42 protein-coding genes are annotated in these 48,363 nt (G+C 40.5%); 13 read left to right on the forward strand and 29 right to left on the reverse strand.

The window, feature by feature from the left end:
• The first annotated feature begins 109 nt into the window (after positions 1 to 109).
• Positions 110 to 1,276 (forward strand): sensor histidine kinase, encoded by a 1,167-nt coding sequence (locus H5180_RS19920; RefSeq protein ID WP_182758924.1) that lies wholly within the window; start codon positions 110 to 112, stop codon positions 1,274 to 1,276.
• Positions 1,277 to 1,282: 6 nt separating this feature from the next.
• On the opposite strand, the gene H5180_RS19925 is transcribed toward H5180_RS19920, so the two are convergent.
• A complete protein-coding gene (locus H5180_RS19925; protein ID WP_145237039.1) occupies positions 1,283 to 2,254 on the reverse strand; it encodes a zinc transporter ZntB in 972 nt (323 codons plus the stop codon).
• 149 nt (positions 2,255 to 2,403) lie between these two features.
• Between H5180_RS19925 and H5180_RS19930 the strand changes: the two genes are divergently transcribed.
• The 3 genes from H5180_RS19930 to H5180_RS19940 are packed head-to-tail and all read left to right on the forward strand — an operon-like array spanning position 2,404 to position 4,793.
• Positions 2,404 to 2,832 carry an ATP-dependent zinc protease gene (locus tag H5180_RS19930; RefSeq protein ID WP_145237042.1) on the forward strand — a complete coding sequence of 143 codons (429 nt, stop codon included), beginning with the start codon at positions 2,404 to 2,406 and terminating at the stop codon, positions 2,830 to 2,832.
• Positions 2,833 to 2,842: 10 nt separating this feature from the next.
• Positions 2,843 to 3,748 carry a 30S ribosomal protein S6--L-glutamate ligase gene (gene rimK / locus H5180_RS19935; protein WP_145237045.1) on the forward strand — a complete coding sequence of 302 codons (906 nt, stop codon included), beginning with the start codon at positions 2,843 to 2,845 and terminating at the stop codon, positions 3,746 to 3,748.
• On the forward strand, positions 3,735 to 4,793 hold the full coding sequence (locus H5180_RS19940) for a succinylglutamate desuccinylase/aspartoacylase family protein (protein ID WP_145237048.1): 1,059 nt from the start codon (positions 3,735 to 3,737) through the stop codon (positions 4,791 to 4,793). Before rimK ends, H5180_RS19940 begins: the two co-directional genes overlap by 14 nt.
• Positions 4,794 to 4,865: 72 nt before the next feature.
• On the opposite strand, the gene H5180_RS19945 is transcribed toward H5180_RS19940, so the two are convergent.
• The 4 genes from H5180_RS19945 to recQ all read right to left on the reverse strand — a co-directional run bounded on the left by H5180_RS19945 (position 4,866) and on the right by recQ (position 9,399).
• The gene (locus H5180_RS19945) at positions 4,866 to 5,432 is read right to left on the reverse strand and encodes a mechanosensitive ion channel domain-containing protein (RefSeq protein WP_145237051.1); all 567 of its coding nucleotides are present in this window, start codon (positions 5,430 to 5,432) and stop codon (positions 4,866 to 4,868) included.
• Positions 5,433 to 5,484: 52 nt separating this feature from the next.
• Complete coding sequence (locus H5180_RS19950; protein ID WP_404936349.1) at positions 5,485 to 7,191, reverse strand: POTRA domain-containing protein; 1,707 nt, start codon at positions 7,189 to 7,191, stop codon at positions 5,485 to 5,487.
• A 69-nt stretch (positions 7,192 to 7,260) separates the two neighbouring features.
• Positions 7,261 to 7,560 carry a DUF3630 family protein gene (locus tag H5180_RS19955; protein ID WP_145237057.1) on the reverse strand — a complete coding sequence of 100 codons (300 nt, stop codon included), beginning with the start codon at positions 7,558 to 7,560 and terminating at the stop codon, positions 7,261 to 7,263.
• A gap of 15 nt (positions 7,561 to 7,575) precedes the next feature.
• Positions 7,576 to 9,399 carry a DNA helicase RecQ gene (gene recQ / locus H5180_RS19960; RefSeq protein ID WP_145237061.1) on the reverse strand — a complete coding sequence of 608 codons (1,824 nt, stop codon included), beginning with the start codon at positions 9,397 to 9,399 and terminating at the stop codon, positions 7,576 to 7,578.
• Positions 9,400 to 9,510: 111 nt separating this feature from the next.
• On the opposite strand from recQ, the gene H5180_RS19965 reads away from it, so the two are divergent.
• Entirely contained in the window at positions 9,511 to 9,966 is a 456-nt protein-coding gene (locus tag H5180_RS19965; RefSeq protein ID WP_145237064.1) for a thioesterase family protein, read from the forward strand.
• A gap of 52 nt (positions 9,967 to 10,018) precedes the next feature.
• Entirely contained in the window at positions 10,019 to 10,942 is a 924-nt protein-coding gene (gene rarD, locus H5180_RS19970) for an EamA family transporter RarD (protein ID WP_145237068.1), read from the forward strand.
• Here the strand turns inward: rarD and H5180_RS19975 are convergent.
• The gene (locus H5180_RS19975; RefSeq protein ID WP_182758926.1) at positions 10,939 to 12,174 is read right to left on the reverse strand and encodes a response regulator; all 1,236 of its coding nucleotides are present in this window, start codon (positions 12,172 to 12,174) and stop codon (positions 10,939 to 10,941) included. The two genes, rarD and H5180_RS19975, sit on opposite strands and share 4 nt — an antisense overlap.
• An 89-nt stretch (positions 12,175 to 12,263) precedes the next feature.
• Positions 12,264 to 12,638: a DUF413 domain-containing protein gene (locus tag H5180_RS19980; RefSeq protein WP_145237075.1), complete on the reverse strand. Its 375-nt coding sequence runs from the start codon at positions 12,636 to 12,638 to the stop codon at positions 12,264 to 12,266.
• Between the two features lie 91 nt (positions 12,639 to 12,729).
• Between H5180_RS19980 and H5180_RS19985 the strand changes: the two genes are divergently transcribed.
• Both H5180_RS19985 and H5180_RS19990 read left to right on the forward strand, forming a co-directional pair.
• Positions 12,730 to 13,605 carry a LysR family transcriptional regulator gene (locus H5180_RS19985; RefSeq protein ID WP_145237078.1) on the forward strand — a complete coding sequence of 292 codons (876 nt, stop codon included), beginning with the start codon at positions 12,730 to 12,732 and terminating at the stop codon, positions 13,603 to 13,605.
• Positions 13,606 to 13,764: 159 nt separating this feature from the next.
• On the forward strand, positions 13,765 to 14,682 hold the full coding sequence (locus H5180_RS19990; RefSeq protein ID WP_145237083.1) for a porin: 918 nt from the start codon (positions 13,765 to 13,767) through the stop codon (positions 14,680 to 14,682).
• A 50-nt stretch (positions 14,683 to 14,732) separates the two neighbouring features.
• On the opposite strand, the gene recG is transcribed toward H5180_RS19990, so the two are convergent.
• From recG to asnC, 3 genes are read right to left on the reverse strand one after another with little or no spacing between them, the layout of a single operon-like run.
• Positions 14,733 to 16,814 carry an ATP-dependent DNA helicase RecG gene (recG, locus tag H5180_RS19995; RefSeq protein WP_182758927.1) on the reverse strand — a complete coding sequence of 694 codons (2,082 nt, stop codon included), beginning with the start codon at positions 16,812 to 16,814 and terminating at the stop codon, positions 14,733 to 14,735.
• Positions 16,815 to 16,874: 60 nt separating this feature from the next.
• Positions 16,875 to 17,561, reverse strand: coding sequence for a tRNA (guanosine(18)-2'-O)-methyltransferase TrmH (gene trmH / locus H5180_RS20000; RefSeq protein ID WP_145237089.1), 687 nt, complete (start codon positions 17,559 to 17,561; stop codon positions 16,875 to 16,877).
• Positions 17,562 to 17,615: 54 nt separating this feature from the next.
• The gene (gene asnC / locus H5180_RS20005) at positions 17,616 to 18,074 is read right to left on the reverse strand and encodes a transcriptional regulator AsnC (protein WP_145237092.1); all 459 of its coding nucleotides are present in this window, start codon (positions 18,072 to 18,074) and stop codon (positions 17,616 to 17,618) included.
• A gap of 198 nt (positions 18,075 to 18,272) precedes the next feature.
• On the opposite strand from asnC, the gene asnA reads away from it, so the two are divergent.
• Positions 18,273 to 19,268 (forward strand): aspartate--ammonia ligase, encoded by a 996-nt coding sequence (gene asnA / locus H5180_RS20010; protein WP_145237095.1) that lies wholly within the window; start codon positions 18,273 to 18,275, stop codon positions 19,266 to 19,268.
• Positions 19,269 to 19,319: 51 nt separating this feature from the next.
• On the opposite strand, the gene H5180_RS20015 is transcribed toward asnA, so the two are convergent.
• From H5180_RS20015 to gmk, 5 genes are all read right to left on the reverse strand, one after another.
• Positions 19,320 to 20,924 (reverse strand): DUF342 domain-containing protein, encoded by a 1,605-nt coding sequence (locus H5180_RS20015; protein ID WP_182758928.1) that lies wholly within the window; start codon positions 20,922 to 20,924, stop codon positions 19,320 to 19,322.
• A gap of 153 nt (positions 20,925 to 21,077) precedes the next feature.
• On the reverse strand, positions 21,078 to 21,470 hold the full coding sequence (locus tag H5180_RS20020; RefSeq protein WP_145237101.1) for a RidA family protein: 393 nt from the start codon (positions 21,468 to 21,470) through the stop codon (positions 21,078 to 21,080).
• Positions 21,471 to 21,482: 12 nt separating this feature from the next.
• A complete protein-coding gene (gene spoT / locus H5180_RS20025; protein ID WP_145237104.1) occupies positions 21,483 to 23,588 on the reverse strand; it encodes a bifunctional GTP diphosphokinase/guanosine-3',5'-bis pyrophosphate 3'-pyrophosphohydrolase in 2,106 nt (701 codons plus the stop codon).
• A gap of 128 nt (positions 23,589 to 23,716) precedes the next feature.
• Complete coding sequence (rpoZ, locus tag H5180_RS20030) at positions 23,717 to 23,992, reverse strand: DNA-directed RNA polymerase subunit omega (protein WP_064667923.1); 276 nt, start codon at positions 23,990 to 23,992, stop codon at positions 23,717 to 23,719.
• 117 nt (positions 23,993 to 24,109) lie between these two features.
• The gene (gene gmk, locus H5180_RS20035; protein WP_182758929.1) at positions 24,110 to 24,730 is read right to left on the reverse strand and encodes a guanylate kinase; all 621 of its coding nucleotides are present in this window, start codon (positions 24,728 to 24,730) and stop codon (positions 24,110 to 24,112) included.
• 1,168 nt (positions 24,731 to 25,898) lie between these two features.
• Here gmk and H5180_RS23835 point away from each other — a divergent pair.
• Together H5180_RS23835 and H5180_RS20045 are read left to right on the forward strand one after the other, a co-directional pair.
• Positions 25,899 to 26,099 (forward strand): AlpA family phage regulatory protein, encoded by a 201-nt coding sequence (locus H5180_RS23835; protein WP_182758942.1) that lies wholly within the window; start codon positions 25,899 to 25,901, stop codon positions 26,097 to 26,099.
• Position 26,100: 1 nt separating this feature from the next.
• Positions 26,101 to 28,923 carry a DUF927 domain-containing protein gene (locus tag H5180_RS20045; RefSeq protein ID WP_182758930.1) on the forward strand — a complete coding sequence of 941 codons (2,823 nt, stop codon included), beginning with the start codon at positions 26,101 to 26,103 and terminating at the stop codon, positions 28,921 to 28,923.
• 76 nt (positions 28,924 to 28,999) lie between these two features.
• Here the strand turns inward: H5180_RS20045 and H5180_RS20050 are convergent, their stop codons facing one another.
• From H5180_RS20050 to H5180_RS20110, 14 genes are all read right to left on the reverse strand, one after another.
• The gene (locus H5180_RS20050) at positions 29,000 to 29,173 is read right to left on the reverse strand and encodes a hypothetical protein (protein WP_182758931.1); all 174 of its coding nucleotides are present in this window, start codon (positions 29,171 to 29,173) and stop codon (positions 29,000 to 29,002) included.
• 10 nt (positions 29,174 to 29,183) lie between these two features.
• Positions 29,184 to 30,026 (reverse strand): M48 family metallopeptidase, encoded by an 843-nt coding sequence (locus H5180_RS20055; RefSeq protein ID WP_182758932.1) that lies wholly within the window; start codon positions 30,024 to 30,026, stop codon positions 29,184 to 29,186.
• 5 nt (positions 30,027 to 30,031) lie between these two features.
• Positions 30,032 to 33,322, reverse strand: a complete 3,291-nt coding sequence (locus H5180_RS20060) for a type I restriction endonuclease subunit R (RefSeq protein WP_182758933.1) — start codon at positions 33,320 to 33,322, stop codon at positions 30,032 to 30,034.
• Between the two features lie 15 nt (positions 33,323 to 33,337).
• Positions 33,338 to 33,946: a histidine phosphatase family protein gene (locus H5180_RS20065; protein WP_182758934.1), complete on the reverse strand. Its 609-nt coding sequence runs from the start codon at positions 33,944 to 33,946 to the stop codon at positions 33,338 to 33,340.
• A 4-nt stretch (positions 33,947 to 33,950) separates the two neighbouring features.
• Positions 33,951 to 35,612 carry a methyltransferase gene (locus H5180_RS20070; protein ID WP_182758935.1) on the reverse strand — a complete coding sequence of 554 codons (1,662 nt, stop codon included), beginning with the start codon at positions 35,610 to 35,612 and terminating at the stop codon, positions 33,951 to 33,953.
• Positions 35,612 to 36,640: a radical SAM/SPASM domain-containing protein gene (locus tag H5180_RS23435; protein WP_220493158.1), complete on the reverse strand. Its 1,029-nt coding sequence runs from the start codon at positions 36,638 to 36,640 to the stop codon at positions 35,612 to 35,614. Before H5180_RS23435 ends, H5180_RS20070 begins: the two co-directional genes overlap by 1 nt.
• The gene (locus H5180_RS23440; RefSeq protein ID WP_220493159.1) at positions 36,637 to 37,932 is read right to left on the reverse strand and encodes a glycosyltransferase; all 1,296 of its coding nucleotides are present in this window, start codon (positions 37,930 to 37,932) and stop codon (positions 36,637 to 36,639) included. The genes H5180_RS23435 and H5180_RS23440 overlap by 4 nt, the downstream gene beginning before the upstream one ends.
• Complete coding sequence (locus H5180_RS20080; protein WP_182758936.1) at positions 37,929 to 38,831, reverse strand: NAD(P)-dependent oxidoreductase; 903 nt, start codon at positions 38,829 to 38,831, stop codon at positions 37,929 to 37,931. Before H5180_RS20080 ends, H5180_RS23440 begins: the two co-directional genes overlap by 4 nt.
• 252 nt (positions 38,832 to 39,083) lie before the next feature.
• Positions 39,084 to 39,719: a TIGR02646 family protein gene (locus H5180_RS20085; RefSeq protein ID WP_182758937.1), complete on the reverse strand. Its 636-nt coding sequence runs from the start codon at positions 39,717 to 39,719 to the stop codon at positions 39,084 to 39,086.
• Positions 39,703 to 41,082 carry an AAA family ATPase gene (locus H5180_RS20090; protein ID WP_182758938.1) on the reverse strand — a complete coding sequence of 460 codons (1,380 nt, stop codon included), beginning with the start codon at positions 41,080 to 41,082 and terminating at the stop codon, positions 39,703 to 39,705. The genes H5180_RS20085 and H5180_RS20090 overlap by 17 nt, the downstream gene beginning before the upstream one ends.
• Complete coding sequence (locus H5180_RS20095; protein ID WP_182758939.1) at positions 41,082 to 42,395, reverse strand: restriction endonuclease subunit S; 1,314 nt, start codon at positions 42,393 to 42,395, stop codon at positions 41,082 to 41,084. Before H5180_RS20095 ends, H5180_RS20090 begins: the two co-directional genes overlap by 1 nt.
• On the reverse strand, positions 42,385 to 43,899 hold the full coding sequence (locus H5180_RS20100) for a type I restriction-modification system subunit M (protein ID WP_182758940.1): 1,515 nt from the start codon (positions 43,897 to 43,899) through the stop codon (positions 42,385 to 42,387). Before H5180_RS20100 ends, H5180_RS20095 begins: the two co-directional genes overlap by 11 nt.
• 374 nt (positions 43,900 to 44,273) lie before the next feature.
• The gene (locus H5180_RS20105; RefSeq protein WP_182758941.1) at positions 44,274 to 45,560 is read right to left on the reverse strand and encodes a site-specific integrase; all 1,287 of its coding nucleotides are present in this window, start codon (positions 45,558 to 45,560) and stop codon (positions 44,274 to 44,276) included.
• Positions 45,561 to 45,695: 135 nt separating this feature from the next.
• Positions 45,696 to 46,556, reverse strand: coding sequence for a YicC/YloC family endoribonuclease (locus tag H5180_RS20110; RefSeq protein WP_145237110.1), 861 nt, complete (start codon positions 46,554 to 46,556; stop codon positions 45,696 to 45,698).
• A gap of 178 nt (positions 46,557 to 46,734) precedes the next feature.
• Here H5180_RS20110 and rph point away from each other — a divergent pair, with 178 nt between their 5' ends.
• A complete protein-coding gene (gene rph / locus H5180_RS20115; RefSeq protein ID WP_145237114.1) occupies positions 46,735 to 47,448 on the forward strand; it encodes a ribonuclease PH in 714 nt (237 codons plus the stop codon).
• A gap of 20 nt (positions 47,449 to 47,468) precedes the next feature.
• Positions 47,469 to 48,113, forward strand: a complete 645-nt coding sequence (gene pyrE / locus H5180_RS20120; protein WP_145237117.1) for an orotate phosphoribosyltransferase — start codon at positions 47,469 to 47,471, stop codon at positions 48,111 to 48,113.
• Positions 48,114 to 48,363: the final 250 nt, after the last annotated feature.

The following is a 48,363-nucleotide window of genomic DNA, read 5'->3' on the forward strand; positions in this document are numbered from 1 at the left end:
GCTGGCGAGGGTCGTCAATTGATTCGAAATATTTAAATAGTTGAATATCAGGCATGGGGGCTCCTTAAAAAGGAGTATAAGATCATACTTTTAAGTCAAGGTAAAGTTCGTGATCTTGCCCTGGGCCTTAATCACAGGCAGTGGCATAGGGCTCGGCTTTATTATACTGATGATTTTTATCCTCAAAGCTTTGTTTAGCCCTTTTGATCAGGTATTAAATATCATAAAAAGCTCTATTCGTTATGGTAGTAATAAGCAAGTTAATCTACTGCCAGTTGAGTATGCTAAACGCAATGAGTTTACCCCAATTATTACTGCTTTAAATGATGTGTACTTACAAGTAAAAAGCTACGTCAGTGAGATTGAAGATGCGAATACCAAGTTGATGTCTTCACAGCAACAAGTAAAACAGTTAAATGCGGTACTTGAGCGTAAAGTGGCTCTGCGTACTGCTGAGCTTGAGACTAAGACCAAAGAAGCAACATTATCGCTGGAACAGCTAAAACGTACTCAGCAACAGTTAATTGAAAATGAAAAGCATGCGTCGTTAGGACGATTAGTTGCTGGAGTTGCTCATCAAATAAATACCCCATTGGGCATTTGCGTCACGGCTGCATCAGTACTGGAAAGCACCTCGAAAACTATTCATGGCAAAGCGGCTGCGGGTAACATGTCGAGAGAGGAGTTTAATCAGGCCTATGATCATATAATACAAAGCACAGAGTTATTGAGCGTTAATCTCCACAGAGCTACCAATCTAATCAATAACTTTAAACAAGTTGCGGTAGACAACGATACACAGGAAAATCGCTGGTTTAACTTAGGTGAGTATATCGATAATATTCTGCTGTCAATCCACTCACGTGTTGACCAAACCCCTCATAAAGTTAAATGCCAATACCAGCAAGAAATTCGTTTTTTTGCCTCACCAAGTGCATTCTCGCAAATTTTAGGGCAGCTAGTGGAAAATGCCTTAGTTTACGCTTTTGATGATTCAACGCCTGGGGAGGTGAACATTACAGTGAGTAAACATGATGAACAACTTCAGCTGATAATCAGCGATAATGGTAAAGGCATGCCAGAAGATGTCCGCAAGCAAGTATTTGACCCGTTCTTTTCTACGAATAACGCACAACTGAGCTTAGGTTTGGGGTTGCACATTGTTTATAATTTAGTAATACATAAACTAGCCGGTACGATAGAGTGCCAGAGTCAATTAGGTACTGGCACTACTTTTATCATTACTATACCAATCAATGTAATTGAACAACCGTGAGTATTTTTAAAGCCACTTTTTATTTTTGAAGTAAACGCCGATGGCACCGGTGATCACGACTAAAAATATAACAAAAAAACTAAATGCGTAAGGGCTCTCTGTACCAGGGATACCGCCTACATTTACGCCAAGTAAACCGGTTAAAAATCCTAGCGGTAAAAACAGTGCCGCAACCACCGACATCACATACATACGCTGATTTAATTGTTCAGAAACCTGATTAGTAATGGTTTGTTGAATAATTTGCGCACGTTCAATAGAGCTGTCTAATTCTTCAATAAAGCGGATCAGTAGATTGGTGGTTTCGTTTAACTTGGCTTTGTCGTTTTCACTAAGCCAGCTGTATTTGTTTGCCATTAAAGTACTGAGCGCTTCTTTTTGTGGCCTTAAGTAGCGTTTTAAACCAATTGATTGACGGCGTAACTGCGACAGTCCTTGGTTATCAAAGCGCTTGGTCGGCTCGTCAATTTCATCTTCAAAAATATCGAGAGTGTCATCTAAACCATCAATTACCCCTTGCATACGTGAGGTAAGATTTTGTGTAAGTTGGCAAACTAATTCAGAAATGCTAACTGGCCCAGTTTTTTCTTCCAGTGCAGCTAAAATATCTTGGACTGAAAGTAAACGGCGTTTTCGGGTAGTGACCACTACATTTTCATTGATAAATAAACGAATTGAGACCATGTCTTCAGGGCTCTGCGCAGGATTTAAATTCACGCCTCGTAAAAACAACATACAACCGTTAGTTACTTTGGTGATACGAGGGCGTGTTTCATCGGCTGTTAATGATGCAAGTTCATAATCAGTCAACAATTCACTGTTTTGTAACCAATCTATGGCTTCACTTTGGCTATAATCAAGATGAACCCACAATTTACCTTGCTCAGGCTGCCAGTTATGTAGGTCTGCGCTATTATCAATTGTGCGTGCGCCGCCTTGTTCATCAAGTATAAGTGCGTGTAGTAAACCATTGAACATAGTAAATTCTCATTAATCCTGTATGTTAATATAGTTGACTATTGAGTGACTTAGGTCAATTAAATTAGCTTATCATTTGGATAAAATTATTTCATTTGTGTTTTTATCCGTGTAGCGTATAAGACAGTTTTTTATTAAAGGGCACATTTATGACGGCAAAGATAATTGTTGGTTGGCGTGAGTGGTTAAGTTTACCTGAGCTTGGCATTAATCAAATTAAGGCTAAGATTGATACGGGCGCCCGTACGTCATGTATTCATGCTCTTAATATTGAAGAATATGAGCGAGAAGGCGAAAAGTGGGTTAAATTTATTGCTCAGCCTTTGCAAGAAGATGAGCACACTCAAATTGAGTGTGATGCTAAAGTAAAAAAGATGAAATATGTAACCAGCTCAAGTGGGCAGCGTGAGTTGCGGTATTTTATTGAGACTAAGCTCTGCGCTGGTGATAAAAGTTGGCCAATAGAAGTCACTTTGACCAGCCGAGCGAGTATGAAGTTTAGAATGTTATTAGGGCGCACAGCCATGGAAAATCGTATAGTCGTTGATCCGGCTTTATCTCATTTATTAGATAGTTAAGGTTTTAACTATGAAAATTGGTATTTTATCTCGTAACAAGAATTTATATTCAACGCGTCGTTTAATTGAAGCCGCTGAGATGCGTGGTCATGAAGTAAAAGTGATCGATGCATTACGTTGTTACATGAACATTAACTCTGAGCAACCAGAGATCCATTATCGCGGTGAAAATTTAAAAGATTTTGATACCATAATCCCGCGTATTGGTGCTTCAGTTACTTTTTATGGTTGTGCAGTACTGCGTCAGTTTGAAATGATGAATGTATTTCCTGTTAATGAATCAGTTGCTATTTCACGTTCGCGAGATAAATTACGTTCGTTACAGTTGTTATCACGTAAAGGCGTTGGTATGCCGGTAACCGGTTTTGCTAGCAAGCCAGATGACGTTAAAGACTTACTTGAAATGGTTGGCGGTGCACCTGTAGTTATTAAGCTGTTAGAGGGTACTCAAGGCATTGGTGTGGTGTTAGCTGAAACACGTAAAGCTGCTGAGAGTGTTATTGAAGCCTTTATGGGCTTAAAAGCTAATATCATGGTACAAGAGTATATTAAAGAAGCTGGTGGTGCTGATATCCGCTGTTTCGTACTTGGTGACAAAGTGATTGCCGCAATGAAGCGTCAAGCACAAGATGGTGAGTTCCGTTCTAATTTACACCGCGGTGGCAGTGCAACATTAGTGCGTATTACGCCAGAAGAACGTAGAACAGCAGTAGCTGCAGCTAAAGCAATGGGCTTGAACGTAGCTGGGGTTGATTTACTTCGTTCATCTCGCGGACCTTTGGTAATGGAAGTTAACTCTTCACCAGGTCTTGAAGGTATCGAAGTAGCAACAGGAAAAGATATTGCAGGTATGGTGATCGAATTTATCGAAAAAACCGCTGCAACCAAAAGGACCGCAACGCGTGGCAAAGGTTAGAATCAATAGTGCGTTTACTTTATTAGGTGAAACGGTGGGTGTCGGTGAGCGTAAGACGCTGGCCCTAGAAGCAGCTAAGCTGTACACCCATTCGCCGTTGAATATCCCAATAGAGGTAGTGAATGGAGTTCAAGCAGGGCCTGTTTTAATGGTCTGTGCGGCTATTCATGGTGATGAACTCAATGGCGTAGAGGTCGTACGCCAATTATTAGCAAAAATAGATGCTAACCAGCTGCGTGGTACGCTGATTGCTGTACCGATTGTTAACGTATTTGGTTTTATTCATAAGTCACGTTATTTACCTGATCGCCGTGATATGAATCGCAGCTTTCCAGGTTCTATTCGTGGATCGCTTGCTGGACGTATGGCACATATGTTTTTTTCGCAAGTGGCCATTCATTGTACGCATATTATTGATTTACATACTGGCGCAATACATCGCACCAATTTACCGCAAATTCGCGCAGATTTGAGTGATGAAGCAACGGCACAAATGGCGAATGCATTTGGTACACCAGCCGTTATTGATGCCTCACTTCGTAATGGTTCACTGCGAAGTGAGGCCGCGAACTTAGGTATTCCGGTGATCACATACGAAGCTGGAGAAGCGCTGCGGTTTGATCCAATTGCAATAGCGGCTGGTATGCAAGGCGTTGATTATGTCATGCGTCATTTAAAAATGATCCGTGGCAAGCGCGCTAAAAAGTTACCTGAGCCAATTATTGCCAGCTCAACCAGTTGGGTGCGTGCTGAAGTCGATGGCATTGTGCGTGCGCAAGTATCATTGGGTGAGCGAGTAATGAAAGGGCAAATATTAGCTTATATCAGTAGCCCGCTCGGTGATTCTGAGCTGGAATTATTAGCGCCAAGAAGTGGTATAGTGATTGGTCAACAAACTATGCCACTGGTTAATGAAGGTGATGCAGTGTTTCATTTAGCATATTTTGCTCACGCAAACAGCTTGGTAGAACAACAGCTTGAAACCTTTATTGATGAAATAAGTGATATTGAAGATGAGTTAAAAACAGCGGAATTAAATAATTAATTGCTGATTGCAACTGATCAAAAAAGCCGTTTAAGGATATTCTTAAACGGCTTTTTGTTATGTGCTTTTCGTTTATTGCAGCTTTTTAGGTCCAATAGCGCGCTTAACCGCGATTGCTTTAGTAGGTTTCGGCTCTTTATTTAAAACCATCACCGGGCGAGTAACAAATAGGTTATTAGGATAAATAACTCGGTGCCCATCAACATGTTCTAATACCACATTCATCAAGCCCATCTCGACAATACGCCCCTCAACAAAGTTCGCGCCGTCAATAACTCTAACCCAATAACCAACACGACAGTCATTTTGAATAAACATTAGCAAAAACGAGGTTAGATTGCTTAATAGCGACCAAGCTGCAAATAGTGCAACACCTAGCATGGCAAACAAAGATGAGCCAAGTACCAGTAAACCCCGTAATTCAATACCCCAAAAAACTAACACTAAGCACAGCATTACAAATGCGAGAATAATTTTCAGTAATAGTTCGGCACGATATTTACGGTGAATATCGACTTTGCCCTTAATAGTTTTTTCGAGTAATTTTTTAGTCAGTTTTAATAGTACAGGAAAAAGTAACAGAGCAACTAAAGTGACGACGAGTTTATACTGCGTGCTAAGAATATCTAACAGTTCCACAATCAATCCAAATGCGGTTTAGGAGCAACTAGTTTAGCGTTTTTAGCACACTTTAAAAGGAATTTTTTACAGTGACTAGCCATTGAATAGAATCAACATCATCACTTTTATCAAGTGGAGCGGCGATATCTAAATGGATCACAGTACCTGCATTTGCTCTGCTTGGGGCGAGTCGTAACCCGATACCTATATTTTTCAATACTTGGCCATTTTTACCGTTATTTTGGTCATTAAACCAAGCGCGACCAATATCAAAAAATGCAGCTCCACCAACTTTAAACAGTTGAAGCAGGTCGTATTCCCAGTAATAGCGTTTTTCAAGGTTAACTAAAAAACTACGATCGCCTTGTTGGTAGTCTAGCGGATAGCCACGTAGGCCATTTTCGCCGCCTAAGATTAGCTGTTTGTCGGGGGTTAGGTTTTTAGCATAGTCTAAGCGTATTTTGGCATACCACGATTGTTCAAAACTGGTGTTTAAATAATACTGCACTTGAGTGCTCGCGAGTAAGTTCTCTACTTTGCTTTGTTGTTCGTTCCAATTACCATCTAGGCTAGCATGAAAGCGCCAAAGGGTATTATCGCCACTAAAATGAGCTTTTTTCGCATCAAAAGAGTAAATAGCGCGGCTATCGTCATTGCTTAACTCTTCACTTGCATAGCCTAATAAACCTTGCACATTCCAACCAAGATTTAAATCTTCAGTACGATAAATACTGTCGAAATTACGCACTTTTATGTAGTGATCCTCAAACCAATGACCACTGATATATGGATAGCTTAGCTCTCGCTTTTCTGCCAATGGTGTGACGGTATTTACAGTGCTTTCAAATGCTTGTTGTTCATGGGTGTAACCGACGCTAATACGTTGAGTCCAATTATTAGCAAGCTGTTTAGAGTGACCAAAGTGAATACGATTATAGTCTGTTTTCTGGGTAAACTGACTAAATACTTCACCACGTTTGTAAAGAGATTCAATTCGTTGATCAGAAAAGCTTAATAAACCATAGCTGTAAGGCGTATCAATAGAGTAAAAAGGGTAGCTAAGCTCGAATAAATGGCGTTTACCATCGTCGTTATCTGAGTATTCTATACGACCACGGTAGCGGCTTGAAAGTATATTAGGATCATCATAAACAAACAGGTAACCATTACGTTCTGCATCGGTAGTGCGAGCAAGTGACAAGCGTTTACCCCAGCCAAATAAATTGGATTCGCGAAACCCAATGCTCGATTTATTTTCGCCACCACTGCGGCTGAAACTAATTTCTGGGAGTAACGTCCATAAATCGCGGGTGATCACTTTTACATTAATGTCACCATCGCAGTTAGTTTCTGCTTTTATTCTGGCATCGTATAGATAACCTTGACGACGTAATAAGCGCTCTGATTCGGCGAGTTTTTTCGGCTCATAGTGATCACCAGGTTCGAACAATAAAATATTTTTTATAACGTCTGGCTCAGTGGTCATATGAACACGATTGGCAAAGCGAAATAATGCGTTATTTTCTGCTTCTAAATTGGTATTGAAGACGTTGAGTTGCTCAAGTTCGACCTGGGCTATTTTTGCATTATTAGTTTTTTCTGGCAGCTGTATATCAACATCAAGTTGGCGACGGAGATTTTTTTCAGTGGGTGTAGTTGTGCGCTGATTACTGCAACTTTGCTGCCCGTCATCAAACGATTGCGCTAAGCCATAGGATGAATAGAGCAAAGTGCTGCAACAGCTAGACAATAAAAGTGCATAAGCGTTATTTATCACCATTGAAATCCTTGATTATGGGTTTTTAGCGTTTACCCACTACACACTAAGTTAGTGTATAAGTCTACCTCATTGTTGCAATAGTGTAAGAAAATAGTGTGCTAAAGCTGCTAATAAATGCTCAGCTTCAATGCCTTCGCCATTAATCCAAATGCTGTTACTGTAATGTTCAAAGTTTAAATTAAAGCTCTGCTGCGCATACGTAAAGCGGCATTGGTGGCGATCCGCTCCCGCTGCAAATTCACCAATTACTATTTCTGGGCCATGTAAAAATAACTGCGCCCAAAGCTCGAAATCATCATCGTTGGGCATTTCGCTGGGGATAATAATAATAGCATTATGTTGATTATCTAGTTGCAGCTGAGTCATCAATTTTCTCTTTATTTAAGACTGGGCTAAGTAGTCGCGTATGGCGTGTAAAAAAGGGCTGCCGTACTTATTGAGTTTAGTAAAGCCAACTCCTGACACTTTGAGAAATTCACTGTCATTGGTTGGCATTAGTTGCGCCATTTCTGCGAGGGTTTTATCGTTAAACACCACATATGGTGGCACATCATCCGCATCGGCAAGCTCTTTACGTAAGGCACGTAGTTTGGCAAATAGCTTTTTATCGTAATTAAACTGAGCGAGCTTGTCTTGGTATACGTGCTTCGCTTGCAGACGTGGTTCAGCCATTTGCAGCGCGTATTGACCTTTCAAAATAGCGCGAGCACCTTCTGTTAAGCGCAGTGCTGAGCCTTGGGTGATATCTTGACTTAGTAAGCCTTGGTGAATAAGTTGGCGTAAAATACTGAGCCAAAATTCACTACTGTGGTCTTTACCAATACCATAAGTGCTGAGTTGGTGGTGATTGTTATCCCTAATGCGGCTGGTATTTGCTCCGCGCAGTAGCTCAACTATGTAGCCTAAACCAAACCGTTGTTCGGCACGATACACACACGAAAGGGCTTGTTGTGCCACTAAAGTACCATCAAAACTTTTTGGTGGATTTAGGCAAATATCGCAGTTACCGCACGGTTCGCGTTGATATTCACTAAAATAGTTAAGAAGTATTTGTCGACGACATGTTTGTGCTTCTGCGAAGCTGGCCATGGCGTTAAAACGTTGCTCTTCGACACGACGACGTTGTTCATCTTCAATGTCTTCAAAAAATCGCCTAACACGGCCAATATCGGCCGGATCAAAATACATAATAGCTTCAGCGGCCAAGCCATCACGGCCAGCACGGCCAGTTTCTTGATAGTAAGACTCGATACTTTTGGGAATATCATAATGCAGTACAAAACGGACGTTGGGTTTATTAATGCCCATGCCAAAGGCAACAGTAGCCACCACTATTTGAATATCGTCACGGGCGAAACCGGTTTGTACAAATTGGCGTTGCTCGTTACTCATACCAGCATGGTAAGCCGCTGCGTTGATTCCCGCATCAGCGATCTTTTCAGCTATTTCATCAACTCGTTTGCGACTGGTGCAATAAATAATACCACTTTGATTTTGTTGTTCTTTTAAGTAGCGAAGTAATTGCGCCAGCGGTTTGAATTTTTCTTCAATGGTGTAACGAATATTTGGTCGATCGAAACTACCAGTGTGTATATAGGGGTCATTTAAACCAAGCTGCTGGACAATATCAAACCGCGTGGCTTTATCAGCTGTCGCTGTGAGCGCCATCATAGGCACATCTGCAAAGCGCTGTTTTAGTTCGCTTAAGCGGCAGTAGTGAGGGCGAAAATCATGGCCCCAATGCGATACACAGTGAGCTTCGTCAATCGCAAATAAACTAATATTAAGATGACTTAAGCGCTCTTTAAATTCATGTTGCAGCACTTTTTCAGGTGCAACATACAGTAGCTTGAGCAAACCACTGTGCAGTTGTTGATATATTTGCTGCTGTTCGTCGCGGTTTAAACTGTTATTGATATACGCTGCTTTCACCCCGAGCGCTTGCAATTGTGATACTTGATCTTGCATAAGGGAAATTAATGGCGAAATAACGACTGTCAGACCGCTTAAGGCAAGCGCGGGCACTTGGTAGCATACTGATTTGCCGCCGCCAGTTGGCAGCAATACTAGCGAATCTTGGCCGTTAAGGGCTGCATTGATCACCGTTTCTTGGCCATCACGAAATTCGCTATAACCAAACACTTGTTTGAGTATAGCTGCGGGACTGCGCACTACGGTGCTTGCTGTGGGATTTGGTGTATTCATCGCGGACATTTTAGAGCTTTTAGACGACCTTGCATAGGTGCTTTTTATCGCACTTTCTTTTTAGTTGTGCTTTACTCATCTTACCAGTTATAAAGTTTGCAGATAATAATAATGAATAAAGCCATTTTAATTGACCAAGTTGCTAAAGTTTTTGTAGAGCAAATGCCGTTTAACCAGTTTTTACAAATAAAAGTTAAATCACTAGATGCGGAACAAGCGCAAATAAGCTTTCCTTGGCAGGATGTCTTTATTGGTAATCCTGCTCAAAAAATTCTCCACGGTGGGGTGATCTCTGCGGTGCTTGATAATGTGGGGGGGATGCTAGCGGCGGCGGCGATGATAGATAAGCTCACTGAGCTTAATATAGTTAGTATTCAAACCAAGCTAGCGACACTCGGCACCATCGATTTGCGCACTGATTACTTGCGTCCAGGCAAAGGGCTTGAATTTACCGCCAGTGCTAAGCTAATTCGCTCCGGTAATAAAGTATGTGTATGCCGGATGGAGCTCCATAATGAACAAGGCATTCAAATAGCTTTTGGTACGGCAACTTATTTAGTTGGATAAAGCGTAGCTGGCAGGTAAACTAGCCGCCATTAAACTACATCAGAAACAATCTATGCCAACTAATCCTGAACAGCGTAAAGGTGTTATCTTAGCCTGTATGGCTTTTTTTATGTGGGGCTTAGCACCTATTTATTTTAAATTACTACAGCATATATCAGCTTTTGAAATACTGATGCATCGTGTGGTTTGGTCGGTATTATTCATCGTCATCATTGTTGCAGTAATGAAGCAATGGCATAAAGTACAGCATGTGCTTAAACACCCTAAACTCATTGCTATGCTGGTTATTACGGCCACCTTACTTGGCTTTAACTGGGGGCTATTTATTTGGGCGGTTAATAATGATCATATGCTTGATGCAAGTCTTGGTTATTATATCAATCCGTTATTAAACGTACTGCTAGGTATGCTTTTTTTAAGTGAAAAACTACGCAAATGGCAAGCGCTAGCGGTTGGTCTGGCGTTATGTGGTGTGGTGATCCAAGTTATTAGTTTTGGCTCATTTCCGGTGGTCGCACTTTCATTAGCAGGGTCATTTGCGGTGTATGGCTTACTTCGTAAAAAGTTACCTATCGAATCATTGCCGGGGTTACTACTAGAGGCATTAATATTATTGCCAGTTGCTTTAGTATATTGGTGGTTAATGGCGCCATCGAATAGCTCTGATTTCGTAGCGAATGATTGGCATACTAATGTATTGTTGATCAGTGCAGGCGTTATTACCACACTGCCACTACTTTGCTTTACAGGTGCTGCCAAGCGATTGCAGTATACTACTTTAGGGTTTTTCCAATATATTGGGCCAAGTTTAATGTTTGTGTTGGCGGTGGTATTTTATGGTGAAGTATTTAGTGCTGAACGAATAGTAACATTTGCTTGTATTTGGAGTGCGCTGGCTATCTTTAGTTGGGACTCCTATCGACAATCACAAAAGCGTAAACGTGAAAATATCCCTGCACCCACTAAGCCTGTTTAAGCAATGACTTTATTGCGGCCAGTCTCTTTGGCTTCATAAAGCTTAATATCGGCCTGTTTTAATAATTCATCGATTTGATAAACAGGTCCGTGTGCGTAACCAATAGAGAGCGTAAATTGAATTTTTTCTTTGCTAAATTCAGGGCTATTGAGCTCAACAAAGTGACGAAAATTATCCAGACGTTTTAATACTTCATCTTTATTTGTGTCATTAAAATACACTGCAAACTCTTCACCACCTAAACGAGCCGCCAAGTCTTTTGTAAAGTATTTTGCAAAACAAATTGAAAGTCCTTTTAGTACTTCATCACCAGCATCGTGGCCATAGGTATCATTGATTGCTTTAAAGTGGTCAATATCAAACATTGCTAAAGAAGGTGTTAATTCTTGTTTCTTCAGTTGTTTTAACGATTTTGCGGTTTCTTCAAAGAAGTAGCGACGATTAGGTAGTTTAGTTAAATAGTCAGTATTGGCTTGCAAGCGAATAGTCGTAATTTGCTCTAGCATGTCAACGTTTTGGCTCAAACGACAATAAAACTCTTCGCTGTTAAATGGTTTACGTAAATAATCGTTAGCACCATTTTTTAAGAAGCGTGCGGAAAGGTGTGAAGTATCAGAACCTGAAATACCAATAATGGCTTTTTCATCATTGCTGTATAAACGGCGGATCTCAGTACATAATTCATCACCATTCATATTGGGCATTTCATTATCAGTAATGATCACGGCTACATCGGGAGTTTTTTCCAGTACGGCGAGCGCTTCAACACCATCATTGGCCTCTAAAACCTGATACTTATGGCGTTTCAGTAAATTACAGATATGATGTCGAGTTGCAACAGAGTCATCAACCACCAATACTTTGACCTCTTCATTACGAGGTAAGCGTTGTAACTGTTTTTCTAAATATTGGTAAGCTTGTTTATTTTCTTTGGTGATGTAATCAATGATTGGGTATTTTTCAACAGTATCACGGGTTTTTAAATCTATGTTACCTGTCATGACAATGGTGGGGATATCAGCTGCTATAGTGCAGGGAATTGCTTCCCCTTGCGGAGCGTCCGGTAAAATAAAATCTACCACTGCGCAAAAATAGCTATTTTTGCTGATTAACTCTTTTGCTTGCGCTAATGTGCCAGCTATATCAGCGTCATAGCCAACTTTAATTGCAATGTGTTTTTGCACTCGCGCTATAGTTGGCGTATCTTCAATGATGAGTATTTTTCGTGTCACGTAACACCTTGTTTTTGGCATAGCCAAGTTTATTCAGTTATACAAGTTGTAACTGTTAAAACACGAAAAAGCAAATAACACCATTACTTTTATAAACTATCAGACTCCGAATAGTAGTCTGGATTTTGTGGTGCAGGACTTGAAATTTTAGAACGCCCAAACAGAGTATGAAACTTTGCTTTACAGGTCGTTAGCTTTAGGTATTTAATCCACGCACGTTCAATTGCGTTGGTTGGTTCTTGATTACCAGAGACAACGGCAAAAAATTGTTCTTGGATTTCATTTTGTGGTTCAAGGGTTTTATTATATAACCCTTTTAGAACAACACCGTGTTGTTCAAGGATACTGGCTTCTAGTAAGGTGAAATTACCGCTGCGGCCGAATCCGCGCGGAAAGTTTTGATCATCATAAAACTGACGTTGGCTTACAAATGCTTGGCGAAGTAGTGAAATATCATTGCTCATGGCTGTTTCCTCATACCCTATTTTCAAGCTGGAGTATGGATCAAGTTGCGCAATTTATTAAACAAAAAATTTTTATCGTGAGGATAAATAATTGGATATAGATTTATTGAAAACCTTTGTCGAAGTGGTACGTACTCGTCACTTTGGTAAAGCGGCTGAAAACCTTTACATTACGCAGTCTGCGGTGAGTTTTCGAATTCGTCAATTAGAACAAGGACTAGGGGTTAATTTATTTATCCGCCAACGTAATAACATCCAATTGACTGCACCAGGGGAGCGCTTATTACCCCATGCGCAAATGATTATTACTGGTATGCAACGAGCTAAAGTCGATGTTGCTCTTGCTGATAATATGCATAAGCAAGTAAGTTTAGCAGGGACGCCCAATATTTGGGATGCTTTTTTACAGTTTGGTATCACTAATATTGTTTCTGCAATGCCAGGGGTATCGCTGGTGGCTGAAGTTAAAGCACAGCAAGAAAGTACAAGGTTATTATTAGAGCGCACCTTAGATCTAGCGATTTTATTTGATCCACCAAAAGTGGATGAATTAGTAGTTGAGCGTATTTGCACCTTGCCAATTATACCTATCAGTGCATTTGAAGGAGCTGCTAATGATAACTTTTTTGATAATCAATATGTCTATGTTGACTGGGGAACTACCTTCTCACTTTGGCATGCACGGCAATTTACTGGCCACACTCCACCATATTTTCGTACCAGCACAGGACGCATTGCATTAGATTTGATACTACAATGTGGAGGTAGTGCATTTATTCCTGAAGTTTTAGCGAAAAGCCATATAGATAAAGGGGAGCTACATCGAGTGTCTGATGTGGAACATACTTCTCGGGATATTTTTGTCGCTTATCACAGAGATAATGAACAAAAACCCTTGCTTGAGACGTTGGTTAATTTATTACTGGAATTAACACCAACAATAAGCAGTGAATTTAGTGCTAAGTAAGCTATATATGACAGTTTTGTGTTGATTTGATGTCTTTTGTTGTTCCTTTTTATGAATAATATGAGTCATAAATATTTCTGTTGTAATATTTCTGTCATTTACCGCAGGCAAAATGCAGCGAATTAAAAATTAGTCTGTTGCGTTTATTGAGGAAATAATATGAAATTTGCAAAGTCGAGCCTATTACTAGCTGTGTTAAGTGGTTTATCTTTTTCTGCATTTGCTGATGTTGATGTGTATGGTAAAGCAAATGTCTCTGTGCAATCTTCGGATGACGGTGAAGGGTCATTCAGCGAAATTAAAAGCAATGCATCGCGAATCGGTTTTAAAGGTTCTGAAAACATCAGTGATGGCTTAGAAGCTATTTATAAGTTCGAATTTCAAGTTAATGTTTCTGATGATTCAAAAGACACGTTTACGTCACGTAATCAATACGTCGGTTTAAAAGGTGGATTTGGTCAAGTTGTGCTTGGTCGTAATGATACTGCTTTAAAGCAATCGCAAGGTAAGCTTGATTTATTTAATGACCTTGAAGGCGATATTAAAAATTTATTCAAAGGTGAAAACCGTCTTAGTGATACAGTTACTTATTCATCAAAGGATTTAAGTGGCTTTAAAGTGCTTGCAACTTACGTTGCAGAAAAAGACAGTGATGGCGATAGCGGTTATTCATTAGCACTTACTTATGGCGATGCTGGGCTGAAGAAGAGTAACGTTTATGCATCAATTGCTGCCGACAGTGAAGTCAATGGTTATGATGTTGTACGCGCTACCGTGCAAGGTAAAGTGGCTGATATTAAACTAGGTGCAATGTACCAAAGCCAAGAAAAAGTGGATGGTAGCGGTGATGCCGATGGTTATTTAGTTAATGCGGCTTATACCCTTGATAGCAATACATTTAAAGTTCAATACCAGATAATGGATTTTGATGCGGGTGATAAAAAATCAGCTATCTCTGCTGGTGTTGATCACTCATTGAGCAAAAACACTACGCTATTTGCCTTCTACACTAATTTTGATATGGACAGCAATGTTGATCAAGATTACTTAGGTGTTGGCATGGAATACAAGTTTTAGTCTTTAGACTGTTGAAAAAGCCTTACTTATTACAGTAAGGCTTTTTACAATTAAGCTTGTGCATACACTGATTTACCCGCAAGCCAGCGATTGATTAGTTGTTCTACTTGTTCAGGATACTGGCGGAGCATTTGTAGTGCGATAGGTCTGACTAAGTTGAGTGTGTGCTTATCTCTGGTTAAGTCAGCAATTTTAAATTCCGCTAAACCTGTTTGTTTTGTGCCGAGCACTTCACCTGGACCACGAATTTCCAAATCACGTTCTGCAATTACAAAACCATCATTGCTATCTCTTAGAACAGCCAAACGTTTTTGTGCAGTATGAGACAGCGGTGCGTGGTATAAAAGCACACAATGGGATGCGATTGCACCACGACCAACTCGACCACGTAACTGATGTAATTGTGCAAGGCCAAGCCGTTCAGGATTTTCAATGATGATCAAACTGGCATTCGGCACATCTACACCGACTTCAATGACCGTTGTCGCCACTAATATATGAATCTTTCCAGCTTTGAACTCGCTCATAATAGCTTGCTTTTCTGCTGCTTTCATACGGCCATGAACTAATCCTATAGTTAACTCTGGCAGTGCATGAGTTAATTGCAGTGCGCTATCTTCTGCTGCTTGGCATTGCAATGCTTCCGATTCATCAATTAAGGTGCATACCCAATATACTTGACGACCTTGCTCGGTACAGGCTGTTTTTACACGAGCAATAATTTCATCACGACGCGTATCAGGTAGTGCAATGGTTTTAATTGGGGTACGTCCTGGTGGCAACTCATCAATCACGGACGTTTCTAAATCGGCATAAGCTGTCATCGCCAGTGTACGTGGGATCGGTGTTGCTGTCATAACCAGTTGATGGGGATAGCAATCACCAAAACGGCCTTTTTCTCGTAGCGATAAGCGCTGATGGACGCCAAAGCGGTGTTGTTCGTCAATAATAATAAGCACTAGGTTATTAAATGTTACTTGTTCTTGAAATAACGCATGAGTCCCAACAATCATTTGCGCTTCACCTGATGCTATTTTTTCAAGCGTTGCGCTGCGTTCTTTTCCTTTGGTTTTACCACCGAGCCATGCTGTAGTTATACCTAAAGCCGTAAACCAATTTTCGAAAGTAATGCCATGTTGTTCTGACAGAATTTCGGTGGGTGCCATTAATGCCACCTGATAGCCCTGTGCGATAGCTGTTAAGGCGCTCAGTGCCGCAACTAGGGTTTTACCTGAGCCAACATCGCCTTGTACTAAGCGCATCATTGGATAAGGAGACTGCAAATCGTTTTTTATTTCAGCGACGACTTTGTTTTGCGCGTTGGTTGGAGCAAAGGGGAGCTGCGCTAAAAAATCATGCTCCAGATGATTAATAGGGTTCAGAGCAACTGCTTTTACTTGCTGTCCTTGTTGACGTAATTTTAATAAGCTCAAATTTTGCGCCAGTAACTCTTCAAACACTAAACGTTGTTGAGCCGGGTGCAGGCCTTGCTCTAATGCGGTGATATCTACATCATTAGCGGGGCGATGTAAAAGTAGCAGTGCTTGAGTTAAATCCATACCAGCGTGTTGGAATTGCACTGGCAATAACTCTTCTACCTGATATTTTTCAAGTAATGCAATCGCCTGATCACTTAATGCACGGATCGACAGTTGTTTTAACCCTTCCGTTGTCGAGTAAACAGGCGTTAGTGTGGTTGCTGTTGATTGTTCGCTCGGTGTATCGCTGAGGCTGTATTCAGGATGAGTCATTTCATAACCGACTCTGCCACGTCGTACCTCGCCAAAACAGCGGATCACCTTACCGCTACTTAAGGTATTCTTTTGTGCTGCAGTAAAATTAAAAAATCGCAGGGTGAGTCGTCCAGTACCATCGTTAACTTGGCACACGAGCATTTTACGTTTACCAAAGGTAATTTGGCTGGTTTCTATGGTGGCTTCAATACTGACATGACTATGCATAGCTAAATCACTGATAGCATAAATACGGGTGCGGTCTTCATATCGAAGCGGTAGATGAAAGAGCATATCTTGCACTGTGCTAATGCCGAGTTTTTTTAGCCGCTCGGCCATCTTTGGACCAACGCCTTTGAGGTCAGTGATTGGGTAGCGGCTTAAAGTTGGCTTTGACACAATACGCTCAAATCTTTCATTTTTAGATACTTTTTAGTTTACGTGCGAACAGGCCTGTCATCAAGCATGTTTTAATTTGTGCCAAAACTCATCATCAGCGATGATTTCACCATTTTCATCGAGGGCTGGATAGGGTTGCGATTTTTCTTTGCATTTTTGTGCAATGATTGGGTGGCAACCTTCAAATAGCATCTTATGTTTTATGCTCTCATCCAGCATGGTGCGCTCATATAAGCCAGCTTGCAGGCGTTGGTTTTGTGCTTCAAATAATATCAGTGCAGCGGCCACAGACACATTCAGAGACTGCGCCATACCTTGCATTGGAATAATAATGTTTTTATCTGCGTGGGCAAGTGCTTGTGGAGAGATCCCGGTTTTTTCTTGGCCGACAATAATGGCTGTTGGCAGAGTATAATCAATCTCACGGTAGTCAACAGCATCAGGGCATAAGTTAGTAGCGAGTATTTGTACTTGCGGATTATGCTGGCGCATCATAGCCACAGCGCTGTCGATATCTTTATGTAAGTGAGTTGCGATCCAATTTTTACTGCCCCCAGAGGTATTATTGGTGAGCCATTTTTGGTTTTGTGGCCATACTGCATGAACATTATGGCAACCCACAGCATCAGCGCTGCGAACAATTGCAGACAAGTTATGGTGTTTGTGCACATCTTCTAAGCACACGGTTAAATCGGTTTGACGACGATCTAGTACGTGTTTAATGCGATGATAGCGGGTGTTTTCCATTTTTAGCCTTGTCTGAACTCATAAAATTGCCGCTATTATACGGGAATTACCGTCTTAAGGCATTACTGAGCGGCTAATTGGGTTTTGCAGTGATATTAGCGTTTCGGTTGACTGAATAGCTTCGATAGCTTGAATCTTATTGATCAATACATCTTGTAAATGATCAATTGAACGGGTCATTACCTTAATAAAAATACTGTAGTTACCGGTTGTGTAATAAGCCTCAACGACTTCTTCGAGTTCCTTTAGATGCAATAAGGTTTGTGGGTAGTCTCGAGCATTATTGAGGTTGATGCCAATAAAACAACACACATCGTAGCCTAACTGCTTGGCATTGACGCTAACTTGGGTGCCTGTAATGATCCCCGCTTGTTTCATTTTTTCAATCCGTACATGAATTGTACCTGCGCTAACGGCGAACCGTTTGGCTAATTCTGCATAGGCTGTGCGAGCATTATCCATTAATGCGTGGAGGATCTGTTTATCAAGATTATCGATTTGATAATTTTCCATATAAATATCATCTTTAAATTATTGAATCATCATTTTTTATACCACTAAATTAATCAAATTAATATGGTAAAGGTGTTTTTGTTATTGGTTATTGAATTAAAGTGCAAAATGATTGAGGATTGCTTTAACGACATGGTTGCTCATAGTGCAATCATGCATTTATACAAGTAACAATAACTGGGAATGAGGCCAATTATTATGAGTTCACACTTTGTCCAGCAACAGCTGCAAATTAGTAAAGTTAAACAGTATTTTTCACACCAGCTAGAACAACAGCTAGGGTTAATTGAAGTACAAGCGCCTATTCTGGCTAAAGTAGGCGATGGTATCCAAGATAACCTAAGTGGCACTGAAAATGCGGTTGCGGTAAAAGTTAAAACTATTCCAGCGAGTCAATTTGAAGTGGTTCACTCTTTGGCAAAATGGAAGCGAAAAACACTAGCTGAGCACGGCTTTGCAATTGGTGAAGGTTTATACACACATATGAAAGCGTTGCGCCCGGATGAAGAGTCATTAAGCCCCATCCATTCTGTTTATGTTGATCAGTGGGATTGGGAGAAAGTAATTTGTGCCAGTTCTGAGCGCTCTCTTGATAAGTTAAAAGAAACAGTACAAGCCTTGTATAAAGGCTTAAAAGCAACCGAGCAATTTGTTGCTGATGAATTTGGTATATCACCATTTTTACCCGCTGATATTACTTTTGTACACAGTGAACAGTTACGTCAAATGTACCCTGATTTTACCGCCAAGCAGCGCGAAAAAGCGATTACACAAGAATATGGTGCGGTGTTTTTGATAGGCATTGGTGGGGCATTAGCCGATGGTAAGATTCATGATGTACGCGCACCTGACTACGATGATTGGTCGACTCAGACCTGCGAGCAATACAGTGGCTTAAATGGTGATATTTTACTGTGGAACCCTGTGCTTGAAGATGCTTTTGAAATTTCATCAATGGGTATTCGCGTATCACCAGAAGCATTAGTTGCACAGCTTGCAATTACCGGTGACCAAGCTCGTTTAGAATTTGATTGGCATAAGCAACTACTAGCTAAACAATTACCACAGACAATTGGTGGTGGCATTGGTCAATCTCGATTGGCGATGTTGTTATTACAAAAACCTCACATCGGTCAAGTACAAGTAAGTGTATGGCCGGAGGAGTTAAAACAACAAGTGGCTGGTATTTTATAACGTAGACGAGACAATAGAGACTATCTGCTGTTAGTCTCTATCTGCTTGCGATCAACTGGTTTTAAATTCAATCTCTATTTTTCCTTCTTGCAGTTTTACGTTACAAGGAGGATAGCTGCGATTTGTTCTTAATACTTTATCGAAAATGTGGATTTCTACCCCAGAATGCAATTTTTTATTGACCGCTAAATTAGCATTATCAAGTAGTTCATATAGACTTTGTTCTAGCGTTGTTAGGCGTTTTTCTAGCTGCTCTGCTTGTTGGCAATAATGTTGCTGAGTAGCTCCAATTTTAGCGAGCAATAGTTTTTTCTTATCTAAATCTTTTACTAAATCGGCCTTTTCTAGCGTTGCTTGCAGGGTGTCTAATTGCTCATCGGTTTTAGCTAATTCTTTAAGGCATTCATCGGTTTCAGTAGTAACAGACTTTCCTGAGGCAACCATGTTTATGAGCATTTTAGCGCCAGATTCATTACCAATTTCACCAGCGATAATCATTCCGGCATCCAGGATCTCGCCACCAAATAACTTCCCATGTGGATTGTCTGCTTGGCCTATCTGTAAAAGCTTAGTCGCTTTCATTGCGCAGTGGCTAGCTTGGCGCTCAATAAAAATATTATTACCTTCAAGGTAGCTATATTGGGCGTGAGATAAATGAATATCACCGTTACAAATAATTTTGCACGAAAGTGTTTTATCATCTAGCTGGTGGCCAATCACACCTTGTTTAATGGTGATATTACCTTGCGCTGTCAGTTCTCCGGATTCAACCGTCCCCATCACAGTTATATCGCCTTTCGCGGTTACTTTCATGCCTGGCTCTATATTATGAGTGACAATAATGCTGCCATCAAAGTTTATATGGCCGCTTTTAACTGTGACATCGCCAATCGTAAAAATATCATCAACGCGCATGCCATTTTGTATTTCGACTGGTACGCCCGCAATACTTGAGATTAATTCAAGAGGATTAGTTTTTGATATTTCACTGCCCTCACCAGCAACTAGCGGGCTACTTTCTCCTGCTTTTGCCGGAAGTACATCGCCTTTTACGGTAAAACCTTCTTTACCAGGGGTTGCGGGTTGCTGTCGAACTAACAATGTACCGGGTTCAACACTTGCTAACTTGCCAAAGTCGCGCATATCGACAGTGCCATCTTCGCGCAGTTTCGGGGTATGCAAACGCTCTTTTAAAGTTAATACTTGAGGGAGTAATTTTGATGATTTGCCGTCTTCTGGTAAGCGACCTTTAGCGAGGATACCTTTAACGGTAGTGCCAGCGGGTAATTCAAATTGTTTTTGTAGCAGCTGCTCTAAAAATGCTTGTTTGTAGCCCCGAGCAACCCCAGCTTTGATCAGCTGCTGTTTCGCTTGATCAAGGGCTAAAACTTTGCCACCTTGTGCGAGTGTGAGTTCGCCTGTTGCTAACATTTTATCATCACTGAGTGTAACAGTTAGTGTGGCGTCATGCTTACTGGCAACCACTAAACTACGTTCGCTACTAGGCTCTTTAAAAAAAGCATTGATAGCATCATAGTCTATGCGACATTCACAGAATGTTGATTTTTCTAGAGCCTCAATAACAAAAGCGGCACTAGGCGGCGAATGTTCTATAACATCGAGTAGTACATTACCGTTATGAGCAAGCTTAAACACGGATCATCCTTTTACAACACTTAAGTTAAAGGTTTTTATAATTATATAAGGATAGAGTGCTAGAGATTTGAATAACTGTCAAGAAAATCGAGGAAAAGGGGACTGATGAGTTAATACACCTAAGCATAAATACCTAGGTGTATTGCTGTAAGCTTAATTTGTTGAAGGCAATTCCATAATACCGTCAATTTCAACTTGCACGTTTTTTGGTAATGCGCGCACGCCAATTGCTGCTCGGGCAGGGTAAGGTGCTTTGAAGTATTGGCTCATTACTTCATTTACCGTCGCAAAGTTAGATAGATCAGTTAAATAGATATTAACTTTTACCAAGTCTTGGATGTTGCCACCGGCTTCTTCACATACCGCACTAATATTTTTAAATACTTGATGTGTTTGTTCTGCGAAATCTTCAGAGATCACTTCCATCGTTGCTGGAACTAATGGAATTTGACCCGATAAGTAAACTGCTGTACCAACTTTTACTGCTTGGCTATAAGTGCCGATGGCAGCAGGTGCTAGATCCGTAGAAATAAATGCTTTATTCATGATTTTCCTATGTTATTTTTTACGATAGACTTTTTGCACATCAGGCATTACGCGAATGCGGCGCATGATATTAGCAACATGGACACGGTTTTTCACGGTGATCCCTAAATCTATCACGTATAAATTACTTTCTTTTTCATCTGTGGCAATTTCCACTATGTTTGCTTGGGTTGTAGCAATTACATTGGTTAGTTTTGCGAGTGCGCCTTGGTGGTTTATGATTTCCACACGCAGTGCTGCAATATATTCTTTTTCTGGATTATCATCCCATTTAACAACCAAGTACTTGGAGCGTTCAGTTTCCCAGCCGCGAATATTTTTACATTCTTGGCGGTGAACCGTGATGCCTTTACCTTGGCTTATATGTGCGGTGATAGCATCCCCAGGCACTGGTCGACAACATTTAGAATAATTAACTAGCATGCCTTCAGTGCCAATAATGGTCGCTTTAGCATTTTTAGTCATATCGCCTAAATCATCATTGTCATTTTGCAGTAAGCGGCGTGCGATCAGCATGCTCATTAAATTACCGCAGCCAATTTCAACTAATAGCTCTAATACAGTATTGAGTTCATGTTCTGCTAATACGCGACTAATATTTTCGTCAGGCAGATCATCGAACTTCGTTTCACCTAAAGCTGAGTCGAGTAAGCGACGGCCAAGTAATAAAGCTTCTTCATGATGTTGGCTCCTCAGGTAATTGCGAATTCCTAAACGTGCTTTACCGGTAACAATAAAGTTTAACCACGTTGCGTTAGGGTGCGCACCTGAGCTGGTAATCACTTCAACTGTTTGACCCGTATCTAATGCTTTACTTAACGGATGAGGTTTACGGTTAACGCGTGCACCCACACAGGTATTACCAACATCGGTATGGACCGCGTATGCAAAATCAACGGCGGTTGCACCCATAGGTAACTCGACTATGCGACCATCAGGAGTGAACACGTAAATTTCTTCTGGGAATAGCTCTGTTTTAACGTTTTCAACAAATTCAAATGATGAGCCTGCGCTTTGTTGTAATTCCAACAAACTTTGCATCCACTGACGTGCACGTTGTTGTGCAGTGTGGCCTGCGCTATCACCGGATTTTTTATACATCCAATGAGCAGCAACTCCTTTATCTGCCATGTGATCCATATCGTGAGTACGGATCTGGATCTCAACAGGGATCCCATGTGGACCAACTAATGAGGTATGCAACGATTGATAACCATTAGTTTTAGGTACTGCTATATAATCTTTAAAGCGAGTTTCGATTGGCTTATATAAATTATGGGCAACACCAAGTACCCGATAGCAGATATCCATTGAATCAACTGCAATTCTAAATGCGTAGATATCCATGACTTCATTAAACAGTAACTCTTTATTAAGCATTTTTTTATAAATACTATATAAGTGTTTTTCGCGCCCAGAAACAGTGGCTGTAATACCAGCTTCTTCAAGGCGTGCTGTTATCTCGGTTTGGATATTTGAAATGACTTCTTTGCGATTGCCGCGCGCTTTGGCAACTTCTGACTTTAAAGCGCGATGACGCATCGGGTAGAGGGCTTGAAAACCTAAATCCTCTAACTCATTTTTAATATCGTGAATACCTAAACGATTAGCAATCGGCGCATAAATCTCTAACGTTTCGCGGGCAATACGTCGACGTTTGTCAGGACGTAATGCTCCAAGAGTGCGCATATTATGAGTACGATCAGCAAGTTTGATTAAAATAACACGAATATCTTGTGTCATTGCCATAATCATTTTTCGATAGTTTTCAGCTTGGAATTCTTTTTTATCTTTAAAGCTGAGCTTATCAAGCTTGCTTACGCCCTCAACTAATTCGGCGACTGTCTCGCCAAAAATTTCGGCTAAATCTTGTTGGCTAAAGTCGGTGTCTTCAATCACATCATGCATTAATGCAGCCATTAACGTTTCGTGATCTAAATGCATACCAGCCAGAATTTGGCTTACTTCAACAGGGTGAGTAATGTAAGGTTCGCCACTTGAGCGAGTTTGACCCTCATGGGCCTCTCGGGCTACCACATAGGCTTTTTGTACCAGCTCTACATCAGCAGCAGGTAAGTATTCTGATATTTTCTTTTTTAGACCTTCAAAAAGATACATTCACACTCCAATGTTCTCGTGAAGCAAATAGGTAACGGTATGTTAAGAATATACGATGAAAAGAAGGGATTGCCAACGGCTAGAATAGAAATACTATACCGTTGGCTAAATCAGACAAGGAAGTCAGATTATTGGTTGCCGCCTACAATAGCTGCAACTGCAGCCATTTCAGCCGCCTCTTGATGTTGTTGCTCTTCACGATCAATAAGATCCATTGATGAGCTATCTACTAAACCAAGTTCAATTTCACGTAAAGCAACAACCGTTGGTTTATCGTTTTCAGGATCAACCAGTGGCTTTTTACCACCGACCGCGATTTGACGGGCACGACGGGCCGCAACTAAAATTAAATCAAAACGATTACCAATTGCATCTACTGCATCTTCAACAGTTACGCGAGCCATCTTAGCACTCCAAATAAATTTTTAAGCAAAGACGTAGTTTACTGCACCGAGTCAGATTCGCCAATAGCTTGTGGTTAATTTAAACAAATAAAATACTTACTGAACCCAAATTAGGATTTAACGCAGTAAGTCTACGAGTAAATCTTGATGGCGAATAGCTTGGCTTTGTAGCGATAAGCGTTTTGCCAATACGATCGTCTCAATTTCCTTCAGCGCAGTTGCAAAATCATCGTTAACCACGACATAGTCATATTCATTGTAATGAGACGTTTCAGATTGTGCTTTTGCCATGCGACCAGCAATGATTTCTTGTGAATCTTGGCCGCGATTATTTAAGCGCGCTTCAAGCTCAACTTTTGACGGTGGTAGGATAAAAATGGTTTCAACATCAGCGACCAGATCACGAACTTGACGTGCACCTTGCCAATCAATATCTAAAAATACATCAATACCTGCTGCAAGCTGCTCTTCAATTGCTTGCTTTGATGTACCGTAGTAATTATCGAACACTTGCGCCCATTCAAAAAAATCATTCTTTTCAATTAATGATTTGAATTCATCAACATTTACAAAGTGGTAATGCACGCCATTTGCTTCGCCCGGACGAGACGAGCGAGTAGTATGCGATACAGATACTTTCATATCATTATACTTAGTTAACAATGCATTGATTAAGCTGGATTTACCCGCACCAGATGGTGCCGATAAAATAAATAAGTTTCCGCGAGTTTGCGTCATTACTTTGCTCTCTACTAAAAATAAATAGGCTTGAGTTACAAGTAACTCAAGCCTTAGATAACACCATTATACTTTAATAACCAAACACTGCTCAAGTTGAGCCAAGAAACACTTACTCAATATTCTGGATCTGATTGTTAATTTACTTCATTAAGTTATTGATATTTATTGGTTAAATGTAGGTTTGTGTGGTTTTTAAATGTTTTAGGTGACCGCTTAGGTAACCGATTTGAGTATTACTAGGCTGATAATTACTTGAGACTATCTATAAATATCTAAATTTCTTTACCGCATTATATACTATTTGTTTAACTTTAGTAGTAGAGGTAGTAGAGCCATTTACTGGCTTGCTCTGTAGCTCTGCTACTTAGATTTATTGATCGGTTCGTAAATAATTACCAAAAATTCACTTCGTTTTAGAGACTGCAATGCGATGTAATTAACTACAGCGCAACCGTTTTCATAATTAAAATTTCTCAAAAATAAAAAATTACTAGCAGTCTCATGAACGGGAATGGTGTCTACTTTGCGACTTATTCCCTTGAGGCACAGTAGGATAGCCCTTACGACGAGATCTCACTAACACCTAGAGACTGTAAAATTTCACAGTATTTTAGTGGTAAAAAGCTAACTTTATATGCTCTTGTGTAGCGTAGAACAAGGTCATACTTAAAGTAGTACTAAGGGTAAAACCTTGTAACTAGCTAGGGCATAAGTGATTTCGTCTCTATATCGATTTAGGCGCTTCTGGAAATATAGATATGTACTAGGGGTAATGTCTTTCGGTAACTGCAACCCCCTCCTTATGTATCAAGGGGTATATCGTTGTACAATGATTTTTTCATAACTATCAGTGCTTTACAGGTTGAATTTATTGTTGACAGCTTTAATGATGATGTGTAAATTCCACATCAACGTCACTGCTGTGAAGCGTTGAGAAGCTTTTAGAAAGCTTACGCAATCCTGTGAATAGTTTAGACCCAGTCCTTAGCGAGTATGCATTAGCACGATAACTCGAGCGTCTAACTCTTCCCCTCTGCACGACTCCGTTTACGTTTTCTCGATCTATTAATTAGGCTCAGCTGATACAGCAGCAGTATAGCCTTAGAGTTAATGCGAAATGAAAACAAACCTATCTAACAAATATCATTACATGTTAATGAATGAGATGAAAATCCCTGATCGGGGGGTTAATGAAAAAGAGTGTGAGCAATTGACTGGCCTTTCTAGGTTAGCCAGGTGGAGATTGGAAACCCAGAACAAATTTCCAAAACCTACCAAAGTGAGTGCTCGAACTAATATATGGCTGCTAAGTGAAATTATGGAGTGGCTGTATGAGTCAAAATCTCCTAGTGCGGAGATTAAATAATATGACTTATCAAATCGACTATTCAAATGTTGACTGGCATACCTACCTATTGAGCTTAGGAGTCCCATTACAAGCAATCGGACAAGCTGGCCCTTGTCCTTTATGCGATGGAACCGATCGATTCGTCTTTGATGATAAAAACGGTCAAGGCGGTTCATTTTGCCGAAAATGTGACGGTGGTAATAAAGCTCGTACGGGTAGCCAATTAGCGATGGAATATATGGGTTGGACAACCAAAGAGCTGAATGAAAACCTACAAGAGTACTTAGGGGTTACTCCTAATTCTTATACTCAAAAACAAGCTAAAAAAGAGCAAGAAGAGATAAAATCTGTTCGAGCAAATCAATCATTGAGACGAAGAGCGAATCGTATTGTACGCACAGGAGTATCTTCATCTACACACCCTTACATGCAAAATAAAGGTATTAAAGACTTTGACGTTTTAGTTAGTGAAAAGACTATACCTTGCAGTGGAATGAGTATGCCTAGGGGTTCAATTGTCATCCCTATTCAAAATATCAATGGAACAGTTGTTAATTGCCAAGTGATTGATGGTGAGGGTAATAAGCGCTTTCTCCCTGGTAAAGGGTCACTTAATGCTGGGTTCCATCTTGTGGGAAATCTTACAGATGATACAGAGATTGTATTACTTACAGAGGGCTATGCCAGTGCTGCAAGTTTATATAAGTGCAAGGAGTATCTAAGTGAGGATTACCCTGTGGTTGTAACGTTTTCAGCAAATAACATGCATAAGGTGGCTGAGGTTCTGCGAGCAAAGTATCCTGATGTTAAATTTATCTTTATGGCAGATGACGATGATGTTGGGGAAGGTAATAACACTGGACTGAATGCTGCTAATAAATCTGTTAGTTTAGTCGGTGGTGCTGTTTTACCGCCACCTTTCAGCGCTAATGAAAAAGCGGAGAAAAAAGGCATTAAACGTAAATATTCAGATTGGGATGATTTTCGACAGTTATATGGCCAAGAAGAAACAAGTAACAAGCTAAAAGAGTTAATGAATAATGCGATTTTCGAGCCAATTAAAGTAACACTCACACCTGTATGTAAAAAGGCTGATAACTCTAGCCCTGAAAATACCACAAAGCAACAGGGGGAGTTTATCTATAAACCGGATGGTGTATATGTTAGTAAATCTTCCATTGAGGACACTGCCAGTCATGTAAAAATTTTTTCGTCTATTACAGTTGAAGGATATGGAAGAGACCCTCAAGGTAGTGGTTGGAAGGTGTTAGTTAAATTTAGTGATAGGTTAGGGGAAGTCAAGCAGGCATGTCTCCCATTAAATTCAATCACGAGTAATTTGACCGAAGCTATGAGTGAATTGGTGTCTCAGGGAATGCCCTATGTAGCTAGTACAAGGGGTTGGACATCTGAATATATGCGTAAATTCTTTATGGAAAATGAAGGGCCACAGTTACTAATTTTCACAAAAAGTGCAGGCTGGTATATTAATAAAGAAGGGGCGCATACGTTCGTTCTACCACATCAATCTTTCGGTGAAAATGCTCAAGCGATTCGCATGGATCCACAAGTACTACATGATAACCCATGCGGTACTTCGACCAATGCTAGTTTGAAAATGTGGCAAAAATCGGTAAGTTGCTATTGTTCAGGTAATAGTCGTTTATTGTTCGCTGTTTCATCAGCATTTGCAGCTCCTTTGCTCACACTTATGCATATGGAGGGGGGAGGGTTTCACTTCGGTGGTGCTTCAAGTGACGGTAAAACAACTTGTTTGTATGTAGCTTCATCAGTATTTGGCAGTCCAGGTACCTTACAAAGTTGGCGAGCTACAGGTAATGCCATAGAAGCTACAGCATGTAAGTACAATGATTTACTTTTACCATTGGATGAAATTAAACAAGCCAATAGTAGTGAAGTTGCAGCAACGGCTTATATGCTTGCAAATGGCAAAGGTAAGGCCAGAGCTAATCGAAATGGTAACCTAAATATAATTAAAGAGTGGAAATTACTTGTATTATCCACTGGAGAGCTAGGCTTCGATGAGATGATCAAGGATGCTAATCAAGAATCCTATGCAGGTATTGAGGTGCGTTTTCCCGAAATTCCTAGTAGCACAGGACATTTCGGTGCATTTGAGCATTTTCATGAGTTTAAATCAGCTAAGGCGTTTGCAGAAGAGCTTAAAGTTAATGCTGCTAAAAATTACGGTATTGCGTTTGAGACTTTTCTACAGCGCTTAACTTTGAACTTGAAGCCGTATATATCAGATATACATCAAGAAATGTTAGAGGTAATTGGTTCTTGGAATACAAGTGAGTTAGAAAGCCAGGCACTTCGGGTTGCAAATCGCTTTGCGCTCGTAGGTGTGGCTGGAGAGCTAGCCACAAAGCTTGGCATTACAGGTTGGGATGAAGGGCAAGCTTTATGGGCCGCTAAAGTATGCTTTAAGGCATGGTTAAGTAATCGTGGTTTCAAAGGTAACAAAGAGCACATAAAGGCGCTACAGCATGTTCGTGACTTTATTTACTCTCGTCTTAACAGTCACTTCGCATATGTAACAGATGTGGATGCCAAAAATACTCAGCTAATAGGCTGGAAAGAAGCAGAGAATTGTCCTCACACTAAAGAGAAGCCGTTAACCTTGAAAATCCCACCAAATGGTTGGCGTGCGATTGCAGAACGTTCAGGGTTGAAGCCTACTGAGCTCGCAAAAGTTTGCGCCCAAAATGGTTTACTCCAGAAACCGAACGGCAAAGGCTTACAGTTTAACTCTTCACTACCTGGTATGAAGTCGGTTAAACACTATCGTTTGCAAGTTGCTGATATCGTAAATAGCTAATAACTTTCTCAAGCTTAATACGTTACTGTATTAAGCTTTTTAATATGCGATGAGTCAACATTTACCATAACTTCTCTTAGTCATCTACAACTTCAACTGTCATATGTTGTGCACCAAAGTACGTACCTTCATCCATTTCATAGCGCAAGGTTTCATCGCAATGTGGGCAATCAAAGGCCTCGTTAGGCTCAATGCATTCATCTTCTATCCAATCCCAGCCAATATACTTTTCACAACTAGGGCATTTCATTCAGCAATCCTTATTCATTCAAATACATCTCCGCCATGTCATCTAGCTTTGCCTTAATTTCTTTCCAGTTTGGCATTACTTGGGTTAATAAACGCCAGAATCGCTCGCTGTGGTTGTGTTCTGCAATATGGCAAAGCTCGTGTAGTATCACGTAATCAATACACTCTTTCGGTGCTTTAATAAGGTGTGGGTTAAGCATCAGATTACCTTTAGTTGAGCAGCTTCCCCATTGCTTTTTCATTGCCATTACACGAAAAGAAGGAATGCCTGTTACCCACGTGGTTTTTGGGAGTAGTTCTGCAAGTCGCTCATGAAAAATTGCTTTCGCTTTATGCTGATACCATTTATCGATTAGCGGTTTAATTTGCGCAGCGCGGCTATTTTGGCTGTCATCAGCAATATCTTTACTGATCCCATGCTTGATTGTGACATTTAATTTGCCTCGGCTGAGCTTCACTCTGGGCACTTGCTCAGCATCAACAATTACCTTGAGTACATAGCGCTTACCTAAATACAATTGGGTTTCGCCACTCACATAACGCTTATGCAATACCGTGTCTTTTTGCTTTGCAAAGTCATTAATACTTTGCCATATCCACCTTGCACGCTTATGCATGGCATCAACAATAGCATCTTCGCTTGCATCATTTGGCACAGTCGCAACAACACGCTGATCAGGGTGAACCTTAATAATGACCTTACGTGTTACTTTTTTAGCGGTATCACTAGGCTTTGGTTTACGAATAACGTCATAGCGAATGGTGTCGTTACCATAAATAAAAACACCGTGTTCTTTGGTTGTTACGCTGCTTTTTTCAGAATGAATAGCAGCGGCTACCGTTTTTTGCGTCACTTACATTAGCCTCTAGCTATACCTAATCGGGTTATCTTTAACACTTCTTCGATCAGTTTTTGTGCGTTATCAAGGCCAAGCCCAGCAAAAAGTATTGGTAATAATTTCATGTGTATGGCGTTTTCAATTTCCGCAGGGTTAATGGAATACTCAGCAACCGCATCATTTACGACGGCGTCAATATTAAAAGCAAGCGCTACCAGCTTATCGTTATCCAGTGCCTTTTCAGTTAAAAGCTCATTATCAAATAAGTGTTTGAACAGGCCAAAATAGGCTTGGGCATGTTTGTTTAGCTTGCCTGCGTCATCCATAAAGTCATTAGGGACATCAGCGACTTTACGGTCTTTTACTTCTTGCTCAAAATCAGCGAACAATATGTACTGCTTAACAGGGGCATCAAACATGGCTCTAGCATCTTCAATGGCTTTTTTAAGCATCTTAGAAAAGTATTCCTGTGCATAAGGATCATCTGCTAAGTCTTGCTCAATCATCTTAGTGATACGGCCAGTGATTTTATCTGTTTGGTTACGGGCTTCATCATCACTTATGTCTTGCGGCTTGACGTCTTTGCCCAAGTTACCCACTAGATACGCACCGTCTGGTTCTTTTACTTCAATACCCGCTATGTGTTTATCGAGTAAGCTACGGATATCTTCTGCGTATTCATCATAGTTAATGGTTTCGTCGGCATCTTCACGTACTTGTTTACGTAAATCTACAAAGGCTTTTAAGTCTCGTTTGTATAGGTCGCGCTTGTTATCAAACGACTTATCTTCAAAGTAGGTGGCTGATTGCAGCGCTACTTTCATACAGTTTGAAAATGCCGTGAGTATAGAGTAAAAATCATCACGCTTTTTAAGGTTGGTATCGGTGAGCTTACCATCAACCTCATGTACTTTTGGTGCTAATGCTTGTCGTAAAGCCGGGCCATCTTGTTTGTTTTTAACCCCGTCAAATATCGCCCATAAATCACTGTGCAGGCCCGGAAGCTTTTTATATTCGGTATCCATTCGGTTATACAACCCTTTCAGGTCGTCTATATCAAAACCGCCTTGGGTGCGCTCTGCAAGGTCTTGGTACTTTTCTATGGTGGTATCAAGCTCTTTTAATATGCCACGGTAGTCAATAAGGTAGCCAAACTGTTTTTTGCTATGCAAACGGTTTACTCGGGCAATGGCTTGGATAAGGTTGTGCTCTTTAAGGGGCTTGTCGATATAAAGCACTGTGTTCTTTGGCTCGTCAAAACCTGTTAGTAGCTTATCAACCACTATCATAATGTCAGGTCCGTCATCTCTGCCAAAGTCTTCAATAATGGCTTTGGTGTAGGCTTTTTCATCCATTTTATCAACATTGGCCTTCCACCAGTTTTGCACAATGTCTTTGCTTTCTTGATCAACTACATCATGCCCCTCACGCGTGTCAGGAGCCGACATCGCCACAACCGACGTCACCGTACCAATTTTATCTAGCGCCTCTTTGTAGCGTATTGCAGAGGCCTTAGAGTCACAGGCTAGTTGGCCTTTTAAACCCTGATGCTTAAAGTTTTGAAAATGGTCGGCAATATCATAGGCAATTAACATAATGCGATCGGCAGTTTGATATATTTGACCTTTTTGCGAAAACTTTCTTTTTAAATCGGTTTTTTGTTTGTCGCTCAGCTTACTGGTACTACGATCGAACCATGCATCAATGGCCTTGTCGTTAACGTTTAGCTCTGGTATACGCTCTTCATACAGCAGTGGGGTAACGGTTTTATCTTCAACCGCTTGTTGCATCGTATAAGAGTGAATAATTTTACCGAACTTGTTTTCGGTCTTGTCGTCTTTTAATAGCGGTGTACCTGTAAAGGCAATAAAAGCCGCTTTAGGTAGCGTTTGCTGCATACGGATATTATTTTCACCGTTTTGGCTGCGGTGTCCTTCATCCACTAACACAATTATATTCGGGCTGTCGTTGTAGCAGTCTTTGTGTTTTATTGCAGAGCCAAACTTATTAATGATCGAGAAAATAACCCGCTCGTTACCTTGACCAATTTGCTCGGCCAAACGCTTACCTGTGGTCGCCATAGCATCTTTTTTATCTCGATCGGTGAGTACACCACCAGAGGCAAAGGTACGGCTTAGTTGATCTTCCAAGTCTACACGGTCTGTAACTATGATCACTCGACATTGTGCCAGCTCTTCAAGCCAAATTAGCGCTTTAGATAAAAACACCATAGTAAATGACTTGCCGCTACCTGTGGTATGCCAAATAACACCACCTTGACGTGCGGCAGAAGAATCATCAAACGTATTGATACGTTCTATAAGTGCTTTTATACCAAACACCTGCTGGTATCGAGCTACAATCTTGCCTGCTTTTTTATCAAATAAGGTAAACAGGCGGGTCATATCCAGTAGGCGCTCAGGGCCTAATAAACTTACAATCAGCCTGTCTTGGTCGGTTACCGTCAGCTCACCCGCAGCAACAAGTGAAAGGTAATCATCTTTATCTTTTGCAGGACGATGATTAAACAGTGCATTTAATTGATCTCCACGCAGCGTATGATTTTTAAGCCTGACAAACTCAGCTTCCGGTATATGCTCTTCTTTCCATTTCGCCCAAAATTTTTCAGGGGTGCCGCACGTTGCATACAAGCCCTCATGCCCGTTTATGGCTAACAATAACTGGCTGTAGGCATATAAATGAGGAATTTCATCTTGCTTTTGATTACGAATATGCTGAGAAATTGCCTCAGCATTGGTCGATTTACCTTCCTTGTTTGAATCGGGGCGTTTTGCCTCAATCACCACTAATGGCAAACCATTTACAAAACACACAATGTCTGGTCTGCGGTTGCCCGTACCCTCGGCATTTTGTACTACTAATTCTTCGGTACAATGAAAGGCATTGTTATCAATATTATGCCAATCAATCAGCTTAATAGTGGGCGAGGCTTTTTTACCATCAATAAATTCAGTCACACTCACGCCATACATTAGCGCATCATAAATTTTTTCGTTAGCGGCTTTTAGCCCAAGGTTCATGGCAGGGTTCAGTTCATGCATTACCTTATCAATGGCCGCTTCTGAGAGCGTATGCTGCTTACCTGCAAACGAAAATGTCTGTTTGGCTAAAAAGGCACGCATCACAGGTAACAACACCACCTGATGGGTACTTTTTTTATGGCTTGCTAAGGTATTACCACGTAGCGCTTCACAATCACTTGGTGGAATAAACGTATAGCCTAAGTTAGTTAGCAGCGTAAGCGCGGGAATTTTTGCGCTGAATTCTTCTTGAAACTTAATGGTTGTCATTGTGCCTAATCATCCTTAAATTGCATCGCCTATTAAGTTAGGTTTTTGCGAATAACTTACATATATTTGCTCATCACTTAACTTTATTTCCAAGTAACCCAAAAAGTTAGGCCAATCTTGAAGCGTTAATCGCTTGTCTCCAATACGAGCCGCTAAGGTGGCTAATATGGTGTCGTGAGTAACCCATAAATGCACTCCATCTGCTGAGTTACTTAACAGTATTTTTATATTACTAAAAATACGTGCAACCGAATCATTTAAATCATAAAAACCATCCCATGATTCAGTACCCGAAAGCAAATGTAAATTTACGGCTTCATGACCTTTTTTCAGCCAATGTTGCCAAGCTAAGTCACCATCTTTAATAATAAAACCAGAATCGCCTAATAAGCGACACTGCTCTATATCATCAGGTTTAAAATGAGTTGCCTGAGCTATTAATTCGGCAGTTTGAACACATCGGCCAATAGGGCTGGTTCTAATACTCAATACTTGACCGCTTATTAGAGAAGCAAATAATTTACTCTGCTTAATACCTTCATCAGTCAGCATTACATCATTACCCACGGTGTTCGGTAAAATATCGGGCCGAGCAGCATGTCTTACAATGAGTATTCTTTTCATTTATTTATGTCCGTATTAACTTCATTACAGTAACTAAGCCATCTTTTTTAATAACTGAATCAATGCAAAGGCCTGCTTTTTTAAATAGCGCTTCAAATTGACTCTGCGTTCTTTCTTGTCCACCTGTCACTGTGAGTAAATGTAAATCGCAGAGAGAGCCACCAAAACTGTACTCATCAAGTAGCATTTCAAACACATAAATTGCACCATTATTTTGTAATGCCTCCGCTGCATTTAAAAGAATTTGCAAAGCATCTGTATCGTTCCAGTCATGAAGTACACGCGCCAGCATTATTTTATTTACCTTAACAGGCCATGTTTCAAAAAGGTCAAATGCTCTCTTATTGCTGAAGTTACTAGAATCAATAACACCTCCAAGGTCACCTAAAATCACATTTGAAGACGGGAACTGATTAAGAACAAGCTGTGCTAATAAACCATTGCCTCCCGCAGCATCAAAAACAACATCGCCTTTTTCAATATCTAAATAACAAACAAGTTCTTTATAATCTTTTAATGCGTAGCTGCGCAGCATATTGTGATGTCTTTCAGTATGCTCCACTGACAAACTCACTTGTTTAAAAATGTCATCAGTTTTAATGTCTTTCTGCATTAATTGCGTGAGGTTATGCCACCTTTGCATTAACCCACCACGATACTCTATCGCAGCGCTCGCAAGCGACATAGCATGGCTTGTATTTAAAAAAGCCCCTTTGGGTAATACATGCCAAATGTGTTGTTCGCATTTTACCAACCCCAACTCACCTAGGGCATTAAGCAGGCGAGTTAACCGTTTTTCTAACGTGTTTGTGTGTATGGCTAACTGGGCTGTATCGTTAGGTAAGTAGTCAAATACTTTTAAATCAGCGGCGGCCGCAATAGTAAAGGTTCGCCAGTAACCAACCATATCAGCAGATAGAGATCCAAAGTCATCATTTTTTGCAGCTCTAAGCTCTCTAACTACATCGCCTTGTTCGTTAATAATTTGCAGTGCACCACAGTGCGTTTCAACGCGCGAAAACCCATTATAAAATGGCTCTACACTTGCGTAGCGCTGTGCGTAAATAGGTTTGCCACTTTTATCAATGTGATGCCAACCATTATCACTTTTCGCTTTTGCAAAACCCTTATGAAAAACATCTAAGTCTAAAAACCAGTGTGAATGAATATACCGACCTTGCTTATCAATGTGCGTACTTAGGCCGTTTTCAGCCTGAGCAACGGCAATGCCTTCTCTAAAATCGCCACAGTACAACCACTTATTTTCATAAAGAGGCTGGCCTAATTTATCAATATGAAAGTAAAAGCCGTCTTTATCACATACCACAGCAATGTTTTGTTGATAATTACCAACAAACGCATAGCGCTGTGCATAAGCTGCAAAGCCATTTGGCAATATATGAAACCAATCATCGTTTTCTACCACAGCCGCCAAGCCACAGTAAAAACCAAAAGTACGGTTAAATTTGTGCGAGTAAATTGCTTCGCCTGTTTCGTTTATGTGCCACGCTTGGCTATTTAAACAAACAGGCGCAACTTGATATGCGTTGTCTATGTCATGAAATGATAAAACTTCATCAAAGCGTGCAGGGTAAGCTGGGGAGCCATCAGCAAAAGTGTGGTATCTGCCATCATCCGAAACAGAGAGTTTAGCTAATATACTCATTACACGCGCCTCATAGTGCACTGCTTACACAAAGGGTGATCTTGATATGTATTCATCAACTCAACATACTGCTCACTCTGTGCTAATTCTGAGAGTGATGACTCGGCAACCGAGCCAAATTCCCCTAATGATTTACGTTCTTGATCAGGCGCACAGCACACATTAAAACGACCCGATGGATCAATCCAAATCTCTTTACCTAAAAATGGGCAGTGGCCATTCGGTGCTATATCGTCTAAATTATCTATGTGTAGCTCAGAAAAATTATCTAGCTTAAAAGGTCTTATTGCGGTTTTATTGTGTAATTCTACACGCTCATGGCAATACTTAACTATTTGATTCCAACGCTCTGCAAACACAATATCGTTACGTAAATTTTCAGTCGCTATTTCATCAAAGTGCGCCCATAACTGGTGACCTTTTATGCGGTCAAACCCCAGAGCAATAGCAAGGTCAACCATTTGAGGAATTTCCTCTAAGTTGCTGCGTAAGAACGTTAACTGCATTGTTATTGAACAGTAATGACGCTCGGCCCAGCTGTCTCTAACGGCAATAAAGCGTTTCGCATTTTCAATATGTTCGCTTAATTGAGCACCAAGCATAATGTTACTATGGGTGGCATCGGTTGCCCCATTCCACGAAATTTTTACATCACTACCAATAGGTACAATACGATTAGCCCAGTATTCAACATTGTGATGTTTATCGGGGCTTGGGAAGGTGCCATTAGTGGTTAAATTTAACGATAAACCCAATTCATGGCATAAATCTAAAAACACATCAAAATGCGGATATAGTAAAGGTTCACCCATTGTTGAAGGGATCACTTCTTTAATGCCCATTGCAGCCGCATCGCGGATCACCTGCTCAAGCATCACTCTATCCATATTAGGGCGCAATCGTCCTTGCTGTTTTCGCAATTTAGGGCTATCTGAATAAGGCGAATGATCCTCACACATAACACAGTTTAAATTACAGGTATCTGGGTTAGTGTCTAAAGTAATGCGCCAAAAATCGGTTTCCCTCACTGCATTAACTCCTTGTAGCAAGCCTCTAAATCAATAATATGCTGGTCTATACATGGAATTTCGCCATCGTCACTAAATGCATAACCCTTTTCTCCAAGTTGTCTTGCATACTGCGGGTCATCAACAAACACCTGCATTTTTTCAGCTAGTGCATCAACATTTCTATGCTCATAGGTTAGGCCGTTTACTCCATCTATAACGTACTCACCCATACCGCCATCGTTAGCTGTAATCACAGGTACTCTAGACTGTTGCGCTTCATGTATTACAAGCGGAGAATTCTCAACCCAAACCGAAGGCGTCACAATCGCATCGGTTTTGCTAAATACATCAACAGCTATGTGCTGGTTTTTATACTCTGGCATCCATTGAATACTGTTTTGCTTTTCGGGTGGCAATGTGGCTGCAATGGCACGCAATGCACGTGAATCTTGCCCTCTATCGCGGCCCCAAATACGTAAAATGGCATCGCCTTTTATTTTGCCAAATGCCTCAATTAACTGGTGAATACCCTTAGCCGGAATATGCGTACCAATGTACCCAAAAGTAAAAGGTTCATCTTCATTACGTACACGACCTAACATACGAGAACGATCAAAACCGTAATCTAAATAAATGCTTTTATCGGTTGGCAAGCCAAAGTCTTTTTCGTAACGGTTTTTTAAATATTTGGCAGGAGAAATAAACAGGTCAACCTGCTCAACAACCTCTTTTACGTGGCGCATTCTGCGTTCAACCCAGTTTTCCCAATAAGCAATATCTTGGTCTAGCTCTTCTTTATCACCCGAAAAGTAACGGGCGTAACATTGTGTGGCACACTTTTTATTTTCTTGTCCATCACATGCAGCCCAAAGGTTATCGTCAGCAGAATGCATTTGCATAAACTGCCCACGCGGGCACATCAACCAGTAATCGTGTAACGTATAAACAACAGGAATATTGCGTTTTTTGGCTTCAAACACCAAAGAGGTCGACAAATGATTTAAATGACCAATATGGACAATATCTGGGCAATACTCATCTAATAATTCGGCAAATTTCTGGTCAATAATCGCTAAGCGATATCTATCTCTATGGCGTGGGTTATTAACAAGGTGTAATGCAATTTCAGGCACATCAGCATCGTGGCTAATTCTTATGTCGCCGTCAGGTCTAAATGCATCTTCTTCACGGGTAAACACACGAACTTCGTGGCCTTTTTTAACCAATCCATGACAAATAGTTTGAGAATAAACCTCCGACCCCGCGTTATATAACATAGGGTAGCCATGTATTACTTTTAATATTTTCACGAATGCGCTCCTAATTTTAATTTTTTATTATATGCGTCAACTAACCTTGCAATCCCTTGTTCTGGCAAAACACTCGCGTGCCAATCTAGTAGCGATTTAGCACGCGACGGGTCGCCAATAAAGCGAGCCACATCGTAAGCGCGAGACGCTGCCTCAACAATAGTTGAGGAGCTATTTGCGGCCTTAATCGCCATTTGTGCGGCTTCTTTTAGGGTTGTGCCATATCCGGGCAATAAATGAATAGGTGGTAATTGATTTTCACCTTCACTCAGCAATGTTATTACTTTTACTAAACCTGCTACGGTGTCATCTACATGGGTAAAATCAAATAAATGCTCAAAGCCATCAACACGTAAATCAACGCCTAATACGGCGTTTTTACTAAATGCAGGTAATACTCTATCTTCATGATCAAGCGTGCAGCCATACACGTTAGCTAACCTTACAATAGCGGTATTAATACCTGCACTTCGTGCGCTTAGAGCGGCATCTTCCATGTAAAGCTTAGAGCGACCATAAATATTAACGGGTACTAAAGGTATGGTTTCTGTGACGGGTAAAATTTTTGGTTCGCCATAAACCTCGCGGCTACTGGCAACCAGTACCCAAGGCTTATGTGTACTATTTGCCGCTAATTTAAGAAGTTGTTCACTGGCCAGTGCATTAGTTTGCCAGCACTTTTCGGGATAGTTTTGCGCCCACACAACGCGCGAAACAGCCGCTAAATGTATTACGCCACAGCATTCATTGAGTGCTTGGCTTAACTGCCATGTATTACAAATATCACCTGTTCCATCAGCAATATCAAAACCAACTACTTCATAACCTAGTTGAGATAATAGGGGAGATAAATGACGGCCAATTAACCCTAAGTGGCCTGTCATTAAAATTTTATTCATTAATTCTTAATCCTTTACTGCCTAATTAATATTACTTGCCTGCTCTTTGGCTGATTCTAGTGTACGTTCTGGATGATCTTGCAGTGTAATCGCTGGCTCTGCTTTACAATCTATACAACACTGAGTTAGCGAGTAACAAAACATCGAGGCTCTACTGGGGATCTAATCTCATTGACATTCAAAGAGCGAGCGCGGGAATTTTTGCGCTAAATTCTTTTTTAAAGTCAGGTATTACATTATTTTCATGCAACATTAATCAATCCATTGTTTAAGTATGTTCACCAATACAGGTGAAAATGCTTCTAGTTTTCCATCTTTGGGGGTTGTAATATCAGCTAAAACTAAATCAATTAGCTCATCATCTTCGAGCCCTTCACTAGGGTCTATGCCATTAGCCCAAAGTAATGACTCTGTTAATTGTTTTCGCTGCTCAATAAGGGAGCGGTTGTTTGTTAACGTATCACCTAAGTTTAATACTCTTATAGTTTCAATAGCTCTGTCGCTGAGGCCAACGACCCGCCCACTTAACTTAAATTGCAGTTCGGTTTCGCAAGCCCCCATAAAAGGAGTCAAAGGCAGTGGCTGTGAACCGTGAGAATCATCGCATTGCCTTGGTGTTGTGCAGCTCGCAACTATATTCGTAAAATCAAGACTACGATTAGGTGCAATACGCCTTGCTTCAACATGCTCATTCATTGAGTCTTGATTTGTTCCTGTAATTTGCTTTAAGCAATAAGCACATAAAAAATATTGTTCTTTTGCGCACTCTATTCGAATATCATTTCTTTCAGGTGTTTCTAAATCACTGTATTTACCATGTGGGTGTGCTCTTTTGAAATTACTAAGGCTTGTCGGCTCAAAACCAATTCTTTTAGTTATTTTTCGCAATTTTCAGCTCCTGCTTTTTAAGTAATAATCTAGCTTTAGATAGCTCCAGATTATTAGAGGGAAGAGCTTGTTCTAATTTATTTAATTGCGTGTGTGCTTTTTCAATATTTGAATCATGTATTGAATCGAGTAAATCACTTAACATCTCACTTATATCGGAGTTACGTATATCTGTGTCCATAATTTCAAGTAATACAGTATTCGCATCTAAGCCAAACAGCGGAGGTAAAGGTTTAACTTCATCGTTTCCAATAAGATAAGTCAGTACGTTTTCGCTATCGCTTATCACTAGAGGTGAGTGAGTCGTCAAAACAAATTGGCATTTAGGAAAAGTATTAGTTAATTGAGTAATCAAAGTGCGCTGCCACTTCGGATGTAAATGCATATCTACTTCATCAATTAAAACAATACCGTCACCTTGCAGAGGGTTTTCAAGGTCGGGGTTCATCACCGCTAATCTGCGAGCTATGTCTCCAATTAAAGCCATTAATGATTTTTCACCTTGCGAAAGTTGAGCAACATCAAATGACTCACCAGCTTTATCAATAGACATATGCAGTCTTGGCTTTCGTCTAACTTTTAAGTTTGAAAAGTCAGGCATAAATTTATAAATTGCTTTACGGACTGCCGTTAACTGCCTGTCTCTGCTAGATGCTTTTAGCTGACTTAGTTTGGCCCAAGTGTCGTTATCATTACCTAAAACACTTCGCAGTTGCTCTAATACTTCATCAGACAACCCAGATTCATTTTCAGTATCTTCACGGTCTCTAAACCACTCAAAGAAACGTCTGAAATCAACGCCTTGAGTTAACGACTTGTCATAGCCGTCAAGTTGATGAAATGTGTGCTTCCCTCGAATTTTTAAAGGTATATCAACTACAACTCTTTCAACTGAATAAAATGCAACCAGAGGTAAAGAAGATTTATCAAAATTAGTAATTTTTTCTCTGTAAAAATCCGCGAGAGCGGTTACGCCAGCGTAATCACTTTTATGATCGCCTTTACGGCCTTTTTTAGCTTTAGCTATTCGCCAGAAGAAATAATTTTCGTCATATGACTCTAAATCACCTTGTTCAATATCCCCAGCGCAATGGTTAAAAACCTCAAGGTCAATAGCTGCTGATGGGTAACCATTTTTTACGACAAGCTCTAGTAACGGACTTCCTTTACCCGTCTCACTTTGAATTCGGGCAGACAACCAACTTAATGATGTAGCTAACGCTTTTAGAATAGATGTTTTACCAGAGCCATTATTACCAACCAAAACGGTTACGTTTCCGTTGTAACTACCATAAGGTGCTAACGGCACCTCTAACTCATTAAAGCGGCCTACATTATGTAAAGTTAATTTTTTAATTTCCATTAATTTGCCTTTAAATCAGTTTGCTCTACTTTAACTCTACGCTTACCCGTTAACAACTGCTGCATTAACGCTTTTTTCTCTTGTTTTAAATCGGCATGTTGTTGTTCTAATAGTTCGATTTCTTGATCAGCATTAGCTAGTACAGTGGCTATTTTCTGTTGCTCGCATAAGCTAGGAATTCTAATGTGAATCCCTTTAAAATCTTTAAGAATAATTCGAGGAACCCCCGAACCAGAAGTCAGCGCTTTGCCTACAAAGAATTTTACTGAATCTTGTGAAAAATATTGAGCAATAAAATGCGGGGAAATTATGTTTAGCTTTGGTCTCAATAAAGCTATTGAGGATAAAATTACGCCTTGAATTTCCTCTTTCACAACAAAACAGTATTTTAAAATAGAGCCATCTTTCGCTATCAAAATATCATTAATCTCTGGCTTACAGTTTTGCTTTTCCAAGGCTTTAAAATCCCCCTCACTGATATGTCTAGCTGTATTTTCAGCGAAGCCTGTTGGTCTCATATCTTTCACTGAAAACATGGGGTAACCAACTTCAACACTTTGTGGACTATGGTGGGCACCATCAGTAACTTTTGAACAGGCATCGCCCAACTTAACCTCTTCCCACTCTTCCTTAAACGCTCTACCTGAATCATCAAGTAGGCGCTTTTTACCCGTGAGCAGTTGTTGCATTAGGGCTTTTTTCTGCTGTTTGCTGTTGTCGATTAGGCGCTCGGTGGTGCTAATCGCTTTATCCCAAGTGGATAGGATTTTGGCGATTTTACGTTGTTCTGGGAGAGGGGGAACTGGAACAGGAAGCTCTTTACACAATTGAATAGTCAGATTCTGCTGACCAGATGTTTTTTTTGATCTTGATTGTAACCATTGTTGTGCGAGTTCACTGGTCAAAAACTTTAAAAAGTAATATTTATCAATGTGCTCAGGTGAAGTTCTATAAATTACTATTGCTTGATTCATGTTGTACGAATCGTATTGTTTATCAAGCATTGATATTTTGCCCAAAGGAGGGCCTACAATATTCATAAGAATATCGTCGGGATAAGCTATTGAGCGAGCTAAAAAGCCTTCGTGAGCATCACTGGAAACAAAAAGCATTTCGGACGATGAATTTAGGCGGCCATTAAAACTCAAATTATTTACCCTTAAAAAGGGAATATTAGAGTCCTGAACAATCTCACTTTTGGGTGGAGTAGTACCTTTAGTGATTTTTGTTGTAACGCAGTCGGCAGACTTTACCTGCCAATCAGAAGGAAAATTACCTAACCCATTTATATGCTGAAATCCATTAGGCACCATAACCCAACTCCTTTAAGTAGCTATCCATTTCTTTTTCGAGGGTTTGCAGCTCAATTTTTAGCTGTACACGTTCAGTGCGTACTGCCACTAAATCAATCTCTGCTTCTTCTTCAAAAGTATCAACATAACGAGGAATGTTTAAGTTAAAGTCGTTCTCGGCAATTTCATCAAAACTGGCTAGGTATGAATATTTTTCGGTCGTTTCACGCACTTTGTAGGTATCGATAACTTTTTGGATGTTGTCTGGTGTTAACTGGTTTTGGTTTTTACCTGATTTGAACTCACGGCTGGCATCTATAAACAGGACGTTTTTATCAATTTTTTGCTTTTTGAAAATTAAAATAGCTGCCGGAATGCCTGTACCAAAAAACAGCTTTTCTGGCAGGCCAATAACAGTGTCTAACAAGTTTTCTTCAATCAGTTGTTGGCGGATTTTGCCCTCGCTCGATGCGCGAAATAGCACGCCATGTGGCACTACAACACCCATGCGACCTGTTTCCGGTTTTAGCGTTTCAATCATATGACTAATAAACGCATAGTCACCTTTAGTTTTAGGTGGCACACCACGGCGAAAACGTCCGTAAGGGTCGCTGCTGGCATCGTCATGTCCCCATTTATCTAATGAGAATGGCGGATTAGCTGTTACTACATCAAAGTGCAATAAGCCGTTGCCGTCTTTATCAAGTAACAGTGGGTTGCGAATGGTGTCGCCCCATTCAATACGGTGGTTGTCTTCACCGTGTAGGAACATGTTCATTTTGGCGAGTGCCCATGTAGAGCCAATGGCTTCTTGCCCAAATAATGCGTATTTTTTGGAGCCAGAGTTTTTACGCACCATAGCGCCACATTTTAAAAGCAACGAGCCACTACCTGTACAGGGATCGCATATTTGGTCGCCCTCAACTGGCTCTAAAACCGTTGCTAAAAGAGTTGAGACCTCAGGCGGTGTGTAGTATTCGCCAGCGGTAGCGCCACTGCCTGCGGCAAAGTGTTTAATAAGGTATTCATAAGCGTTACCGATAATATCTAAGCTACCTACACGCTCTGTACTTAGGTTTAAAATGTCTTTACCAAAGTCTTCTAACAAATGGCGCAGTAAATCGTTTTTTTGTTTTTCTTGACCTAAGCGGTCGGTGTTAAAGCTGATATCTTGGAATACGTTTTTAAGCTTGCTGCCGTTAGCTTCTTCAATGGCATGAAGGGCTTTATCAATGCGCTCGCCGTTGCCTGCTTCATAACGCTTTTCGTATAAATCCCAAAAGCTAGCGCCTTCGGGTAATACAAAACGCTGCTTTGACATCATGGCGTGAATTAGCTCTGGCTTGTCGCCATACTGAGCAATCAGATTGTTGTATTCGTCTTTGTATACATCAGAGATGTATTTTAAAAACAGCATAGTGAGGATGAAGTCTTTATAGGTATCGGCACTGATCACACCACGAAAGGTGTCGCAGGCATTCCACACCGCTTTGTTAATATCGTCCTGATTGATTTGGTTGGTCATAGTTTTTAAGTCCTTGTTATTAATTTGTTCAATCTGTTTAGTTAGCGTTGTCTATGGCAACAAACTGTTGTTGCCTATTTTAAATCGGCTTTTTGACGCTTTTGCTCTTTCATTTCGCAGCTGTGCTGAGAGTTTGACCTTTATAAACTATGGTTTATTAGCAACATTTCTAGGCGCAATCGAAAAAACCTTAATAGTTACCCATGAGCATTTTTAAATCATTGTACAATACTTTTTAATGTTTCATATTCGATCACGCACTTTATGTATGGGTAGCAAATATCTAGACGCATGTTTGTTAATTATTTTTTGTATGTTTTACAGACGAAGTAGTAGCGATAATTTTTGTGCTAAAACTACTTCTACTACCTCTACTACTTTCTAAGCAGGTTATCTATATTTATAAGAGGAGCTAAGATATCAGCTAACTCAACAGCTGCTTCTTTGCGTTCCTCAAAATAATCATGGTTGTCATACACCTTTTGTAGCCCGACAAACGAGTGGTTTATGTAACGTTCAGCGACATCAGTCGGGACTTTTAACTTTGACAATAAAGAACGGCATGTGTGTCTAAGTGAATGAGGATCAAATTCTGGCCAAGGAATTTCCCCTTTTTTCTTTAATTTTAAGCAAGAATGATTAACTGTGTTTTCACACACATGCGTATTATCTGACTTGCCTTTTTTTCTACTGGGGAATAAGTAGTTTGAGTTTCCGGAATAGGCTTTAACTTGTAGCAGCCACTCAATAGTTTGCGGTGCTAAGGGTAGGGTAAACCCGCGTCTTGATTTTGTTCTTTCAGCTGGAAGGTGCCAAGTTCCATTGTCTAAATCGAATTCACTCCATCGTGCCGCATATAACTCCATTTTGCGTACCCCTGTAGAGAGAAGTAGTGCTAATCCCCAGTAGTCTTGGATGGCAATCTTTCCAATGTTTTTACGTAAAGCACTAAAAAGTTCAGCTACCTGCTCGATGTTAAGAGAAAACTCCTTCGGCTTTTCAGTGCCTCCAGCATCTTTTGCTGTAAAGATAGAGGCTGGGTTATATTGGACCAAATTGAGCTTTTGAGCATGGTTAAAGATCTTGGTTAGCAGGTATAGGGTTTTATTTGCTACTGTCTTACGCGGCTTCTTGCTTCCGTAACCTTCATTAATTCTTTCGATGATGAAGCGAATATCAGTGGGCTCTACTTTTACTAATTCGTATCTACCAATAACGGGTAATATTTCACGTCTATACAATGAGGCGATAATATTAGGGTGTTCGATACGCTTCGACTCCCGTTCATAAAAGTCAGCCCATAAGTCCGCTACGGTATGAAGCCTCTGGGATTTAGCTTTCTTCTTTTCAGATGCGGGGTCAAAACCTTCACGTTTTATTTTTAACTTTATGGTGGCTGCTTCTGAACGTGCCTCAGCTAAGGACATTTCCCTCGGTGATGAAAAGTAACTCCAAGCACGTTTTCCATTAGGCTTTGTATACCTTAATGCCCAGAAAGGGTGCCCAGCATCATTTATTACAAAGTAGAAACCATTTCCGTCGGAAATTTGTGCTGGACGACCATCTTTTATATAAGACAGGATCTCTGCTTGTGTTAATGGCCCTTTATTAACCTCGCCGTTGGCTTTTGCTTTTCGTGTTTGTCTTTTATCAGTCATCATTAAAAGTTAGGTAACCAGTTAGGTGACCGAAATAGTAGATGATTTACGAAGTGAATGGAAATGATTAGAAGTGAAAAACTGGCTAAATACAACATTTTTAACCAGTTATGTAGTGACTAGATATGACCTGAAATACTATTCAATATTCTGGATCTGCTCACGCATTTGCTCTATCAATACTTTAAGCTCAACCGCAGCATTGGTGATGTCGCTATTGATTGATTTAGAGGCGAGGGTGTTTGCTTCGCGGTTAAACTCTTGCATCATGAAATCTAAACGACGACCACAAGCGCCACCTTTTTTAAGGATTTTTTTAGTTTCTTTGACATGAGATTTTAAACGGTCTAGTTCTTCAGCTACGTCTTGTTTTTGTGCAAGGTAGATGAGCTCTTGCTCAAGGCGAGCTTCGTCAATATTTGCAGTTAAATCTTCTAATTTTTGTGCTAATTTTTCACGCTGCCATTTGGCAATTTCTGGCATGTGAGTTTCAACTATCGCTACTTGCTCTAAAATAGCATCAAGGCGAGTGGCTATCATCTCTTCAAGATTAGCGCCTTCATCACCACGTGCAGATTTAAAATCTTCAATCACTTGATCAAAACCAGCAATGAGTGCGGTGTTAACGCTATCCATATCTAGCTCTTCAGCTTCCATAACACCAGGCCAACGTAAGATGTCGACAGGATTAATATCGCCATTACTTTGTTGTTGCACCCATTTGGCGCTATTGATCAGTTGTGCAGCCAACGCCTCATTAATTGAAAGTTCACCAACATGGGCTGGGTTTGCCACAAACTTTAAGAACACTTCAACCTTGCCGCGTTGTAAATGTTTACGTAGGCGCTCACGGATCACCGGCTCCATGCCACGAAATTGCTCAGGTGCGCGAATAAAGGTTTCAAGGTAGCGTTGGTTAACTGAACGAACTTCCCACGTGCCAGTGCCCCAATCGCCTTTTATTTCGCGACGCGCGTAAGCAGTCATACTGTGGATCATGGATGGTTTCCTAGTTTTATTAAACAATATTAAAAGTGATTATACCGTAACACTGGTTAAGCTCTAGCGGAAATTTTTGTTGCTGCGAATTTTACAATTTGCTTTTGTTTAAATCAGCATGGCATCTACAGCTATATATACATATAATGTGGGAAATTCTGAATTAAGGGGATCGTGAATGCGTCCAAGCGAAAGAACACCTAACCAAATTAGACCGGTTACATTTACACGTAATTACACTTTGCATGCTGAAGGCTCTGTGTTGGTTGAGTTTGGTAACACAAAAGTACTTTGTACAGCCACTGTTGAATCAGGTGTACCGCGTTTTATGAAAGGCCAAGGTAAAGGCTGGATCACAGCTGAGTACGGTATGTTACCGCGCTCTACCCATACCCGAAATGGCCGTGAAGCGGCGCGTGGCAAGCAAAGCGGTCGTACTATGGAAATTCAACGTTTAATTGCACGCGCACTTCGTGCCGCAGTTGATTTAAAAGCGTTAGGCGAAAATACCATTACTATTGATTGTGATGTTATTCAAGCTGATGGCGGAACTCGTACTGCATCAATCAGTGGTGCTTGTGTTGCTCTAGTCGATGCGTTAACACATATGCGTAGCAAGGGTATGATCAATTCAAATCCTCTTAAATTTATGATTGCAGCTATTTCGGTAGGTATTTATAAAGGCCAAGCTATTAGCGATTTAGAATATTTAGAAGATTCTGACGCTGAAACAGATATGAACGTAATTCTGACCGAAACAGGTAAAATTATTGAAGTGCAGGGTACAGCCGAGGGCGAACCTTTCTCGTTTGATGAGCTTGATGAATTACTCACTCTTGCGAAGCATTCAATCCGCGAAATCATTGACGTTCAGAAGCAAGCATTAGCTTAATAAGTAATAGGTTTATAGTAATGAAAGATTATCAAATAGAGTTTATTGAATTCGCCTTAGAAAAACAGGTGTTAAAGTTTGGTGAGTTTACTTTAAAGTCTGGCCGTACTAGCCCTTACTTCTTTAATGCGGGGTTGTTTAATACAGGTCGTGACCTTGCACGTCTTGGTCGTTTTTATGCTGCCGCCCTTGAAGATGCAGGCATTGAATATGATGTTTTATTCGGTCCTGCTTATAAAGGTATTCCAATTGCAACAACTACCGCAGTAGCACTTGCAGATCATCACAATAAAGATGTGCCTTATTGCTTTAACCGTAAAGAGAAGAAAGCACACGGTGAAGGCGGCACATTAGTAGGCTCTGAGCTAAAAGGCAAAATCATGTTAGTAGATGACGTGATCACTGCTGGCACAGCAATTCGTGAGTCTATGGAAATTATTGCAGAAAATGGTGCGGATCTAAGTGGTGTCTTAATAGCTCTTGATCGTCAAGAAAAAGGCAAAGCTGAACTGTCTGCAATTCAAGAAGTAGAACGTGACTTTAATACTAAAGTAGTTTCAATAGTAAAACTTGCAGATTTAATTAGCTACCTTGAAACTAAAGGTACTATGAACGAGCATCTTGCATCAGTAAAAGCTTATCGTGAGCAATATGGTATAGCTTAATCTAAGTATACTTAAAGCTATTCAACAAAAGCCCGATGATTTTCATCGGGCTTTTGCGTTTTATAACCGTATAAAGTTATTTTGAAGTTAAAAAAGTATCTCTTTTGTAGGGTTTGGCTTGAATTTTGAACGAACAGCACTTTATTTCAAGTTTTCTTTAAAAAACGCTTGCGTAAAATTCGCCGCGCCCTATAATGCGACCCCACTGAGACGGCAGACAGCAACGCTTAGCGAGGCAAGAGTTAATCAG

This window comes from Pseudoalteromonas sp. SR41-4 (assembly GCF_014163985.1).
Classification (GTDB): domain Bacteria; phylum Pseudomonadota; class Gammaproteobacteria; order Enterobacterales; family Alteromonadaceae; genus Pseudoalteromonas; species Pseudoalteromonas rhizosphaerae.

Coding starts and splice junctions, on each gene's coding strand:
- H5180_RS23835 (WP_182758942.1), top strand. CDS start 25,899: ATGAAAATCCCTGATCGGGGGGTTAATGAAAAAGAGTGTGAGCAATTG.
- H5180_RS19990 (WP_145237083.1), top strand. CDS start 13,765: ATGAAATTTGCAAAGTCGAGCCTATTACTAGCTGTGTTAAGTGGTTTA.
- H5180_RS20060 (WP_182758933.1), bottom strand. CDS start 33,322: ATGACAACCATTAAGTTTCAAGAAGAATTCAGCGCAAAAATTCCCGCG.
- H5180_RS20045 (WP_182758930.1), top strand. CDS start 26,101: ATGACTTATCAAATCGACTATTCAAATGTTGACTGGCATACCTACCTA.
- H5180_RS20105 (WP_182758941.1), bottom strand. CDS start 45,560: ATGATGACTGATAAAAGACAAACACGAAAAGCAAAAGCCAACGGCGAG.
- asnA (WP_145237095.1), top strand. CDS start 18,273: ATGAGTTCACACTTTGTCCAGCAACAGCTGCAAATTAGTAAAGTTAAA.
- H5180_RS19980 (WP_145237075.1), bottom strand. CDS start 12,638: ATGAGCAATGATATTTCACTACTTCGCCAAGCATTTGTAAGCCAACGT.
- H5180_RS20095 (WP_182758939.1), bottom strand. CDS start 42,395: ATGGTGCCTAATGGATTTCAGCATATAAATGGGTTAGGTAATTTTCCT.
- gmk (WP_182758929.1), bottom strand. CDS start 24,730: ATGACGCAAACTCGCGGAAACTTATTTATTTTATCGGCACCATCTGGT.
- recQ (WP_145237061.1), bottom strand. CDS start 9,399: ATGAATACACCAAATCCCACAGCAAGCACCGTAGTGCGCAGTCCCGCA.
- H5180_RS19955 (WP_145237057.1), bottom strand. CDS start 7,560: ATGACTCAGCTGCAACTAGATAATCAACATAATGCTATTATTATTATC.
- H5180_RS20070 (WP_182758935.1), bottom strand. CDS start 35,612: ATGAGTATATTAGCTAAACTCTCTGTTTCGGATGATGGCAGATACCAC.
- spoT (WP_145237104.1), bottom strand. CDS start 23,588: ATGTATCTTTTTGAAGGTCTAAAAAAGAAAATATCAGAATACTTACCT.
- rimK (WP_145237045.1), top strand. CDS start 2,843: ATGAAAATTGGTATTTTATCTCGTAACAAGAATTTATATTCAACGCGT.
- H5180_RS20065 (WP_182758934.1), bottom strand. CDS start 33,946: ATGAAAAGAATACTCATTGTAAGACATGCTGCTCGGCCCGATATTTTA.
- pyrE (WP_145237117.1), top strand. CDS start 47,469: ATGAAAGATTATCAAATAGAGTTTATTGAATTCGCCTTAGAAAAACAG.
- rph (WP_145237114.1), top strand. CDS start 46,735: ATGCGTCCAAGCGAAAGAACACCTAACCAAATTAGACCGGTTACATTT.
- H5180_RS20090 (WP_182758938.1), bottom strand. CDS start 41,082: ATGGAAATTAAAAAATTAACTTTACATAATGTAGGCCGCTTTAATGAG.
- H5180_RS20020 (WP_145237101.1), bottom strand. CDS start 21,470: ATGAATAAAGCATTTATTTCTACGGATCTAGCACCTGCTGCCATCGGC.
- asnC (WP_145237092.1), bottom strand. CDS start 18,074: ATGGAAAATTATCAAATCGATAATCTTGATAAACAGATCCTCCACGCA.
- H5180_RS19965 (WP_145237064.1), top strand. CDS start 9,511: ATGAATAAAGCCATTTTAATTGACCAAGTTGCTAAAGTTTTTGTAGAG.
- rarD (WP_145237068.1), top strand. CDS start 10,019: ATGCCAACTAATCCTGAACAGCGTAAAGGTGTTATCTTAGCCTGTATG.
- rpoZ (WP_064667923.1), bottom strand. CDS start 23,992: ATGGCTCGCGTAACTGTTGAAGATGCAGTAGATGCAATTGGTAATCGT.
- H5180_RS20080 (WP_182758936.1), bottom strand. CDS start 38,831: ATGAATAAAATTTTAATGACAGGCCACTTAGGGTTAATTGGCCGTCAT.
- H5180_RS20110 (WP_145237110.1), bottom strand. CDS start 46,556: ATGATCCACAGTATGACTGCTTACGCGCGTCGCGAAATAAAAGGCGAT.
- H5180_RS20050 (WP_182758931.1), bottom strand. CDS start 29,173: ATGAAATGCCCTAGTTGTGAAAAGTATATTGGCTGGGATTGGATAGAA.
- H5180_RS19925 (WP_145237039.1), bottom strand. CDS start 2,254: ATGTTCAATGGTTTACTACACGCACTTATACTTGATGAACAAGGCGGC.
- H5180_RS20100 (WP_182758940.1), bottom strand. CDS start 43,899: ATGACCAACCAAATCAATCAGGACGATATTAACAAAGCGGTGTGGAAT.
- trmH (WP_145237089.1), bottom strand. CDS start 17,561: ATGGAAAACACCCGCTATCATCGCATTAAACACGTACTAGATCGTCGT.
- H5180_RS19930 (WP_145237042.1), top strand. CDS start 2,404: ATGACGGCAAAGATAATTGTTGGTTGGCGTGAGTGGTTAAGTTTACCT.